This window comes from Sporosarcina sp. Y352 (assembly GCF_056786535.1).
In genome coordinates this window covers 1-57,671 of record NZ_JBXCJE010000003.1, presented here as the reverse complement: position 1 = coordinate 57,671, position 57,671 = coordinate 1, and the positions used below count along the sequence as shown (strand labels likewise).

The 57,671-nt window shown below is 38.4% G+C and carries 54 protein-coding genes, 1 rRNA gene, 1 pseudogene and 2 riboswitches; of the genes and pseudogenes, 44 read left to right on the top strand and 12 right to left on the bottom strand.

Going from position 1 to position 57,671, the window contains the following annotated elements; all coding sequences use genetic code 11:
- The first annotated feature begins 65 nt into the window (after window positions 1-65).
- The 17 genes from AC1TO6_RS05795 (at window position 66) to cyoE (ending at window position 17,446) form a co-directional block, all read left to right on the top strand.
- Window positions 66-722: an amino acid ABC transporter permease gene (locus AC1TO6_RS05795; RefSeq protein ID WP_482100669.1), complete on the top strand. Its 657-nt coding sequence runs from the start codon at window positions 66-68 to the stop codon at window positions 720-722.
- Window positions 723-760: 38 nt separating this feature from the next.
- A complete protein-coding gene (locus AC1TO6_RS05790) occupies window positions 761-1,510 on the top strand; it encodes an amino acid ABC transporter ATP-binding protein (RefSeq protein WP_482100668.1) in 750 nt (249 codons plus the stop codon).
- 450 nt (window positions 1,511-1,960) lie between these two features.
- Window positions 1,961-3,130, top strand: a complete 1,170-nt coding sequence (locus tag AC1TO6_RS05785) for a TraB/GumN family protein (RefSeq protein WP_482100667.1) — start codon at window positions 1,961-1,963, stop codon at window positions 3,128-3,130.
- 139 nt (window positions 3,131-3,269) lie between these two features.
- Window positions 3,270-3,370, top strand: a riboswitch (SAM riboswitch).
- Between the two features lie 180 nt (window positions 3,371-3,550).
- On the top strand, window positions 3,551-4,150 hold the full coding sequence (cysC, locus tag AC1TO6_RS05780) for an adenylyl-sulfate kinase (RefSeq protein ID WP_482100666.1): 600 nt from the start codon (window positions 3,551-3,553) through the stop codon (window positions 4,148-4,150).
- A 233-nt stretch (window positions 4,151-4,383) separates the two neighbouring features.
- On the top strand, window positions 4,384-5,115 hold the full coding sequence (locus tag AC1TO6_RS05775) for a phosphoadenylyl-sulfate reductase (protein WP_482100665.1): 732 nt from the start codon (window positions 4,384-4,386) through the stop codon (window positions 5,113-5,115).
- 1 nt (window position 5,116) lies between these two features.
- Window positions 5,117-6,265, top strand: a complete 1,149-nt coding sequence (gene sat / locus AC1TO6_RS05770) for a sulfate adenylyltransferase (RefSeq protein ID WP_482100664.1) — start codon at window positions 5,117-5,119, stop codon at window positions 6,263-6,265.
- A 44-nt stretch (window positions 6,266-6,309) separates the two neighbouring features.
- Complete coding sequence (gene cobA / locus AC1TO6_RS05765; RefSeq protein WP_482100663.1) at window positions 6,310-7,092, top strand: uroporphyrinogen-III C-methyltransferase; 783 nt, start codon at window positions 6,310-6,312, stop codon at window positions 7,090-7,092.
- A gap of 153 nt (window positions 7,093-7,245) precedes the next feature.
- Window positions 7,246-8,001 (top strand): sirohydrochlorin chelatase, encoded by a 756-nt coding sequence (locus tag AC1TO6_RS05760; RefSeq protein WP_482100662.1) that lies wholly within the window; start codon window positions 7,246-7,248, stop codon window positions 7,999-8,001.
- Between the two features lie 35 nt (window positions 8,002-8,036).
- Window positions 8,037-8,183: a YezD family protein gene (locus AC1TO6_RS05755; protein WP_482100661.1), complete on the top strand. Its 147-nt coding sequence runs from the start codon at window positions 8,037-8,039 to the stop codon at window positions 8,181-8,183.
- Between the two features lie 54 nt (window positions 8,184-8,237).
- Entirely contained in the window at window positions 8,238-10,064 is a 1,827-nt protein-coding gene (locus tag AC1TO6_RS05750) for an assimilatory sulfite reductase (NADPH) flavoprotein subunit (RefSeq protein WP_482100660.1), read from the top strand.
- 25 nt (window positions 10,065-10,089) lie between these two features.
- Window positions 10,090-11,814 carry an assimilatory sulfite reductase (NADPH) hemoprotein subunit gene (cysI, locus tag AC1TO6_RS05745; protein ID WP_482100659.1) on the top strand — a complete coding sequence of 575 codons (1,725 nt, stop codon included), beginning with the start codon at window positions 10,090-10,092 and terminating at the stop codon, window positions 11,812-11,814.
- Window positions 11,815-12,069: 255 nt separating this feature from the next.
- Window positions 12,070-12,693 carry an NAD(P)-binding protein gene (locus AC1TO6_RS05740; protein WP_482100658.1) on the top strand — a complete coding sequence of 208 codons (624 nt, stop codon included), beginning with the start codon at window positions 12,070-12,072 and terminating at the stop codon, window positions 12,691-12,693.
- Between the two features lie 22 nt (window positions 12,694-12,715).
- Window positions 12,716-13,648: a cysteine synthase A gene (gene cysK, locus AC1TO6_RS05735; RefSeq protein WP_482100657.1), complete on the top strand. Its 933-nt coding sequence runs from the start codon at window positions 12,716-12,718 to the stop codon at window positions 13,646-13,648.
- A gap of 64 nt (window positions 13,649-13,712) precedes the next feature.
- Complete coding sequence (locus tag AC1TO6_RS05730; RefSeq protein ID WP_482100656.1) at window positions 13,713-14,555, top strand: ABC transporter ATP-binding protein; 843 nt, start codon at window positions 13,713-13,715, stop codon at window positions 14,553-14,555.
- Complete coding sequence (locus AC1TO6_RS05725) at window positions 14,488-15,240, top strand: ABC transporter permease (RefSeq protein ID WP_482100655.1); 753 nt, start codon at window positions 14,488-14,490, stop codon at window positions 15,238-15,240. Before AC1TO6_RS05730 ends, AC1TO6_RS05725 begins: the two co-directional genes overlap by 68 nt.
- 36 nt (window positions 15,241-15,276) lie before the next feature.
- The gene (locus tag AC1TO6_RS05720; RefSeq protein WP_482100654.1) at window positions 15,277-16,281 is read left to right on the top strand and encodes an aliphatic sulfonate ABC transporter substrate-binding protein; all 1,005 of its coding nucleotides are present in this window, start codon (window positions 15,277-15,279) and stop codon (window positions 16,279-16,281) included.
- Window positions 16,282-16,516: 235 nt separating this feature from the next.
- The gene (gene cyoE, locus AC1TO6_RS05715) at window positions 16,517-17,446 is read left to right on the top strand and encodes a heme o synthase (RefSeq protein ID WP_482101001.1); all 930 of its coding nucleotides are present in this window, start codon (window positions 16,517-16,519) and stop codon (window positions 17,444-17,446) included.
- Between the two features lie 63 nt (window positions 17,447-17,509).
- Here the strand turns inward: cyoE and AC1TO6_RS05710 are convergent, their stop codons facing one another.
- The gene (locus tag AC1TO6_RS05710; RefSeq protein ID WP_482100653.1) at window positions 17,510-18,532 is read right to left on the bottom strand and encodes a hypothetical protein; all 1,023 of its coding nucleotides are present in this window, start codon (window positions 18,530-18,532) and stop codon (window positions 17,510-17,512) included.
- A gap of 331 nt (window positions 18,533-18,863) precedes the next feature.
- Here AC1TO6_RS05710 and dacB point away from each other — a divergent pair, with 331 nt between their 5' ends.
- Window positions 18,864-20,351: a D-alanyl-D-alanine carboxypeptidase/D-alanyl-D-alanine endopeptidase gene (dacB, locus tag AC1TO6_RS05705; RefSeq protein ID WP_482100652.1), complete on the top strand. Its 1,488-nt coding sequence runs from the start codon at window positions 18,864-18,866 to the stop codon at window positions 20,349-20,351.
- 160 nt (window positions 20,352-20,511) lie between these two features.
- Window positions 20,512-21,360 carry a KPN_02809 family neutral zinc metallopeptidase gene (gene ypfJ, locus AC1TO6_RS05700; RefSeq protein WP_482100651.1) on the top strand — a complete coding sequence of 283 codons (849 nt, stop codon included), beginning with the start codon at window positions 20,512-20,514 and terminating at the stop codon, window positions 21,358-21,360.
- Window positions 21,361-21,436: 76 nt separating this feature from the next.
- Here ypfJ and ilvA read toward each other — a convergent pair whose 3' ends face one another.
- Window positions 21,437-22,705, bottom strand: a complete 1,269-nt coding sequence (ilvA, locus tag AC1TO6_RS05695) for a threonine ammonia-lyase IlvA (RefSeq protein WP_482100650.1) — start codon at window positions 22,703-22,705, stop codon at window positions 21,437-21,439.
- 290 nt (window positions 22,706-22,995) lie between these two features.
- Between ilvA and AC1TO6_RS05690 the strand changes: the two genes are divergently transcribed.
- From AC1TO6_RS05690 to AC1TO6_RS05665, 6 genes are all read left to right on the top strand, one after another.
- Window positions 22,996-23,733, top strand: a complete 738-nt coding sequence (locus AC1TO6_RS05690) for a DUF2161 domain-containing phosphodiesterase (RefSeq protein ID WP_482100649.1) — start codon at window positions 22,996-22,998, stop codon at window positions 23,731-23,733.
- Between the two features lie 160 nt (window positions 23,734-23,893).
- Window positions 23,894-24,718 (top strand): GNAT family N-acetyltransferase, encoded by an 825-nt coding sequence (locus tag AC1TO6_RS05685; RefSeq protein WP_482100648.1) that lies wholly within the window; start codon window positions 23,894-23,896, stop codon window positions 24,716-24,718.
- 251 nt (window positions 24,719-24,969) lie between these two features.
- Window positions 24,970-26,673, top strand: a complete 1,704-nt coding sequence (locus AC1TO6_RS05680; RefSeq protein WP_482100647.1) for a methyl-accepting chemotaxis protein — start codon at window positions 24,970-24,972, stop codon at window positions 26,671-26,673.
- Window positions 26,674-26,902: 229 nt separating this feature from the next.
- A complete protein-coding gene (locus AC1TO6_RS05675) occupies window positions 26,903-27,751 on the top strand; it encodes a transporter substrate-binding domain-containing protein (protein ID WP_482100646.1) in 849 nt (282 codons plus the stop codon).
- A 20-nt stretch (window positions 27,752-27,771) separates the two neighbouring features.
- A complete protein-coding gene (locus AC1TO6_RS05670; RefSeq protein ID WP_482100645.1) occupies window positions 27,772-28,446 on the top strand; it encodes an amino acid ABC transporter permease in 675 nt (224 codons plus the stop codon).
- 77 nt (window positions 28,447-28,523) lie between these two features.
- Window positions 28,524-29,492 (top strand): proline dehydrogenase family protein, encoded by a 969-nt coding sequence (locus AC1TO6_RS05665; RefSeq protein WP_482100644.1) that lies wholly within the window; start codon window positions 28,524-28,526, stop codon window positions 29,490-29,492.
- 55 nt (window positions 29,493-29,547) lie between these two features.
- Here the strand turns inward: AC1TO6_RS05665 and AC1TO6_RS05660 are convergent, their stop codons facing one another.
- Complete coding sequence (locus AC1TO6_RS05660) at window positions 29,548-30,564, bottom strand: DUF1646 family protein (RefSeq protein ID WP_482100643.1); 1,017 nt, start codon at window positions 30,562-30,564, stop codon at window positions 29,548-29,550.
- Between the two features lie 163 nt (window positions 30,565-30,727).
- The gene (locus tag AC1TO6_RS05655) at window positions 30,728-32,218 is read right to left on the bottom strand and encodes a peptide MFS transporter (RefSeq protein ID WP_482100642.1); all 1,491 of its coding nucleotides are present in this window, start codon (window positions 32,216-32,218) and stop codon (window positions 30,728-30,730) included.
- 572 nt (window positions 32,219-32,790) lie between these two features.
- On the opposite strand from AC1TO6_RS05655, the gene AC1TO6_RS05650 reads away from it, so the two are divergent.
- The 6 genes from AC1TO6_RS05650 (at window position 32,791) to AC1TO6_RS05625 (ending at window position 40,301) form a co-directional block, all read left to right on the top strand.
- Entirely contained in the window at window positions 32,791-33,027 is a 237-nt protein-coding gene (locus AC1TO6_RS05650) for a hypothetical protein (protein WP_482100641.1), read from the top strand.
- 266 nt (window positions 33,028-33,293) lie between these two features.
- Window positions 33,294-34,886, top strand: coding sequence for a long-chain-fatty-acid--CoA ligase (locus AC1TO6_RS05645; RefSeq protein WP_482100640.1), 1,593 nt, complete (start codon window positions 33,294-33,296; stop codon window positions 34,884-34,886).
- 413 nt (window positions 34,887-35,299) lie between these two features.
- Window positions 35,300-37,180 (top strand): ABC-F family ATP-binding cassette domain-containing protein, encoded by a 1,881-nt coding sequence (locus AC1TO6_RS05640; RefSeq protein WP_482100639.1) that lies wholly within the window; start codon window positions 35,300-35,302, stop codon window positions 37,178-37,180.
- An 18-nt stretch (window positions 37,181-37,198) separates the two neighbouring features.
- On the top strand, window positions 37,199-38,326 hold the full coding sequence (locus tag AC1TO6_RS05635; protein WP_482100638.1) for a virulence factor: 1,128 nt from the start codon (window positions 37,199-37,201) through the stop codon (window positions 38,324-38,326).
- A gap of 202 nt (window positions 38,327-38,528) precedes the next feature.
- The gene (locus tag AC1TO6_RS05630; RefSeq protein WP_482100637.1) at window positions 38,529-38,954 is read left to right on the top strand and encodes a hypothetical protein; all 426 of its coding nucleotides are present in this window, start codon (window positions 38,529-38,531) and stop codon (window positions 38,952-38,954) included.
- A gap of 156 nt (window positions 38,955-39,110) precedes the next feature.
- Complete coding sequence (locus AC1TO6_RS05625; protein ID WP_482100636.1) at window positions 39,111-40,301, top strand: Bcr/CflA family multidrug efflux MFS transporter; 1,191 nt, start codon at window positions 39,111-39,113, stop codon at window positions 40,299-40,301.
- Between the two features lie 201 nt (window positions 40,302-40,502).
- Here the strand turns inward: AC1TO6_RS05625 and AC1TO6_RS05620 are convergent, their stop codons facing one another.
- Entirely contained in the window at window positions 40,503-41,396 is an 894-nt protein-coding gene (locus tag AC1TO6_RS05620; protein WP_482100635.1) for a manganese catalase family protein, read from the bottom strand.
- Between the two features lie 34 nt (window positions 41,397-41,430).
- Window positions 41,431-41,652 (bottom strand): YuzF family protein, encoded by a 222-nt coding sequence (locus AC1TO6_RS05615; RefSeq protein ID WP_482100634.1) that lies wholly within the window; start codon window positions 41,650-41,652, stop codon window positions 41,431-41,433.
- 363 nt (window positions 41,653-42,015) lie between these two features.
- Here AC1TO6_RS05615 and AC1TO6_RS05610 point away from each other — a divergent pair, with 363 nt between their 5' ends.
- From AC1TO6_RS05610 to AC1TO6_RS05590, 5 genes are all read left to right on the top strand, one after another.
- Window positions 42,016-43,464: an RNA-guided endonuclease InsQ/TnpB family protein gene (locus AC1TO6_RS05610; RefSeq protein ID WP_482100633.1), complete on the top strand. Its 1,449-nt coding sequence runs from the start codon at window positions 42,016-42,018 to the stop codon at window positions 43,462-43,464.
- Window positions 43,465-43,649: 185 nt separating this feature from the next.
- Window positions 43,650-44,084 (top strand): BrxA/BrxB family bacilliredoxin, encoded by a 435-nt coding sequence (locus AC1TO6_RS05605; protein ID WP_482100632.1) that lies wholly within the window; start codon window positions 43,650-43,652, stop codon window positions 44,082-44,084.
- Window positions 44,084-44,863, top strand: a complete 780-nt coding sequence (locus tag AC1TO6_RS05600) for a class I SAM-dependent methyltransferase (RefSeq protein ID WP_482100631.1) — start codon at window positions 44,084-44,086, stop codon at window positions 44,861-44,863. The genes AC1TO6_RS05605 and AC1TO6_RS05600 overlap by 1 nt, the downstream gene beginning before the upstream one ends.
- A gap of 268 nt (window positions 44,864-45,131) precedes the next feature.
- Window positions 45,132-45,731 carry a YpjP family protein gene (locus tag AC1TO6_RS05595; protein WP_482100630.1) on the top strand — a complete coding sequence of 200 codons (600 nt, stop codon included), beginning with the start codon at window positions 45,132-45,134 and terminating at the stop codon, window positions 45,729-45,731.
- Between the two features lie 836 nt (window positions 45,732-46,567).
- Window positions 46,568-46,732 carry a hypothetical protein gene (locus tag AC1TO6_RS05590; RefSeq protein ID WP_482100629.1) on the top strand — a complete coding sequence of 55 codons (165 nt, stop codon included), beginning with the start codon at window positions 46,568-46,570 and terminating at the stop codon, window positions 46,730-46,732.
- 163 nt (window positions 46,733-46,895) lie between these two features.
- Here AC1TO6_RS05590 and AC1TO6_RS05585 read toward each other — a convergent pair whose 3' ends face one another.
- A complete protein-coding gene (locus AC1TO6_RS05585; RefSeq protein ID WP_482100628.1) occupies window positions 46,896-47,231 on the bottom strand; it encodes a L,D-transpeptidase in 336 nt (111 codons plus the stop codon).
- Between the two features lie 454 nt (window positions 47,232-47,685).
- Window positions 47,686-47,769: riboswitch (cyclic di-GMP riboswitch) on the top strand.
- Window positions 47,770-47,786: 17 nt separating this feature from the next.
- On the opposite strand from AC1TO6_RS05585, the gene AC1TO6_RS05580 reads away from it, so the two are divergent.
- The 3 genes and pseudogenes from AC1TO6_RS05580 to AC1TO6_RS05570 all read left to right on the top strand — a co-directional run.
- Window positions 47,787-48,632, top strand: a complete 846-nt coding sequence (locus AC1TO6_RS05580; RefSeq protein ID WP_482100627.1) for a GGDEF domain-containing protein — start codon at window positions 47,787-47,789, stop codon at window positions 48,630-48,632.
- A gap of 773 nt (window positions 48,633-49,405) precedes the next feature.
- Window positions 49,406-50,110, top strand: a complete 705-nt coding sequence (locus tag AC1TO6_RS05575; protein WP_482100626.1) for a hypothetical protein — start codon at window positions 49,406-49,408, stop codon at window positions 50,108-50,110.
- A gap of 156 nt (window positions 50,111-50,266) precedes the next feature.
- Window positions 50,267-50,587 (top strand): annotated as a pseudogene (locus tag AC1TO6_RS05570) (IS5/IS1182 family transposase); the annotation flags it as partial.
- 102 nt (window positions 50,588-50,689) lie between these two features.
- Here the strand turns inward: AC1TO6_RS05570 and AC1TO6_RS05565 are convergent.
- Together AC1TO6_RS05565 and AC1TO6_RS05560 are read right to left on the bottom strand one after the other, a co-directional pair.
- Window positions 50,690-51,778, bottom strand: a complete 1,089-nt coding sequence (locus AC1TO6_RS05565; RefSeq protein ID WP_482100625.1) for an extracellular catalytic domain type 1 short-chain-length polyhydroxyalkanoate depolymerase — start codon at window positions 51,776-51,778, stop codon at window positions 50,690-50,692.
- Between the two features lie 495 nt (window positions 51,779-52,273).
- The gene (locus AC1TO6_RS05560; RefSeq protein ID WP_482100624.1) at window positions 52,274-53,341 is read right to left on the bottom strand and encodes a sulfite oxidase; all 1,068 of its coding nucleotides are present in this window, start codon (window positions 53,339-53,341) and stop codon (window positions 52,274-52,276) included.
- A 369-nt stretch (window positions 53,342-53,710) separates the two neighbouring features.
- On the opposite strand from AC1TO6_RS05560, the gene AC1TO6_RS05555 reads away from it, so the two are divergent.
- Window positions 53,711-53,866: a hypothetical protein gene (locus AC1TO6_RS05555; RefSeq protein ID WP_482100623.1), complete on the top strand. Its 156-nt coding sequence runs from the start codon at window positions 53,711-53,713 to the stop codon at window positions 53,864-53,866.
- Between the two features lie 626 nt (window positions 53,867-54,492).
- Here AC1TO6_RS05555 and AC1TO6_RS05550 read toward each other — a convergent pair.
- Together AC1TO6_RS05550 and AC1TO6_RS05545 are read right to left on the bottom strand one after the other, a co-directional pair.
- Window positions 54,493-54,594 carry a YjcZ family sporulation protein gene (locus tag AC1TO6_RS05550; RefSeq protein WP_482101000.1) on the bottom strand — a complete coding sequence of 34 codons (102 nt, stop codon included), beginning with the start codon at window positions 54,592-54,594 and terminating at the stop codon, window positions 54,493-54,495.
- Between the two features lie 32 nt (window positions 54,595-54,626).
- On the bottom strand, window positions 54,627-55,430 hold the full coding sequence (locus tag AC1TO6_RS05545) for a LysM peptidoglycan-binding domain-containing protein (RefSeq protein ID WP_482100999.1): 804 nt from the start codon (window positions 55,428-55,430) through the stop codon (window positions 54,627-54,629).
- Between the two features lie 207 nt (window positions 55,431-55,637).
- On the opposite strand from AC1TO6_RS05545, the gene AC1TO6_RS05540 reads away from it, so the two are divergent.
- The gene (locus tag AC1TO6_RS05540) at window positions 55,638-55,781 is read left to right on the top strand and encodes a hypothetical protein (RefSeq protein ID WP_482100622.1); all 144 of its coding nucleotides are present in this window, start codon (window positions 55,638-55,640) and stop codon (window positions 55,779-55,781) included.
- Window positions 55,782-55,965: 184 nt separating this feature from the next.
- Complete coding sequence (locus AC1TO6_RS05535; RefSeq protein WP_482101018.1) at window positions 55,966-56,376, top strand: hypothetical protein; 411 nt, start codon at window positions 55,966-55,968, stop codon at window positions 56,374-56,376.
- On the opposite strand, the gene AC1TO6_RS05530 is transcribed toward AC1TO6_RS05535, so the two are convergent.
- The gene (locus tag AC1TO6_RS05530) at window positions 56,264-56,509 is read right to left on the bottom strand and encodes a helix-turn-helix domain-containing protein (RefSeq protein ID WP_482100621.1); all 246 of its coding nucleotides are present in this window, start codon (window positions 56,507-56,509) and stop codon (window positions 56,264-56,266) included. The two genes, AC1TO6_RS05535 and AC1TO6_RS05530, sit on opposite strands and share 113 nt — an antisense overlap.
- Window positions 56,510-56,690: 181 nt before the next feature.
- Between AC1TO6_RS05530 and AC1TO6_RS05525 the strand changes: the two genes are divergently transcribed.
- Both AC1TO6_RS05525 and AC1TO6_RS05520 read left to right on the top strand, forming a co-directional pair.
- The gene (locus AC1TO6_RS05525) at window positions 56,691-56,822 is read left to right on the top strand and encodes a hypothetical protein (RefSeq protein ID WP_482100620.1); all 132 of its coding nucleotides are present in this window, start codon (window positions 56,691-56,693) and stop codon (window positions 56,820-56,822) included.
- A 685-nt stretch (window positions 56,823-57,507) separates the two neighbouring features.
- Window positions 57,508-57,671, top strand: a 16S ribosomal RNA gene (locus AC1TO6_RS05520); the annotation flags it as partial.

The following is a 57,671-nucleotide window of genomic DNA, read 5'->3' as shown; positions in this document are numbered from 1 at the left end:
GGATTCTTTATTTCATTATATATATATTAACTTATCAGATTAATTGTCAGACAGGAGGGGGATTTATGGACGCCGCAATTATTATTGATTCTTTGCCATCTCTGCTAAAAGCGACATTAATGACTATTCTCTTGGCGGCAATATCAATTGTTATCGCACTCATTATTGGGTTTTTCACTGCAATCATACGAATCGTAAAAGTTAGGATTTTGAATGGAATAGCAAGCACATACATTTCCATCATAAGAGGAACACCGCTGTTGGTACAAATATTCGTTATTTACTATGGTTTGCCTCAAATAGGAATTACCCTAGACCCAATATCTTCCGGGATATTGGCTTTAAGTTTAAACGCTGGGGCTTACTTGTCTGAGTCTTTCCGGGCATCCATACTTGCCGTTGATAATGGGCAGATGGAGGCAGCTATGTCCATGGGAATGACTTATTCACAGGCATTAAAGAGAATAATATTACCACAGAGTATGCGTATAGCAATACCAACTTTGTCAAATACATTTATCGTGCTCATTAAGGATACATCACTGGTTTCAGTCATAACGGTAACAGAACTATTACAAATGTCGAGTTTAATAATAGCTAAAACGTTTGAGCCATTAACAATTTATTTAACCGCCGCAGCAATTTATTGGGTATTAATCACTTTCTTTACAACACTTTTAAATAGACTTGAAATTAAGACTTCTAAATACTTGGTTCGGTAAAAAATAGAATTAAAAAAATGAATGTGGGGTGCTAAACCATGAGTATTATTCAAATTACTAATTTGAAAAAGAGCTTTGGATTAAATGAAGTATTGCAAGGAATCGATTTGACAATTGAAAAGAGCGAAGTGGTCGTATTAATGGGTCCGAGCGGTTCTGGAAAATCAACTTTGCTACGGTGCCTCACCTTTTTAGAAGAACCTACAGCTGGTGTTATTCAAATTGGTGAATTTCAAGTGCTTGCAGGCGGGAAATTAGAACGTAAACGAAAAAAAAACATTCGAGAGTTAAGAAAAAAGACTGGATTTGTCTTCCAATCGTTTAATCTATTTCCCCATAAAACTGCAATTGAAAATGTCATGGAAGGGCCCATTGTCATTCATGGAACTAAACGAAATGAAGCAAGAAAGTTGGCTGAAGCACTTCTAATTAAAGTAGGACTGGGTGATCGTTGTAACCACTATCCAGCGCAACTTTCGGGCGGACAACAGCAAAGAGTAGCAATTGCTAGGTCGCTCGCTTTAAATCCGCTTGTCATGCTTTTTGATGAACCTACTTCCGCTCTTGACCCCGAACTTGTACGGGAGGTACTGCAAGTAATTAAAGAGCTGGCTTCTGAAGGAATGACAATGGTTATAGTGACACATGAAATGAATTTTGCCAAAGATGTAGCTGATAGGATTGTATTTATGGATGAAGGCTTAATTATTGAACAAGGAACATCGGCAGAAATATTTCAAATGACTAAAGAGGAAAGAACGAGAAAGTTCTTGTTGAATGTCGAATAACTATAAGGACATCTTTTATGACACTATGGTCGTAATAGGTGTTTTTTTGTCGTTTTAATTAATTTCCGTTGTGCCGTTCATACATTATCTTCGCAGAATATCTGAATGAAGAAGATCGTGATACAGTTGTGAATAATGGAATTACGCTCGGTGATTGTGGGCGTTTAGATGAAGATGGCGGGGTTATTCTTGATGAGGGAACACCCACAAGAAATCTTTGTATATCCTAAAGACGAAGGAACGCAAAATTTTTTAAAGCAAGTCTAGCCAAAGGATTTCACATATTCTATCTAACGATTTTTCCTTGGTGGAATGACTCATATTTAATTAATAATGAAATATAATTGAATTTTGTTTCAAACTGATTCATTATTAATATTAGACCGTCTTTTGGTGATCACTGGATTGAGGTTACTAATAAGAAATTAGTTCTACAAAGGATGTTTGTTCATGCAAGAAGAAAATATTACGAGAATAAATTTAGATGGAAAAGAATTAATTCTTATTGGAACAGCCCACGTTTCAAAGCAAAGTGCAGATCAGGTAAAAGAAGTAATCGACAGAGAGAGACCTGATTCGGTTTGTATTGAATTGGATGAACAACGTTATCAATCTATCATGGAAGGAAGCAAGTGGAAGGAGACAGATATTTTTAAGGTAATAAAAGAAAAGAAAGCATCTTTACTTTTAATGAATCTGGCAATTTCCTCCTTTCAAAACCGTTTAGCAAAACAATTTAATATAAAGCCTGGGCAGGAAATGATTCAGGGGATTGAATCGGCAAAAGAAGTTGGTGCAGAACTTGTGCTCGCCGATCGTAATATTCAAATAACGTTCTCCAGAATTTGGGGCAACATCGGTTTCATGGGGAAAAGCCAACTTCTCACGTCGGTCGTCTATAGTATATTCAGCAAAGAAAGCATTTCTGAAGAAGACCTAGAAAAAATGAAATCAAAAGACACTTTAAATGCTGTATTAAACGATTTCACAGAAACTTTTCCGAAACTAAAGGAGCCTTTAATTGATGAACGTGATCAGTATTTAGCACAGAAAATTAAAGATGCACCGGGGAAAAAAGTAGTGGCTGTTTTAGGAGCAGCACATATTCCAGGGATTACCAAGGAAATTCATAATGAGCATGATTTACAAGCATTATCGCAAACGCCCGTCAAATCAAAACTACCTAAAATTATTGGGTGGGCAATTCCAGTGCTCCTTCTTTCTATAATTGCATATACTTTTATTTCAAATCCTTCAGCGGGTTTTGACCAAGCGCTAAGTTGGATATTGTGGACGGGTAGTCTTTCGGCAATTGGTGCGGCTGCGGCACTGGGACATCCACTAGCCATTTTGGCTGCCTTTGTTTCGGCTCCTATAACAACCCTACATCCATTGATTGCAGCGGGGTGGGTATCCGGAATTGTTCAGGCATTTTTCCGTAGACCAAGCGTTGGCGATTTCGAAAGATTATCTGAAGATGTATTTTCGATTAAAGGTTTTTGGGCAAATAGGGTAACACGAGTCTTATTGGTTGTCGTCCTCACAAACCTAGGAGGTACATTAGGTACCTTTATAGGTGGAGCTGATGTCATACGTGTATTCTTTGAGAACTTTAAATGAAAAATAGATAGTTTTTTTGTTATCTACACAAGAAGGATATTTAAAACCAATTAAACCAATAGACTTTAATTTATTATCTGATAAGTCATTGACAATGTCTTTTTCATAATGTAATATTGGTCTCAACTTAATAGTTCATATCTTATCCAGAGAGGTTGAGGGACTGGCCCAATGAAACCTCGGCAACAGACTGTTTAGTACTGTGCCAATTCCATTAAACGAAAGTTTAGAAGATAAGAAGAGAATTTTTTGTTCGATTAATTAACCTCTTCTTGCACTATTAAGAAGTGGTTTTTTATTTTCCACACAATAGAATACATGCTAATTAGACAACTAAAGGCATCTTTTAATCGATTATTTGTATCGGCTTAAAAGTTGTCTTTTTTTGTAAATTAAATAGAGAAAATGGGGGAGAAAATAATGACAGAATCTACAAATATCGTTTGGCACGAATCAGAGGTAACAAAAGAGAATCGCCAAGAAGCTAAGGGGCATAAAAGTGCAATTCTATGGTTTACAGGACTTTCAGGGTCAGGAAAGTCGACGATTTCAGTAGCGTTAGAAACAGCGTTACATAAAAAAGGTATTCATACCTATCGGTTGGATGGGGATAATGTTCGGCATGGTTTAAATAAGAATTTAGGGTTTAGTCCAGATGACCGCACGGAAAATATTCGTAGAATCGGTGAAGTCTCAAAACTAATGATTGATGCAGGATTGTTCACGTTAACAGCGTTCATTTCTCCATACAAGGAAGATCGGGATACAGTGCGTGACCTCGTCGAACCAAATGAATTTATCGAAGTTTACGTGAAGGCTAGTTTAGAAACATGTGAAGAACGCGATACAAAAGGACTCTACAAGAAAGCCAGATTGGGAGAGTTGAAAAATTTCACAGGAATCGATGCTCCTTATGACGTACCTGTTGACCCAGAAATCACTATTGATACAAATAAGCTAAGCGTTGAAGAATCAGTTAAAGTCATCGTAAATTATTTAAACGAAAATAAATATATCTGAAAAAACCAATAGATATGTAACTTCTTGATATTGTAGGAATAGAATACCTTTAAACCGACTTGACAGATAGGATTAATAAAGATATTGTTAATTTCAATCATAAGTAGAGCGGGAATTCTAATTGGATGTAAAATTCCGAACATATGAACAATAGATGGCTTTAACCATTGAATGGTTAACTTCGTCTTAAAAAGAGAAGTTACATCATTAATTTTATGGGGGGAGAAGTTTCTATGGTGAAACTGACGTATGACACATGGTTTAAGCCTACTGAAACGTTTAACATTGACGACGAGTCAAAGGGTGCTTTAAATGTTTTGAGATGGGCTTATGACGAATATGATGCTGATCTTGTCTATGCATGTAGCTTTGGTGTAGAAGGAATTGTAATGCTTGATTTGATTTCGAAAACAAAACCAACTGCTAAAGTGGTGTTTTTGGATACAGGGCTTCATTTTCAAGAAACGTATACCCTCATCGATGACATCAAAACGCGTTATCCACAGCTCGATATAGAAATGAAAAAGCCAGCCTTAACGGTTGAAGAACAGGCTGATGCACATGGAGAAAAACTATGGGAAAGACAACCAGACCGTTGTTGCCATATGAGGAAAGTTGTTCCACTTCAAGAGGCACTAAGCAATGCGACTGCTTGGTTATCTGGGCTACGACGAGAACAATCACCGTCTAGAAGTTTAACCGAATTTGTGAATAAGGATGAAACGTTCCAATCAGTTAAAGTTTGCCCATTGATTCATTGGACGTGGACCGATATTTGGGATTATGTTGATAAATATAAATTGCCCTATAATCCCCTTCATGATCAAGGATTTCCTAGTATCGGTTGCGTACCCTGTACGTCGCCAAGTGATACAACGTCAGGCTCAAGATCTGGCCGGTGGGCAAATCAAATGAAAACAGAGTGTGGATTACACCAAAAAATCAACTTAAATGGAGGAAATTAATATGAGCTTGAGTCAACCGCACGGTGGTACATTAATTAATCGCTGGAATCCAGATTTTCAATTGGAAGGGTTAACTGCAACAGTTGAATTAGATGAGATTGCTAGCAGTGATCTAGACTTGATTGGTACTGGGGCGTATAGCCCTATAAGTGGATTCCTAACAGAAGCGGACTACAATTCCGTCGTCCATACGATGAGGTTAACAACGGGTGAGCCTTGGACCATTCCAATTACATTGCCCACAACAGAAAAGAATGCGGAAAAAATTACGATTGGCAACTTTGTGAAATTAGTGAGAGACGAAATCGTTTACGGTGTACTCGAAGTAACTGATATTTTCACGCCCGATAAGGAAGTAGAGGCTGAATTGGTCTATCAAACGACGGACCGCGAGCATCCAGGTGTGAAGAAGTTGTTTGAACGTCCGAATGTCTATCTTGGTGGAACGATAACGCTGATTCAACGGAGACCATTGAATGAGTTTTCGGAATATCTGTTTGACCCGATTGAAACAAGACAAAAGTTCCAAGAGCTTGGCTGGAAAACAGTCGTTGGTTTCCAAACAAGAAATCCGGTTCACAGAGCACATGAATATATTCAAAAGACAGCTTTGGAGATTGTTGATGGTTTATTTTTAAACCCGCTTGTTGGTGAAACGAAATCCGATGATATTCCGGCAGATGTACGCTTGGAAAGCTATGAAGTTTTACTAGAAAACTATTATGCGAAAGAGCATGTGTTTTTAGGTGTATTTACAGCGGCAATGCGTTATGCCGGACCAAGGGAAGCCGTTTTCCATGCGATGGTCCGCAAGAATTTCGGTTGTACACACTTCATAGTCGGTCGTGATCATGCGGGGGTTGGTAATTATTACGGTACGTATGATGCTCAGGAAATCTTTAGTAATTTTACGCTAGGGGAACTCGGGATTACGTTATTATTTTTTGAACATAGCTTTTATTGCAGTAAATGCGACAGTATGGCAACACCTAAAACATGTCCGCATGATGCCAGTCACCATGTAATCTTGTCTGGTACAAAAGTGAGAGAAATGCTTCGAAATGGAGAGAAGCTGCCAACGACATTTAGTAGACCCGAAGTGATTGATGTATTAATTGCAGGAATGCAAAAAGAAAAGATTCATTCATAACGTCAATTTTACTTTAGAACTAAGCGGTGAGAGGAGTGATAAGAATGGGAAAAGTATTTATAGTAGGAGCTGGACCTGGAGATGTTGATTTAATCACCGTTAAAGGGCTGAAATGTATTCAACAAGCTGATGTTATCTTGTACGATCGCTTAATAAATAAAGAGCTTCTTACTTATGCAAAACCGGGAGCGGACTTAATATATTGCGGGAAATTACCAAACTACCATGCAATGATCCAGGAAACGATTAATCACTTTTTAGTAAAATATGCGAAGCAAGGAAAAATCGTCACACGATTAAAGGGTGGAGATCCATTCGTGTTCGGGAGAGGTGCTGAAGAAGCAGAAGTTCTTGCGGACAATGGAATCCCATTTGAGGTGGTTCCAGGAATTACTGCAGGGATTGCAGCACCTGCTTATGCGGGTATCCCAGTGACACATCGCGAGTTAAGTTCGAGTTTTGCAATTGTAACAGGTCATATGCGTGCTGGAAAGAGCGACTCGATTCACTGGGAAAGTCTTGCGGTCGGAATTGATACCCTTGCGATTTATATGGGTGTCGGAAACTTGCCTTATATTTGTGAGCAACTGACAAAGTATGGTCGACCTGAAAGTACGCCTGTAGCTCTTGTTCATTGGGGAACAACGGAAGCGCAATATACGATTACGGGAACACTCTCTACTATCGTCGAGATTGCTAGGCAGTCCGAAATTGAAAATCCAAGCATGATTATTGTCGGCGAAGTAGTGAAGCTGCGTGAGAAGATTCAGTGGTTCGAACAAACCGGATTGAACCAAAAAATGATTAAAGAAGTTTCTGCATACTAACAATTTAACTTCATTCAGCAGGTGGGGAAACCCTTACCAAATGAAGTTAAGCCTGTGGCGATGTTACAAATTTTGATGGGAAATAATTGAGCAATCTAAAGTCGGAATTTGGAGGCAAATACACTGAGGCGTATTTGATAAGGGGGGATTAGCATGCAGGCAGTCTTATATGTTGCCCACGGTAGTCGGATTAAAGCAGGTGTCGAAGAAGCCATTCAGTTTATTCAGAGCAGTCAAGCAATGATTGATGTTCCGATTCAAGAAATTTGTTTTTTGGAGCTCGCGGTACCAAGCGTGGATGAAGGTATTACGAAGTGCGTGGAACGCGGAGCCACTAGAATCGCTGTTATTCCTATACTTTTATTAACCGCAGCGCATGCAAATGAAGATATTCCCTTTGAAATTGAAGTGGGGAAAATCATGTATCCCGATATCGAATTTACATACGGAAAAGCATTGGGCATTCATCCGAAAATTATTGACAGCTTATTTGATCGAGTTAAAGAACAAAATGTAGCGATTACTGAAGATGCACAGGTGCTGCTCGTAGGAAGAGGAAGCAGTGATCCGGCAGTTAAGCATGATTTAAATGAAATTGCACAGCTTCTTGCCGACAAGTATTCGTTTAACAAAGTAAATGTCTGTTTTCTTTACGGGGCGGAACCTCATTTCGATGAAGCATTACTGCAGCTACGGGAATCAGCGCAAAAGCAAGTTTTCATTATTCCTTACTTATTATTTACAGGTATTTTAATGAATGGCATTGAAAAAAAGATTTCGGAACAGGCTATTGCTGGTCAGCAGCTTATTCTATGTGAAAATCTAGGTTATCACAAATATGTCCAGGATGTACTTGTAGAACGGGTGTATGAGTTACTTCAAAAAGAACAAATCAGTCAGCCTATTTAATAAAGAATCTTTGTCTGAAAGGAAGAATAGGGACTATGGAGAAACGGGATAAAAACCTTGAGCTAACCATTGAAAACGTAAAACAGATGCTGAGCACGATGAATTATGGCTCTATCACATTGGTTATTCAAGACAATGTTGTAGTTCAAATAGAGAGAAACGAGAAGATTAGATTGAAATAATCGCCATTTCTTCTGTTAACTATATAAAATACAATTTTTGTGGGGTGGAAAATTTTGGCGCTTCAAGTGATAAATAGTCCTTTCAATCAGGAGCAGGTAGAACTCCTTAATCAACTTTTGCCAATACTAACGGATACACAACAAATCTGGTTGGGTGGATATCTGAGTGCAAATCAGTTAACTGCACAATCAGTCGCGTCAGGCAGCGTCGCAGTTCTGGAAGCTCCTGTAACGCAAATAGATGTTGTTTCAAAAGAAGTGACAATTCTTTACGGATCTCAGACTGGCAACGGGCAAGCTTTGGCTGAAAAACTGTCGAAGAATTTGAAAGCACAAGAGTACCAAATAACGCTTTCGGCTATGAACGAATTTAAGCCAAATGCGCTCAAGAAGATCGAAAATTTACTACTAATTGTGAGTACACATGGTGAAGGTGATCCACCAGATAATGCATTGCCGTTCCATGAATTTCTTCATAGTAAAAGAGCTCCGAAATTGGATAATCTACAATTTTCGGTTCTGTCTTTGGGAGACAGTTCTTATGAGTTTTTCTGCGAGACAGGTAAACAGTTTGAAAAACGATTACTAGAGTTAGGCGCAAAACAGCTTAGTCCGCGTGTCGATTGTGATTTAGATTATGATGAATCTGCTGAGGAATGGTTTTCGAGTGTTTTAGCTACATTAAATGAGCAACAAGGAACCAGCTCTATAACTGCACAACAACCTGTCGAACAGGGAGTTGCAGAACTGCAGGAGTACTCTCGAACGAATCCGTTTAAAGCTGAAATTCTAGAAAATTTGAATTTAAACGGTCGTGGGTCTAACAAGGAAACGCGTCACCTTGAGCTATCACTTGAAGGGTCGAACCTTGAGTTTGAACCGGGAGACAGCTTGGGCATTTACCCGGAAAATGATACTGAATTAGTAGATGCCTTAATTGCGGAGATGAGCTGGGATGCTAGCGAAACCGTTCAGGTCAATAAACAGGGTGAGCAAAGGCCGCTGCGTGATGCGCTGATTTCTAACTTCGAAATCACTGTATTGACGAAACCATTGCTACAAAAAGCTCACCTATTAACCGCTAATAATGAATTGAAGGAGCTCTTGGAACCTGAAAGAGAGCAAGAATGCAGAGAATATATCTATGGCCGTGATTTATTGGATTTTGTACGGGATTTTACCCCCTGGGATGTCTCTGTAAGTGATTTTGTCGCAATATTACGTAAAATACCGGCTCGACTCTATTCAATTGCCAGCAGTTCAAAAGCAAATCCAGATGAAGTACACCTCACGATTGGAACTGTGCGTTATGAGGCACACGGTCGAGACCGAGTAGGGGTCTGTTCTAATGAATGTGCTGTACGTGCACAACCAGGAGATCATTTACCTGTTTATGTTCAGCGTAACTCGAACTTTAAATTACCAGCAGATCCTAACACGCCATTGATAATGATTGGACCTGGTACTGGTATTGCTCCTTTTAGATCGTTCATGGAAGAACGCGAGGAGATTGGCGCTGAAGGAAAAACATGGTTGTTCTTTGGTGAACAACACTTCGTTACAGACTTCCTGTATCAGGTTGAATGGCAACAATGGCTCAAAGAAGGCGTATTGACACGAATGGATGTTGCATTTTCCCGCGATACGAAAGACAAAGTCTATGTCCAACACCGAATGATAGAGAATAGCCAGGCTATTTTTAAGTGGTTGGAAGAGGGTGCTGTACTCTACGTTTGTGGTGATGAAAAGAATATGGCAGCGGATGTCCATGCTACTTTGGAAAGAATCCTTGAAGAAGAAGGGTCCATGACTTCTAAGGAAGCATCTGACTATTTGGCTGATATGCAACAACAAAAACGATATCAACGAGATGTCTATTGAAACAAGTGAGAGAGGAGCTAGTTACATGACTAAAAAAATAATTCTACCGCCACAACCCGGTCCACCTAGTGATGTTGAGCGGATTAAGAGTGAGAGTAACTATTTACGAGGAACGCTTGTGGAGACGCTTGAATATCCAATCAGTTCGGGGATACCTGACGATGATAATCGATTGATGAAACACCATGGGAGTTATCTGCAAGATGATCGGGATTTACGCAATGAGCGACAACGTCAAAAATTAGAGCCTGCATACCAGTTCATGGTCCGAGTTCGTGCTGCGGGCGGCGTTGCAACCTCGGCGCAATGGTTAATAATGGACGGAGTTGCCAATAAATTTGGAAATGGAACATTGAAATTGACTACCCGCCAGGCATTTCAAATGCATGGGATTTTAAAGTGGAATATGAAGGAAAATATTCAGGAAATTAATGCGGCATTGATGGATACGCTAGCGGCTTGCGGAGATGTGAACCGTAATGTGATGTGTAATCCAAACCCTTATCAATCAGATATTCATGCCGAGGTTTATGGCTGGGCTCAGAAACTTAGTGATTACTTATCGCCACGGACCAATGCTTACCATGAAATCTGGCTTGATGGTGAAAAAGTAGTCGACAGTCAAGAAACAGAGGTAGAAATTGAACCAATGTATGGTGCACTTTATTTACCAAGGAAATTTAAAATTGGTGTAGCAGTTCCACCTAATAATGATGTTGATGTCTTTTCACAGGATCTTGGTCTAATTGCCGTTTTAGAAGAAGATAAATTAGTCGGATTCAATATCGCTGTCGGAGGCGGCATGGGGATGACGCATGGGGATACGAAAACTTATCCTCAGTTAGCTCGGGTGATTGGATTCTGTACACCGGATCAGATTATCGAAGTAGCCGAAAAAATCATTACGATTCAACGTGATTACGGGAATCGTTCTGTGCGAAAGTATGCACGTTTTAAATACACCATTGATGCTCGTGGACTTGATTGGATCGCAAAAGAACTCAATGAACGATTAGGTTGGGAGCTTGAAACTGCACGTGATTATCATTTTGAACATAATGGTGATCGTTACGGATGGGTGGAAGGAAGCGATGGGAATTGGCATTTCACGCTCTTTATCCAAAACGGTCGCGTCCAGGACTTGGATGATTATCCACTGATGACAGGGTTGCGAGAAATTGCCAAGATTCACACAGGGGATTTCCGACTTAGCCCAAATCAAAACCTGATTATCAGTAATGTTTCGAGTCAAAATAAGAAAAAGATTGTCGAACTGATTGAGCAATACGGATTGACGGATGGGCAGCAACATTCCGCATTGCGACGGAGTTCAATGGCTTGTGTTGCTTTTCCAACTTGTGGGTTAGCGATGGCTGAAGCCGAACGTTATCTGCCTTCACTACTAGATAAGATGGAACTGATCCTGGATGAAGCAGGATTGCGTGAAAAAGAGATTATTATTCGTATTTCGGGCTGTCCGAATGGTTGTTCTCGTCCATCTTTGGGGGAAATAGCCTTTATCGGTAAATCTCCTGGAAAATACAATATGTATCTAGGGGCTGGCTTCGTTGGAGATCGGCTGAATAAATTATACCGGGAAAATATCGGTGAAGAAGAAATTCTAGAACTGCTTAGACCATTATTTTTCCAATATGCAAAGGAAAGACATGAAGGCGAGCATTTTGGAGATTTTGTCATCCGTGCAGGGCATGTGAAAGCAGTTCAATCTGGATTGGACTTTCACGATTAATTAGAAATTCGCTGGAGTTTCGACACTAAGAAAAGCGCAAGCGCCTTGGTAGACCCGAAAAGCGCTGTATGACCTTAAGATAAAGGCGATTTTTGCCTTTAACTTAAGGGCTGAAGTGACTTGAGGGGCTAGGCGCTGGAGTCTAGACACTGCTCGAAGTGAAAAATATATGTTTTATTATTGTGAAAAACTAAGAAGGACCGCAAATTTTGCGGTTCTTTCCAGAATTACTAACAGCGGCAGGTGGTTGAAAAGATGGGGTCCTACCCAATTATGCTGAACATCAAAGATAAAGCTGTTGTAGTAGTTGGTGGAGGTCTGATTGCTTACCGTAAAATGGTTGGGTTGCTGCAAGCGGGTGCTTGTGTAACTGTGATTAGCCCGATGATTCATTCGGAAATAGAAAAACTCTATGCTCAGAATCGAGTTGCTTGGAAGAATAAATTGTTCGAACCGGACGATCTCGATTCTGCGTTGATAGTTATCGCAGCAACAAACAGTGAAACGGTGAATAAGTACGTTGCATCTTCTGCTGGCAAGTTTAAACTTGTCAATATCGTTGATAATCCGGAGTTAAGCACCTTTCATGTCCCTGCAAAACTTACAAGGGGGGACTTAACAATAAGTGTTGCAACGGGAGGGGCTAGTCCGACACTTTCCAAAAGCATTCGTGACGAAATTGCCGTAATTTACGATGAATCTTATGGGGATTATCTTGAATTTCTAACGCAGTCAAGGGAAAAAGTGAAACAATCTATGTTAGATCAAACAACAAAAACCAAATTACTTAAAGCGATCACAGATGAAACGTACAGGCAATCTAACAAAATGCGAAAAGCTTTTCTAGAAATAATAGATGGATACCAAGAGAAATCTTAAACGTAGTTGGAGGATGACAAACATGCGAGCCGTAAATAATATAGCTGAATTGATTGGGAACACTCCACTTGTAAGACTAAATAGACTTCCAGATTCACAAGGTGCTGCTGTATATGTGAAACTTGAATCATTTAATCCAAGCGGTAGTGTAAAAGACCGGGCCGCTTACAATATGATAGTTGAAGCGGAAAAAAGTGGAGAATTGGTAGTGGGAGCAACAATTATCGAACCAACTTCGGGGAATACAGGTATTGGTTTGGCTATGAATGCTGCCGCAAGAGGATATCGGGCAATATTCGTCATGCCAGATAATGCAACAACTGAACGCATTAACTTAATGAAAGCTTACGGTGCAGAGGTCGTTCTTACTCCTAGTGAAGAAAGAATGCCTGGTGCAATTGCCAAGGCAAATGAACTAGCAAAAAACATCAAAGACAGTTTTATTCCAATGCAGTTTGAAAATGCAGCAAATCCGGATATTCACAGAACAACTACTGCCGTTGAAATTATTGATGCGCTGAAGTCAATTGGAAGAACGCTTAGTGCTTTTGTTTGTACTTCTGGAACTGGTGGAACTGTAACTGGAACTGGAGAAGCCCTAAAAGAACATGATAATAAGATAACGGTTCACGTTGTGGAACCCGCTGGATCACCTGTTTTATCTGGCGGAGAACCCGGAAAGCATAAACTAGTCGGCACTAGCCCAGGTTTTATTCCTTCGGTATTGAATACCGGTGTGTATGATGAAATCTTTCAGATAAAAGATGAGGAAGCATACGACACTGTACATATTGCGGCAGCGAATGAAGGAATCCTTCTGGGCCCATCAGGAGGTGCGTCCATATATGCAGCGTTAGCCGTGGCGAGACGCTTGACTCCAGCAGATACCGTGGTCTGTATTGCCCCAGATTCGGGTGAACGTTATCTATCAGGTGACTTGTTCGAGTTTAATTAAACAGCGAGATGTAGAACTATTTTATAAACAGGTCTGATGGAAGTTTCCTGAAAGGGGTATTTATATGTATTTAACGATAAATGGGATTGAAAAAAGTTTTCCCAATAAAGAAAAAGGTCATGTGAAAGTATTAGACAATATTTCGTTAGACGTGGAAAAAGGACAATTCGTTTCCATTGTGGGCCCATCAGGTTGCGGTAAATCCACATTGCTCTATCTTATAGCAGGCCTTGATAAGGCTGACAAGGGTGAAATCCGCATAGCTGGAAAAGTAGTGACCAATCCAGGTCCCGATCGTGTCGTCGTCTTCCAAGAAGATGGATTATTTCCATGGCTTTCAGTCCTTGATAATGTTACATACGGTTTACTTTTGAAAGGTTTTTCGAAGAAAAAGGCAGAGGATAAAGCAAAAGAAATGTTGAAAATGGTTCATTTGACGAACTTTATTGATGCTTATCCACATCAGTTGTCCGGGGGAATGAAGCAACGGGTTGCAATTGCTCGTGCTCTTGTAATGGAACCAACCATATTACTAATGGATGAACCATTTGCTGCACTGGATGAGCAAACGAGAATGGTATTGCACAACGAACTGCTGGAAATATGGGAAAAAACAAAAGTGACTATATTCTTCGTGACTCACAATATTCGTGAAGCCGTACTTTTATCCGAAAAAATAGTAGTTTTTGAAACACGTCCGGGTAAAATTAAAGCCATCTTTAATTCGAAAACCATGAAGGATGGCATTATGCCCAATGACTTCACACATCAACTGGAAAAACAGATACTAGCATCACTGCAAGGTGAAATTGAGAAAGTGTTAAAGGAGGAAATGGGGGATGACTACATTTTTAAGACGAATCCTCTTCATAGGGATTCTAGCGGCGATATGGGAAGTCACATCTAGATTATCGAGTCTACCCGACTTTATGTTTCCTAGTCTAAGCCAAGTACTTCAAACACTTTATACGGGTATTGTAAATGGACAGATCACGAATGCAGTTTTTACAAGCATGATTCGGCTGCTAGTCGGTTTTTTATTTGCTACAGTTCTCGGTCTATTTTTAGGATATCTCATATGGCGTTCAAAGTTAGTTGAAGATACACTTGGATTTCTAATCACAGCTTTACAATCAATTCCAAGTATTGTATGGTTTCCACTTGCAATTATCTGGTTTGGTTTGAACGATTTTTCCATTCTTTTTATAGTTGCAATTGGAGCAACTTGGACAATGACAATTAATTCTGCGAGTGGATTTAAAAATGTCCCTAAGCTCTATCAACAAGTAGCTAAAACATTGGGGTCTGGCGGTTTTCACTTTTTACGAACAGTTATTATGCCGGCATCAGTACCTCAACTGATTACAGGTTTACGACTTGCCTGGGCATTCTCGTGGCGTGCACTAATGGCTGGTGAACTTCTCGGTGGAGGGGGAGGGCTTGGGCATCTCCTCGAAATGGGAAGGTCACTTGGACAAATGGATTTAGTCATATCAGTAATGATAATCATTGGAGTAATCGGTACAATCATGGATAATCTGGTCTTTTTACGATTGGAACGAAGTGTTCAAAAAAAATGGGGCATCAGTTAAGTAATAACAACTAATGGAAGATAAGGAGCGAATAGAATGAAACGTACTATATTATTAGGGCTTATTTCTTTAGTTGTATTGGTTTTCGGATCTGCTTGTGGAAAGACAGAAGGTAATGCACAAGACAGTAAAGAAGTGAATATCGGATATTTTCCAAATTTAACGCATATGTCCACAATTGTCGCGATGGAAAAAGGATACTTTAAAGAAGCCTTTGGAGAAGATACAAAAATCAACACAAAAATCGTCAGTAATGGCGGTTTGTTCATGGAAGCAATGGCAACTAAGTCAATTGATGTTGGGACAGTTGGACCTGGTCCAGTACTAAATTTTTACGTGAAAGATCCTAATTATCATATAATTTCAGGCGCAGTAAACGGTGGGGCAGTCCTTGTCGCTAGTGAACATAGTGATATAAAAGAACTTGCTGATTTGGATGGGAAAAAAGTAGCTATACCCGTAATTGGCAGTACGCAAGATGTCATGCTGCGTAAAGCGTTAAAAGATGTCGGTCTAACACCGAAGGCGAATGGTGGAACAGTAGAAATGTTTGCAGCAGCACCAGCTGATACACCGACGTTGTTTATCCAAAAGTCAATAGATGCCGCAGCAACGCAAGAACCTTGGGGCTATATTTTGGAAACACAGGCTAACGGGAAGTTGTTATTGGACTGGGAATCATTCGCATGGGGAAAAGAATCAACTAATACGGTTGTTGCAGCTAGCAAAAAGTTTACGGAAAACGAAGAACTTGTGAAAGCCTATTTAACAGCTCATGTAAAAGCGGTTGAGTTTATTGAACAAAATCCAGAAGAGAGCCAAGCGCTTGTAATCAAGCATCTAAAAGATATAACAGGGAAAGAAATTGATAAAGCTGAACTCGAAGTTGCATTCAAACATATGAAAGTAACAACTGCAGTAAATGAAAACGTTCTTCAAGAGATGGCTGACATTAGCAAAGAGGCTGGATATGTACCTAATAATAACATTGAAGGATTAATTCAGTTGGACCAATTGAATTCATTAATAGAAATCAAATAATAGTATAATTTTTTAAAAAAGCATTAAGAACTATTGGGATTTAAAACATCAAAAGGATGTTTTAAATCCCTTTTTATTACTTTTATAAAAATGTCACAAAGCTTTCCTTTGTTTTAGTTGGAGACTAAGAGTAAAATGGAGTTAAGTATGCCAGTCACCGAATGAATTTTTGTAATCCATCAAATCGGGAAAGTACCTGGCTTTTTTGAGGAGAGAAGACTAAATGTCAAAAGTTATGAATCCTTCATGGCAGAAGGTTGAGGAACCAACATTATCAACTAAACAGAATATGGCAATCCTTTTTGCTGATTTAAAATCCCTTTTTAAAGCTATTGTTCTTATTTCTAACGTACTTCCTGTGCTTACTGGATTCTGGTTAGCACTCTATTTTACGAATTCAACTTTATTAGGTAACTTGGGCGTCTTTTTATTGACGATTTCAGGAAGTACACTGGTAATGGCTGGAGCACTAATCCTAAATAATTGGTATGATGTTGACATTGATACATTAATGGAAAGGACTAAAAATCGACCTACGGTTACAGGGCATTTCTCCCTAAAGTTTGTCTTAACTCTGGGAATTGCATTATCAATAGTCGGTTTAGTACTTTTAGCCTTAACTACAATCGAAGCAGCTATTTACGCATTCATTGGTTGGTTTACATATGTTATCTTGTATACTATGTGGTCAAAACGTAGATATACATTAAACACAATTATTGGAAGTGTCTCGGGCGCAGTGACGCCACTAATTGGTTGGACGGCAATCGCACCCGGTTATCACATCGTACCGATTGTACTAGCGCTCATCCTATTCATATGGCAAATGCCGCATACATTTGCAATTGCCATTAAAAAGGTCGAAGAATATAGTCTAGCTAAAGTCGCTATGCTTCCAGTCATTCATGGATTTGATTTTACTAAACGTCAAATGGTTATCTATGTTGCCTGTTTATTACCTTTACCGTTCTTTTTGGATTCACTTGGAATTGTTTTCATAGTAATCGCTTCCCTATTGAACATTGGTTGGCTACTCGCGAGTATTAGCGGGTTTTTCACTAAAGATGATATGAAATGGGCTCATCTCATGTTTATGTGTTCCGTGAATTATATCGCTATCTTATTTACTCTGATGATTCTAGTTACATTACCCATTTTCAATTGACACAAAAATGAAATGCCAGCATATGAAACGACTTTACATCGTTTCGTATGCTGGCATTTTTTATTATTTAAAATAGGGAGAAACTTTTTTTGTCGTTTCTTCGGGAACTTTCATACAAAGCGGTTCGCCGTGTAAAAAGTTGAAAACATTCATGTCACTCGTTTGAAGTGCACCGATAGTCAGACGAGGAACAACTCTAACATGAACACGATCAAATGGATTCTTTGTTACAGGTATAAATAGGGCCAAGTTAAAGCTAGAGATTCCTATTTCTTCAAAATAAGGGAATAGATTAATCATACTCTCAGCGAGGTCTTTCCAATTATTTTCGTTCAATTCATTGAGTGAGGCGGCATCCATAATACCTATAAAATCAGCATGGCTTTTTGGTGCAAATGCATGTACCCAATTAATGGATCCTATCGTGCCTATAAAACGCTCATCAATCTCCCGTTCACGTTCAATTAACGCATCGTAAAAGCTACTTTGTGTCTCTTGGTAAAATTGTTCACTGCTTGCCGATGCTGTTAATTGATAATTTGTAGGAAGTTCAGAAGCCAATACATGAATATGTGGATGCAAAATACTTCCTCCAGATGGAGGTAAGTAGTTCCAGTTGATAGATGCATATGCGGTTTTTGGATCATGCACTATAACTTTTTTTAAATAATTATGTGCTGCAGAGAAAGAATTTGCAATCAAAGGCGCTGTAAATTCATCAAGTTTGACGTAATGCTGATCACACATTCGTACAACAGCATTATGCTTACTGTAAGGAAAAAGGTTTGGAAAAACGACAGCTTCACCTTGTATAAGTCTCCCACCATCTATTAAGTCAGTTGGGAATTTTGGAGTCAAGGTTTGGACATTTTCGGAACAGAATGGACATTTACTACCAGAAGTTGCTATCGCGAGTTCTGAATAATCGTTTGGAATGAAAGGAGCTCCTGGGTCAAAAATGATTCTGGAAGTTTCTCCTGTCAACGGATCAAGCCGGATTTCAGTTTTTCGGTCAACGAGTTTACCATCTTGCATTGGATCATGTAACGAAAACAGTTCTTGTTTTACGGTGAAAGTAATAGACATATAGTTTCCCCCTTTAATAGTGTTGATAGCTCTCTCTATTCTAACTTCAATTGTTGAATAAGTCAGTATAATCGAGTTTGAATTTTATACGTTTGAACAAGCAGGTGAGTTTTAAAGAAAACACGTCTGTTGATTAACCATTTTCGTGCAAATAATACTAGCGTGAAAAGTTTGGAACTGTCATTTTTACTGGATTAGCTTCGGATTGCTTTCGGCGAAATAGATACGATACTATTACAGATGGATAAATGCTTTCTAATTATGCTGATTCTTGTAGTCTATTATTGTGATAGAATAGTCATAGTTGAGTAAACTTTAGGGGGGTTAAGATTTGTTTAAGAAGAGGTTATTACTAATCGTAATGTCGGTGTTGTTGGTGATTGGAACGCTCTTTACTCCTGTTCTGGGGCAAGGTAATACGTATGCGAAATCGCCATATAATGATTTGGAAAATGCAATTAATACAATTATGTCAGACAGCAGAATGCAAAAGGCGGTCAGCAGTGTAACGGTACGTAAAGCCTCTGATGGAGAAATTATCTATCAAAGTCATGGAGACAAAGGAATTACTCCTGCATCCACTTTGAAAATACTAACTGCAGCTTCGGCTCTTGAGACACTGGGTGAAAATTTTCGTTTTTCGACAGATGTATTAACGAATGGGAAAGTGGAAGATGGAACATTGAACGGAAATCTATATTTGCGTGGGACAGGCGATCCTACGTTGTTAAAGAAGGATTTTGATAATTTCGCTACGAAATTGGCTAGCAGTGGAGTGAAAAGAGTTTCCGGAAATTTGGTAGGAGATGACACATGGTTTGATACAATTCGTCTATCACCAGGGATACATAAAAATGATGAATCCTATTATTATGCAGCTCAGGTTTCAGCATTAACAGTCGCTCCAAACACCGATTACGACGCCGGAACAGTTATAGTCGATGCAAGGCCAAGTGCTCGAGGAAAAGTAGCAAAAGTGACTCTAACACCCGAAACGAATATAGTCAAAGTGGTCAATAAATCTAAAACAGTGCCAAAAGGGAATAAAAATACGTTGCGTATTGTACGCCAATATGGAACAAATAACATAGTCATTACAGGGAATGCGCCCCTTGGATCGACAGGTAAAAAGGAATGGATAACTGTGTCCAACCCGACTGCCTATGCTCTTGATATCTTTAAAAAATCATTAACATCAAAAGGAATAAAGTTTGCGCCATCATCTAGAGTCGTACGTGGTAAAACTGCTGCGGGATCAAAGGTTCTCGTGTCCAAGAGTTCCATGCCTTTGAAGAGTTTGATGAAGCCGTTTTTAAAGTTAAGCAATAACTCACACGCAGAAGTATTAGCGAAGGCAATGGGTAAAGAAAAATACGGACAAGGTAGTTGGAAGGCTGGCCTCCAAGTCATGCGGAATTATGCCGAGTCAATTGGGTTAGATGGCAACAAGTGGTTATTTGAAGATGCTTCGGGCATGTCCCACGCGAATAAAGTGACATCCATCCAGTTAACTGAGTTATTATACAAGGTACGAACAGCGCCGTGGTATTCAACTTTTGCTCAAGGACTTCCGATTGCGGGGGCCCCAGAAAGGTTTATGGGTGGTACTCTAAGAAATCGTATGAAAACTGGTTCTGCTAAAGGCAATGTAGTTGCCAAAACCGGAAGTTTGACTAACGTTAGCGCTCTTGCAGGTTATGCAAAAACTAGAGACGGTGAAACATTAATATTTAGTGTCTTGACGCAGAATCATAAATCAAGTACTGTCCCTGTACTTGACCGGATTGCTACAACCATTTCAAATTCATCAGCTAAATAAACATGTAAAACAAGTAGCAGAATCATTTGCTACTTGTTTTTTTGATATGGATTATTTGAACTTTAAAAGAATTAGGATATGCGCTTTGGGGTATAGCAAGAGATAAGTAAAAGTATTTAGTTCAATCAACTATTCAAATTTAACAACAGGAGGAAATGGTATGGAGTATAAAGGAAGAAAAAGAAGCTCAAACGTAGAAGATCGCAGAGGCAAGGGTAAAGGTGGTATAGCATTAGCAGGAGGGGGAATTGGTGGTTTAATAATTATACTAATTATTACTTTTCTTGGAGGTAATCCGAGCGATATCTTAAATGGTACACAGAATTCCGATTCAGGGAGTTCGGTCCCTTACGAGGAAACTGCTGAAGAAAAAGAACTCGCTGAATTTGTATCTGTTGTTTTAGCTGATACAGAAGTAGTTTGGACCGAATTATTCCGTGAGCAAGGCCAAGTGTATGAGGAACCGGTGCTCGTTTTATACACAGACCAAGTCCAATCAGCTTGTGGTGTTGCAGGCTCTTCTGTAGGTCCGTTTTATTGTCCTGGTGACCATAAACTCTACATCGATTTGAGCTTCTATCAGGAACTTAAAGACGAATTCCAAGCACCAGGTGATTTTGCGATGGCCTATGTAATCGCCCATGAAGTTGGGCACCATGTGCAAAGTCTATTAGGTATCACTGAGCAAGTAAATGCACTTCGTTCGAAACTTAGCAAGGAAGAATTCAATAAATACTCAGTGAATATGGAGTTACAAGCTGATTATTACGCTGGTGTATGGGCTAAGCATCAGAATGACAATAATTTTCTTGAAGCAGGAGATATTGAAGAAGCAATTAACGCAGCAAGTGCTGTAGGGGATGATCGTATCCAGAAAAAAACACAAGGTTATGTTGTTCCTGATAGTTTTACACATGGAACCTCAGAGCAAAGGATGAACTGGTTTACAAAAGGTTTTGAAAATGGAACCATTGAAGGTGGGAATACATTTGAAGCAAGTGGGTTTTAATTAGGAAAAAATATTGTGAAGAAAAAGATCTTGCTTACAGCCATTTAGCTGTGAGCAAGATTTTTTCATTAGAAGATTAAATTAGTAAATCAAACAGTGTACTATCATTGTTAACTTCTTTAAACATGAAACCGCATTGATCCATCCGCTGAATAAGTCCAGCATAGTCTGACTTATTCTTCAGTTCAATCCCGACAAGCCCCGGACCGCTTTCCTTGTTATTTTTTTTCGTATATTCAAATGTTGTAATATCATCATCTGGCCCAAGTACTTCGTCCAAAAACTGACGTAATGCACCTGAACGCTGTGGGAAGTTGACAATGAAGTAATATAAAAGACCTTCATAAATCAAGGATTTCTCTTTAATTTCTTGCATCCGTCCGATATCGTTGTTCCCACCACTAATTACACAGATCACTGACTTGCCACTAATTTCTTCCTTATAAAAATCTAGGGCAGCGATTGGTAAAGCTCCAGCTGGTTCCACGATGATTGCATGTTCATTGTATAGATCCAATATAGACGTACAAACTTTACCTTCAGGAACAAGAACAATATCATCTAGATATTTGCGACAGATTTCAAAAGTAAATTGACCTGCACTTTTAACAGCGGCACCGTCGACGAATTTATCAATGAAATTTAAGGTTGTCACTTCATTATTTTTTAAAGCTGCTTTCATACTTGCTGCACCTTCTGGCTCTACACCAATCATCCTAGTATTCGGTGAAACATTTTTAATGTAAGTGCTCAAACCTGCCATTAGCCCGCCACCGCCAATACTAGCGAACACAAAATCAATTGGTTCTTCAATGTCATTCATCATTTCAACTGCAACAGTCCCTTGTCCAGCAATAATATCGTAATCATCAAAAGGATGGATGAATATTCGGTCCTCTGCATCAGCGCATTTGAAAGCTTCTTCAGAAGAATCATCAAATGTATCACCTACTAATATAATTTCAACAAAGCCTTTACCAAACATTTTAACTTGGTCAATTTTTTGTTTTGGGGTAGTTTGCGGCATAAAGATCTTTGCATCTATACCTAGATGTGCACATGCATAAGCGACCCCTTGGGCGTGGTTACCCGCACTGGCGCAGACCACTCCTTTTTCGAGCGCTGCTACTTCAATCGTTTTGATTTTATAGTAGGCACCTCTTAATTTAAAAGAACGGACATGTTGTAAATCTTCTCTCTTTACATAGACACGACAATTGTACTTTTCTGATAGTCGTTCATTTTTTTGGAGAGGGGTATGTGCGACTACATCTTTTAATAATTGATTGGCAATTAGTATGTCTTCCACTTGAATTCCAGTTTGTTCTGTCTTCATAATGTTCATTGTAATCTCAACACCCTTCAATATCGTTTTCCAATGATAACATGAAATCCTGCGTATGTGCATGAGAATCTTCTTAATTGTGCGTTATTTATTGTGGGTGCTATTTCCAATGGATTGTATAGTTTACATAAATGAATGCTTCTCCACCCCAGGGAAATGTAAAACATTAACGTGTGGAAATATTGACTTCCTGTTCCTACCTCGTGAAAAAAGCTTTATCCCATAAAAATATGTTTGAATAGCAGTTCCAATCTATTTTCTATACCATTAAGAAGAGGTGATGGTCAGCTATGTCAGATAAAACAAAGAAACGTTATGAAATTGATCTTTATCAACCGATTAAGGAATACTTTACACAGCAGGGTTACGATGTTTATGGTGAAGTGAACGAGTGTGATATAGCCGCGGTGAAAGAACAGGAACTAATACTCATAGAGATGAAGCTCACACTTAATATTGATTTACTGATGCAGGCAACAAAAAGACAGCGATTGACGAATCAGGTCTATGTTGCAATACCTAAACCCAAAATCAGTTTTCGCTCGAAAAAGTGGAAAGATACTTGCCATTTGGTGAGGAGGCTTGAGTTAGGTTTGATCACCGTATCATTTCAAGAAGAAGTTGCCGTAGCGGAAATTATATTTCATCCCACTTCTTTTGATCGAAAAAAAAGCATGCAGCGCAGCACGAAAAAACGGTCAGATATGTTAACAGAAATAGCAGGTAGACTCAGTGATTTTAACATTGGTGGAAGTAGCCAGACTAAAATTAATACAGCTTATAAAGAAAATTGTATTCATATTGCCTGCTGTTTTTTACATTATGGTCCCTTATCTCCAAAATCGTTGCGTGAGATGGGGACAGGAGAAAAGACATTTACAATTCTAAATAAAAACTATTATGGATGGTTTGATAGAGTCAGTAGGGGAATATATACAATTAATGATACTGGTAAAAATGAATTGGGTGCCATTCCCGAACTCTATAGTCATTATTGTGAAGTCGTAAAAAAACACAATGACCAATGAGCAGCCTTGCAAGAATTTGAAGAATGAACCTCCCACGACTGAAGTCACGGGTGTTCTTGGCTTAAACATAAATTTAAATAGAAGATATTGTTTTACGTGCTATTATTGATAGAGTCAATACATAAGAAGAACTATGTGTATTTAAATTGGGGGAAATTGTATGTTAAATGAGAGTCAATTAATTGCAATAAAGCAACTGCAAAACCAATGTGAGAAAGCAGACGGTTTTCAATTGAAATTCAACTGGGAAATGCTCCGTGAAAGAGATGGACGTCAAATGGATTTCTTCCATATAGAAAATGGGGAACTGATCGCTTTCCTAGCTTTATATAGTTTCGGATCTACAGTTGAGGTTTGTGGAATGGTGAAGCCTGAAGAAAGAAGGAAAGGCCATTTTACGAAACTATGGACTCAGGCATTAGTACTAATGGAACAATATAGCTTTGAAACGGTTTTATTGAACGCACCTTCATCATCAGACACAGCAAAGAGCTGGATATCTACCCAACCTTACACTTATGCATTTTCTGAATTTCAAATGGTCTGGAAGGAAAAAACAATTGAGCCGAGTGACGAAGTTCTTTTACGTTCCGCAAAACCGCGGGACGCTGATTTAGAAGTATTGCTTGATGTACTTGCTTTTGGCATGGATGAAGAAGATGCAAGGTCTCATCTGGAACGGATAAAAGAAAGAGCGGATGAGCAGTTTTTAATGATTGAAGCTGATAACAGGACAGTAGGAAAGGTTCGTATCAACCGAATGGACGGCGATGCTTGGATTTATGGATTCGCTGTCCTCCCAGAATTTCAGGGAAGAGGATACGGTAGAAAAGTTTTGCGAAACATTATTAAGCGTGAACATGATGCTGGTAATCGAATACGACTTGAAGTCGAAGCGAAAAATAATCGTGCGCTAACCTTGTATGAATCAGTTGGATTTGTAAAAGTGCAGGGGCAGGATTATTTTAGGAAGAACAAAGAATAAGTTAAACTTGAACAAGCTGAAGCTATTTCGCCATACCGGCGGAAAGGGCATCAGCTATTCTGAATTTATAGAATTTCGATACAAAAGAAGCATGCTAGATTGCTTAGGAGACCTAATAGCATTCCGTTAAACTTATACAAAGGGATGTTTCTATATCAGATCGAGTTTGTCGAATAATTGACCGTTTTTGACCTTTTCTCTTATTATAATGTAGGGTAAAATAGACTAGTAGAATGCTAGGGGGAAAAATAGTGAAAAATACATTAACGATACAGTTGGGAACAATAATCGTGGGCATCATGGTTGCGATGCTGGCGATTACTTCCGTTGCTACATATAAGACAGCTTACGCCAAATTATATGATGCAGCTGGTGTAGAGGCATACGGCTGCGCCAATATTACAACTGGTTTAATTCGCCCGGAAGATGTAGATAAAATGCTCGAAGGCGACGTTGGAGTCATGGACGAGGTTGGTAAACAACTAAACTGGACAATCAACCATAAACCCATTTTCGAAACGCAATACATTATTGATTTAGATGGAAAAATACTTGCTCTTGATGATAATTTGAAGAAATCAGGGTTTAAACCGGGAAAATCCGTTACGGTCGATGAGGAAGCAATTGCAATGCTTTTGGAAACTAAGCATTCAACTTATTCAGAGCTCTATGAATTCGCCGGTATGGAACGCTTGTCCGGTTATGCACCGATATTTAAAAATCACGATCCAACTGAAGAAATTATTGCAATAAGCGTTATAGACTTTGATGGTTCAATTGTAGCAGGCAGGACATGGGATGTCGTTCGTAATGGTATTCTCATAAGCTTGATACCAATGATTCTTGCTTCAATTGGGACAATCCTATTAATCCGACGTAAAACAAAATCGATTTCTGTATTAATTTCCCATGCAAAAGAAATTGCGAAAGGCAATCTTGCAATCGAAGATACAGTTGTAAAGGGCAATGATGAAGTAGGAGATCTCGGTCGTACATTGAATACAATGACAGCGAACTTGCGTAATATGATTGGTACTGTGAAAAGCACATCTGTCCAATTGACAAAAAACTCTCTTGATACGACGGCATCTTTGAATGAAATGCAGATGGCTATTCAGCAGGTTGCACACAACATGAACGAAACAGCTGCATCTATTTCAGATGGTACCATCAATGCAGAGAACGCATCGAAGATCTTGTCATCCTTAGCAAGCGATCTCCAAAATTCAAAAGAAATAGCAGATCTTAGTGTGAGTAATTCACAACAAACGATGCAAATTGCTAAAGAAGGACAACTTAGCGTGAATGAAATTAGCAGTGATATGGAAAAAATCAGGATTTCTTCAAATGAAGCTGGAGGTACAATTCAAAAACTGATTGAATCTACAACAAAAATCCAAAATATCACAAGTTCAATTGCAGGAATTGCCGCACAGACAAATCTACTTGCGTTAAACGCATCGATCGAAGCTGCAAGAGCCGGTGAACATGGTAAAGGGTTCGCAGTTGTAGCAGAAGAGGTACGAAAACTTGCGGAACAGTCCAATAGGGAAGTGTTGGAAGTGGAAAAATTGGTACGCGATATAACAGAAAGTATAGGGCAAGTTGTTAGTTCCACTTCAGATAGCAATAAGCTAATTGAATCGGGTACTGAAACCGTCCGTTTGACCGCAGTTTCATTAAGTAATATATCCAGTGCTGTTTCAGAAACTGTGAAAGAAATAAATTTGATTTCAGAATTAACGACAGCTGAAGCGGAGAACTCTGAACGGGTGGTAGGGCTAATTAGTCAACTGACACACTCAATCCATTTAATCGAAGATAAGACAAATAGTATTTCCGCGGCTACGGAACAGACTTCAGCTTCTATTGATGAAGTTGCCGCGCATTCAACTGAAATGAGTCAGATGGCACAGGATCTCGAGGAACTTGTAGGGCAATTCAAACTGAAATGATATAAAGACAAAACCCGTAAAAGCAATTACTTTTATGGGTTTTGTCATGAAAAGGAATTTTTAATTCGGTTGACAGGGAACATAAATTAGAATTCCTACTTACTTTGAAAGTTGATGTACCGTCTGTGATTTTATTTTTAGATCCGAAAACTTACAATTCATAGAGGAATACATTATAATTTTTTAGTGGACATGATATATAAAAAACTTGATAGAACGGAGAGATTTCATGACAAGAGAAAAACAACTACATAAGAGGATTCTGTCTTTTCTGCTGCTATTAACAATTACTGTTCTTGCAGCTTGTGGTTCCAGCGCTAAAGAAGATGAAAAAGTTTCTAGTTGGGAGAAAATAAAAGAAAAAGGTGAAATTGTAGTAGCGACATCTGGTACACTTTATCCGGTTTCTTTTCATGATAGCGAGAGTAAAGAACTGACAGGTTATGAAGTGGAAATAATGAAAGAGCTGGGTAAGCGCCTTGATTTGGATATTAATTTCGTTGAGATGGGGCTAGATGGAATGCTAACTTCCTTGAACAGTGGGCAGGTCGATCTCGCAGTAAACGATATTGAAATTACGCCCGAACGGGAAGAAAAATTTACTTTTTCAGAACCATATAAGTATTCGTTTGGTACAGCAATTGTACGTAAATCAGATCATTCAGGAATTGAATCACTTAAAGATTTAAAAGGTAAAAAAGCAGCAGGCGCAGCGACTTCGGTATACATGCAAGTCGGTCGAGAAAATGGCGCAGAAGAGGCTATTTATGACAATGTAACAAATGATGTTTACTTACGTGATGTTGAAATTGGCCGAACGGATGTCATTTTAAATGATTATTATTTACAAAAACTTGCTCTAAAAGCTTTTCCTGAATTTGAGATTATGATTCATCCAGACATAAAGTATCATCCCAATGTCCAGGCAATCATTATGAAAAAGGACAGTAAGGATTTACTAGAACAAGTAAATACTGTGCTAGTTGAAATGAAAGATGATGGTACGATTTCACAATTAGCTGAAAAGTTTTTTGACGGAGAAGACGTGTCCATTGAAAAAGATTATGATTTTGAATAATTGGAAAGGCGGGTTATAAAGTGAGTGGAATTGAATGGAACCACATTTTTGACTTGCCACTTGCTATCGAATCATTTCCGTATATTTTACAAGGCGTTGGTTTCACGATACTCATCTCTTTTGGAGGGATGGCATTCGGATTAGTTTTGGGTTTAATCCTGGCGCTTGGTAGGACGTCTAAACTGCTACTATTCAGGTGGCCTTCTCGAATCTATATTTCCTATATGCGGGGAACGCCCATGCTGGTATTTCTGTTTTTGTTATATTTCGGATTGCCGAATATAGGCATAGAGTTTACTGCCGTTACAGCTGCGTTAATAGGCTTTAGTCTTCATTCATCCGCCTATATGGCCGAAATAATTCGGTCATCGCTTAACTCAGTCGATAAAGGTCAATGGGAAGCTTCTACTGCCTTGGGTTTGTCATATATGCAATCAATGTATTCCGTTATCATACCTCAGGCGACTCGCATAGCCATTCCGCCATTGTCGAACGTTATGCTAGATTTAATCAAAGCATCATCGTTAGCGGCGATGATTACAGTACCTGATTTGTTTCAGCGTGCAAAAATCGTCGGGGGAAGAGAATTCGATTATATGACAGTTTATATTTTGGTTGGCCTTATCTATTGGGGTATTTGTTTGCTAGTCGAAATATGGCAAAGCCAACTTGAGAAACGTTCAAATTACGTTTAATATGTTTTAATCATCTGTCATTTCAGTAAGAGCGCATGATATAATGGAGTCAAAAACATAGTTGAGGAGCATGCGATATGTTGAAGGATTTCTTTATCGGGTTATCTCAAAATCAGTTATTGAATAGTGCTGCTAAAAAATACGGATTGAAACTTGGTGCGCAAAACGTAGTGGCAGGAACAAATGTAGAAGAAACAATCCAAAGCATTAAAGAGTTAAACTCTTATGGTATTTCTTGTACTGTAGATAATCTGGGTGAGTTTGTTTATGCAAAAGAAGAAGCATTAGCTGCAAAAAAACAAATACTTGAAGTAATTGAAGCAATCCATCAACATGGAGTCGATGCCCATATTTCATTGAAACCTTCGCAACTGGGTTTGGATATAGATCTTGATTTTTGTTTGGAAAATCTAAAAGAGATTGTTTCTAAGGCAAAGAACTACGATATCTTCATAAACTTCGATATGGAAGATCATGCTCGTTTGCAACCATCGTTTGATCTACTTGATGAATTATCGAGGACATATGATAATATAGGAACAGTCATTCAAGCTTACTTCTTCCGTGCAGTAGGAGATATTCAAAAGTATAAGAATTTCCGCTTGCGAATAGTAAAAGGTGCATACAAAGAGTCTGAACAATATGCTTATCAAATTAAAGATGAAATTGATGAAAACTATATTAAGTTAATTGAATGGCATTTGCTAAATGGTAAATTTACTTCGATTGCTACACACGATCACAACGTCATAAATCATGTAAAACAATTTGTTAAGGATAATAATATTCCGTATGATAAATTTGAATTCCAAATGTTATACGGCTTCAGAAAAGACATGCAATTTAAATTGGCCAGTGAAGGGTATAATTTCTGCACTTACGTACCCTTCGGAAATGATTGGTACGGCTATTTCATGCGTCGTCTTGCTGAAAGGCCGCAAAACATGAATCTTATTGTCAAACAAGTATTTAACAAAAAAACAAATACAGTGCTTGGTTTAGCAGTCGGAGCTTTTGCAATTGGAAGATTTACCAAGAAAAAATAACATTAAAATAAAAAGGTGTAAAATGAGATGCTTCTCATTTTACGCCTTTTTCAATTTAGCCTACTGTAATAATGACTACGAAGTATATGACCATCGAAATTAACCCGATTGGAACGCCAAAACGTGCCCATTCAATACTTTTAATATTCAACTTTCCCGCAGCGATAATATTTGGAATGTTTCCTGGTATTAACATTCCTCCGCTTATAAGCAGGCCTAGTAAAAGGGCCTTAATTGTCGAATCATTCATCTCAGGACTGATTTCTGCGGCTGCTAATGTGGCATTGTCGAGCACTGCAGAAATCATATTAATCCAATAAAGAATTAAAGGATTTATGTCGAGTAAATACTTTTCGATAAATGGTTCAAAGCCAGCTCCGAGCAATGTTAAAGCCATTACAAACAAATAGACTTTAAATCCCCGAATAATTATTTCGATGTATGATTCCGTAACAGGAATTGTTTTATATCTGTTTAACCTTTTTGAAGGGGTGATCATTACTGCAGCTAGTATGCCAAAAGCAATAACTCCAGGAATTATATCGGGTCCGATTAGGCGAAGCAAATAGAAAAAGTCCTCATCTAATTTACTAGTGGCAATGGTTGAAAGTGGTTCGCCAATAGGCGTCAAGACCGCACCGAGTCCGATTGAGTAACAAGCAATTATTACTAAACGTATTTCAGATTTCCTATCAAGTCGTAACACACCGACAATTGCAACCAATACAATTGCAGCAACAATTGCAGTAATTACACTTGATAGTATTCCTAGAACGATAACATTGAGTGCTATAAATAAGCGGAAAGGAATTGCTTTGCTCAAGATCTGTACTCCTTTGTGAAAAGGAGTTCGAAGCCACCGAAACAATAGCCCGGCGATTATAACCGCTAATGTAATATTTACCGGATCCTCCAACGCTTTTAATATGAGATAGGAGTCAAGTACCTGGCTAACCAGAACTGCGAAAATACCCATGATGAATAAAAAGAATTCTAAATTCCTTTCAACTATTTTCATTGTAAAGGGCAAAAATAAAACCAGTATTAAAATTATAGTCAAGCCAAGTAGCATGATATACCTCCATTATTCAATTTAATAAGAGTCCATTAATTATCTTATTATAAATAGTAAAGGAAAATACCTATGAATAAGCTTGAACCACAACTTGAAAATGAGTAAAAAAACAGGCAGCCCCTATTACTAGCGGAGCTACCTGTTTTAATGATATTTCTAATTAACGTACGCCTTTCATAAAACGTTGGATAACTGGAGAAACTGCGAAGAGTAGAATACTAAATAGTATTGCTGTCCCGCCGATGATTCCAAAATACATTAATTCTGTTTCAGGTTTGTATAATTTTACAAGTTGTGCGTTTAATGCTTGTGCAGCTGCGTTTGAAAGAAACCATAGACTCATTGTCTGCGCAGAGAACGCTGCAGGAGCCAGTTTTGTCGTTGCAGATAAACCTACGGGTGATAAACACAATTCTCCTAGGACAACGATGAAGATGCTTAAAATGAGCCACAGTGGACTTACAAGTGCATCTGTACCTCCCAAATAGCCAGGCACTAAAATAACGATGAAAGACAATCCGGCAAATAGTAGTCCAAGGGAGAACTTCTGCGGAATAGTAGGTTGCCGATCACCAAGTTTCATCCAAATCCATGCAAAGAATGGTGCCAGAGTGATTATGAATAACGGATTAAATGATTGGAAAAAGGCTGGTGAAATCTGATAGCCAAAGATATTAAGATTTGTCCGTGTATCCGCATATAATGCAAGTATTGTTGATCCTTGCTCAGCAATTGCCCAGAATATAACTGAAGCCACGAAGAGTGGAATAAACGCAATAATACGTGAGCGTTCATCATCATTCGTTTTCGAACTTCTATACATTACAACGAAATAGGCTGTAGGGATCAAGAAGCCGAGAATCCCGACAATTGCAATGAATGAGTCAAATGTAAGCCAGCCACGGGGAATGGCAATGGCGACGAGAATTGCAATCGCAATAGCGCTAATCGCAAAAATTGAGAATACTTTTTTCTTCTCGCTCGCTTCCAATGGATTTGCCACTTGCGTACCAGCAAGTCCAAGACTTTTCTTTTTCGTAAGTATAAATATCAACAGTCCAATAAACATCCCGACTGCCGCAACACCGAAACCAAGATGGAAACTTGTCTTCATTAATTCTCCGACAATCAGTGGAGAGATAAAGGCACCCATGTTTATACCCATATAGAAGATACTGAATCCCGCGTCTCGACGGTTATCATTTTCCGGGTAGATGTCCCCAACAACACTAGATACGTTAGGTTTTAATAGACCAGTACCAATTACAATGAGTACCATTGAAACGAAGAATAATGTAATGTTGCCAGGAATTGCAAGCGCGATATGGCCAAGCATGATGAAAATTCCACCATAAAAAATCGCTTTAGATGTACCGAAAATCCTGTCAGCTAACCAACCACCGATTATCCCTGACATGTACACAAGGGAACCGTAAATGGACATAATAGACAATGCAACTGTTTTGTCTAGTCCGAGGCCGCCACTTGATATTTCGTAATACATATAGAACACAAGGATTGCTCTCATGCCGTAATAAGAGAATCGTTCCCAAAACTCTGTGAAGAATAATGTGAACAAACCTTTTGGGTGCCCAAAGAAACCTTTTTGAGGGACACTTTCCACGATTTGTTTTTTTGATATCTGTGACATAATAATGCCTCCTTCATATTCTACTATAATACAATCAAACGTTTTCAATTGTCAAAAATAGTTGTTAGAAATACTATGTTTTTGAATAACGTTGTAATTACAACATTTCAATGTTGTTAGAATCTTTCTAATGGGTCAAATAGATAATTACAAAAAATATTTATAGTATATTAATATATTTAATTTATTTATAGTTCATGTTAACAAACTTTTGTTCATATAGTTAAAGGAATACAAAAACTGAACCAAACCAAACCATTGGGAAACTTGAAGCTATATGACTATCTACAACTCATTTTGTAGCGCTTGTGTCGGAACACTTCTCAGGAAAAGTGGAATGATGATGCTTCTCTTAGAAGTATTATATTAAAGTCGCTCTTTTACATTTTGAAACTCACAATTTCGCAATCTGATACTTCGATAGGGACGAATGTTTGTTCCGTACATAACGATAGTCACTCTACAGCCATTTCCGTTAAACTCCACTTAACTCCGCATTGAAATTTGTGTAGTCATTTACCTTTAAAAAGAAATTAATTGGTTATCGACTAACTAGTACAGGAGGAGAAACGTTGGAAATCTATGATGTCGTTTTAATTCCACTTATCATCGGAATAGTGGAGTTGTTGAAAATGTACGGTATGCCAAAAAAATTATTACCGGTAACAGCCATTCTCTTCGGAATTGTAGGTGGAGTTGTATATATATACCCTCATGATATCAAGGCAGCAATACTCATTGGGTTAATGATGGGGCTTTCTGCGAGTGGGCTGTACTCAGGTAGTAAAACTGTGGTTAAAAGACAATGAAAATAAAATATCTCTAAAGAATAAATTTACTCAAGGTATTTATGCTTACATCGGATAATTCTGGCGTGAAAAGTAGAAATATAAAACTTACCTGTGCATTCTGGCAAACAGGTAAGTTTTTTGTGTTTTATTAAACTAATAGTTTTGCATTGAAATTTCATTTCTGAATTTATTTAGACATAAACCGCTAAAGAAAATAAGAATATTTAGTGATGACGGAAAATTCTAAATGGTATATACTAAATAAAAATGATGGGGTGAAATGGATGAATGTACCACTACTATTACCGCAATTTCTTGACCGTGCAGTTTCTTTATATGGAGAAAAGGAAGCGGTATATTGCGAAGGACGTAAATATACTTATTATCAACTGAATGAGAGAGTCAATCAGCTTTCACATGGGCTACGTGAATTAGGGATATGTAAAGGTGATAAAGTTGCATATTTAGCGGGGAATTCACTTGAAATGCTAGAGGGATTTTATGGCGTGTTTCAACTTGGAGCAGTTATGGTTCCTTTGAATATTAGATTAAAACCGGAAGACTATGCCTTTATTCTGAACCATAGTGAATCAAAAGTGCTTTTTGTCGATCAAGACCTCTATGAATTAATTAGACCAGTAATAGACAAGTTTGAAACAATCAAGCATATTATTGTTCATTATAAGGATTCTGATACTAGTGAGACGAGCTATGATGAATGGTTAGCCTCTTTTTCAACCGAGCCATTTAACCGGACTGAACTTGATGAAAATGATGTCTGCAGTTTACTGTATACGAGCGGTACCACTGGAAATCCAAAAGGCGTCATGTTGACACATCGTAACAATTACCTACATGCACTTAGTACAATGCACCATTTAAGGGTTACTGACTCGGATGTTTACCTACATGTGCTCCCAATGTTTCATGTGAATGGCTGGGGATCACCATTTTATTACACTGCAAATGGAGCTACACATATTTGCTCAAGAAAATCCACTCCAGAGTCCATTTTTAATGCGCTTAAAGAACACAAAGTATCTATTTTACACATGGCTCCCACTGTATTGAACGCATTATTGCTATACCATGATCAGCATCATCCAGTAATCGAACAAGATATTCGTGTTGTCATTGCAGGATCTGCACCGCCTCCCGCTTTCATCAATCGTGTCGAGGAAGAGTTGGGTTGGGAATTCATCCAAGTATATGGCATGACAGAAACATCACCACTGAGCCTGATTTCAACAATTCGCTCGCATTTAACGGGACTATCAAGAGCACAACAAATTGAATTAAAAGCAAAAGCTGGTTATTCGATGATTGGAAGCGATGTAAAGATTCTAGATGAACAAGGGGACGAGGTTGCACATGACGGCAAACAAGTTGGGGAAGTGGCGGTGCGTAGCCATGGCGTCATGAAAGGTTATTGGAAAAATGATCAAGCTACGGAAGAGGTGCTACAAAACGGGCGGCTATTGACGGGCGACATGGGGACCGTTGACGAAAATGGATACATCAATATAGTGGACCGCAAAAAAGATGTTATTATCAGCGGTGGGGAGAATATATCTTCAATTGAAGTCGAAGGAGTCCTTTATGGACATCCGGCAATTCTCGAGGCTGCGGTCATAGCGGTACCGCATGAGAAGTGGGGGGAAACGCCACACGCCTTTATTGTACTACGTGAAAATATGACTTCGAACGAACAGGAGATTATCGCATTTTGCAAAGAAAGATTAGCTCATTTCAAAGCAGTAACTGGGATTACTTTTGTAGATGAACTTCCGAAAACAGCCTCCGGAAAAATACTGAAAGTTCAAATTCGTGATGCTTATTGGGAAGAAAAAGGAATAAAAGGTCGCCTTGTAAATTAAAATGATAAGTAGCTTGTAAGTACAATGAGTTATGTACTTACAAGCTTTTTCAATTTCCCTCCTCATAACGAGCAATGAGAATCCGAAGAACAGCAATGTAGTTCCGAGAACATAGAGAACGCTAAAAAATGATTTTTTTCACCGTTAATTTCATATAACATTCCCATATCGATTTGGAATGCTTGTTTGACTTCTGCAGGAGCATTTGAAAAAGCTTTTGAATGATTATCACATCCTTTCTCAAGAAACGTATTGATGGAATTGTACCGCTTCATGGAATTAGTGGAAATTAATCTCACGTAACATGCATTTTTCAGATGATAAGATGCATTTAATAGTACAATACACTTTTAAAAAGCTATGTTAATCGGCTATGATAGAATAAGGTAGTCATTAGAAATGGAAGTGTAATCATGAGCCAATTAATTATTGAAAACCTCACAAAGACAGTTGGGGAAAAAACTTTGTTTAAAAATATAGCCTTTACGGTTGCGAGTGGAGAAAAAGTGGGTTTGCTCGGCATCAATGGGACAGGTAAGTCAACCTTACTGTCAATCATTGCAGGAGTCGAAGAAGCCGATTCGATTTCGACCGATCATCCGAATAGATACCGAATTGTATATTTACCTCAAGAACCTGAAGTCGACCCAGAACTTACTGTGATGGAAACAGTGTTCAAGAGTGACGCACCGATTATCAAGGTTAACTTAGAGTATGAGCATGCACTTCAAGCACTTTCTGCAAATCCTGAATCTACACTGAATCAGGACCAATACTCGAAATTTCAAAATGAGATGGACGATTTATCCGGTTGGGATATAAATTCAAAAGCCCGTACAATTTTGTCGAAACTTGGCATTGAAACGTTCGATAAGAAGATGAGTGAACTTTCGGGTGGACAAATAAAGAGGGTAACGCTCGCAAAAGTTCTAATTGAGCCTGCAGATCTCTTACTTCTCGATGAACCGACAAACCATTTAGATGTAAACTCGATCATGTGGCTGTCAGATTACTTGAAAAATGAACAAGGCGCTGTTATCTTTGTTACCCATGACCGCTACTTCTTGGACGAGTTATCAACTGGCATCTATGAACTTGCCGATAAAACGTTATATTCTCATACAGGTAATTACGGAAATTATCTTGAGTCGAAAGCAATTCGTGCGGAGATGGCAGCATCGACAGATGATAAGCTTCGCAATCAGTACCGATCTGAATTGAAGTGGATTAGAAGAGGTGCGAAAGCAAGATCGACCAAGCAAAAAGCTCGGATTGGGCGCTTTGATGAACTAGCGGAAAAGGTAAAAAAAGAAGACACGAGCGGAGAAATGGACGTCGCGCTTAAGTCGACGCGACTAGGCAAGAAAGTGATTGAAGCGGTAGGCATCTCGAAGTCGTTCGGTGGAAGAAAAGTCATTGATGATTTCTCGTGCATTCTACAATCGGGTGACCGTATCGCGGTTGTCGGACCTAATGGTGCAGGAAAAACGACGTTATTGAATATGTTATCCGGTGAAAGTGAACCGGACAGCGGAATCATCGACAAAGGAACAACAGTAAAAATTGCTCATTTCCAACAACACACGCCAATAATGGATGAGAAAAAACGAATTATCGAATATATTCGTGATACGTCGAATGATATCGAAGATGCTGATGGTGTCCGCATTTCAGCTTCTCAAATGTTGGAGCGTTTTTTATTTCCTACACAAGCACACGGGACACCCATCGGTAAACTATCAGGTGGCGAGCGAAAAAGACTATATTTACTAAAACTACTTATGGAACAACCTAACGTCATGATTTTGGATGAACCGACAAACGACCTCGACCTTGAAACCCTTTCTGTATTGGAATCTTTCATCGATACATTCCCGGGTGTTGTTATCACTATCTCACATGACCGGTTCTTCTTAGATCGTACATCAAAAAAAATATGGGTAATGGATGGATCAGGGGATGTCGACACCTGGTTTGGTATTTATTCTGATTTCCTAGAAACGTATGTACCAAAAGAAGTAGTGGTACACGAACCAATCGTTAAAATAGAAGAGCCGATTCAACAGGAACTAAAAAGGAAGATATCGTACGCTGAAAAGAAAGAATATGAAACAATTGAGTCGGACATCGAGAAAGTTGAGAAATTAATCGAATCCACGGAAGCAGAAATGGCGTCCACTGGGTCTGATTACGATAAATTAAGAGATTTAACGTCATCACTTGAAGAATTGAACGGTAAATATGAAAGTCTTATTGAACGCTGGTCGTTCTTACAAGAATTGAATAAGTCCTAACGAAAGGGGCAAATGAACTTGAAAATAGTAACGATTGAACCGACACCAAGTCCGAACTCAATGAAAATCATTCTCGATACTGAGCTACCCAAGATGATAAGTCATAACTATAAAAAAGAGGATATGGGGTCCGCACCGCACCCGATTTCAGCTTTATTGAACATTCATGGCATAAAAGGAATTTACCATGTCATGAACTTTATGGCGATTGAACGCATAGGGAACGTTGCATGGGAAACGATACTTGCTAGTGTCCGAGCCGTTTTCAATGAAGAGCAGAGTGAAGAAACGGAAATTGAAGTGGAGATCGACGATAGTTTTGGCGAAGTATACGTACATGTTCAAACCTACAAAGATATTCCGCTACAAGTAAAAGTTTTTGATAGCGAATCAGAAGAGCGTTTCGGTCTAAGTGACCGTTTTGTACAAGCAATGGAGAAGGTTCATGGGCGTGAAGTGGAAAATTATATTTTATTGCGTAAATGGGCAGATTATGGAATTCGTTACGGAGAAAAGGCTGAAATCGGTGAAACAGTGATTCAGGAAATAGAGGCGGCTTATCCAGAAGAACGATTACTTGAGATTGTCCGTCAGGCGAATGAAGGACAAAGTGAAGGTGTCCAGCGCGGTAGAAAAATTTCACTGGAGGACTTCTCAGTTGACCAATGGGAGAATAGATTTCAACTACTTGATCAAATACCTGATCCAGACATGTCGGATGCAGCACTTCTGGAGCGGGCACTGGACGATGAAAAGATGTCAATTAGACGCCTCGCAACGGTTTACCTGGGTATGATTGAAGACGTCGCAGTTATTCCGTATATTGAAAAAGCACTTAAAGACAGAAGTTGGGCGGTGCGTAGGACGGCGGGAGACTGCATGAGTGACCTTGGTTTCGAGGGGTTCGAACAGGCGGCAATTGAAATATTGAATGATAAGAATAAACTAGTTCGCTGGCGTGCGGCTATGTTTTTATATGAAACAGGAACTGAAGCGGCGTTGCCTGCTTTGAAAAAGGCTGAAAACGATCCGGAGTTCGAAGTTAAGCTTCAAATTCGTATGGCAATTGCCCGAATTGCTGAAGGCGAAGATGCTAAGGGATCAGTTTGGAAACAAATGACAGAGGCGCGAACAGGCTCAAAATAGTAATATAACGAGTGCAATTATTTAGATGTTTAACGTTAGTGGATGTGAGAACTTACATTTCGCTAACGTTTTTTCTAAATAACAAAAACACAAGTGTCTGTTAAGAGATGCTAGAGCCTTTACGTGAAATCTCTATCTTGCGTCTTATCCACAGTACGTGGTTTTCTAGTTTCCTATGCTATGAAAAATGGGAGGAAGATGAATGAAACTGTTGAAAATCCTTATCCTCCTACTATTAATTATCGGCGGAGTAGGATATGGAATCTATCATTTTGGAACCAATATCGCATCGGACAAAATAATGAACGTTGTAACTACTGAATTAGAAAACAGTGGACAATTAAACGAAATCAAACAAATGGTGGCTGAGGACCCTGAATTAATGCGTATCATTGAAGAAGGTGCAAATGTTGATAATAATAATCTTCCTTTCACAACAAAAGAGCAAGCAACAAGAGTTTTAATCAAAAAAGTCGGATTCAGTGAACTCCAATCTATTCACTCTAAAGCTCAAAGTGGAATGTCGAACGAGGAAATACAGGAACTATTAGTGGATTTAGAAGGAAAGCTCACAGAGGAAGAAATTTTGGCATTAAAAGTTATCGCTTATAAAGAATTCTTAGAATAATGCTAATCTCAATCATAAAAGTAGGATGATTTGAAACAAAATCATCCTACTTTTATGTTTGGTGTTTTGGTGATATAGTAGAACACTTGTGATTCTTCCATAGGATATCATCACATACCTATGCAATTTTTTATCAGAGAAAGGTCGTTATTGAACGTGGGACCACTTAAAGGAAATAAACGAATACGATTTGCATTACTTCTGGGAACATTAGCAGCATTGGGACCGTTAACAATTGATATGTATCTACCTTCATTTCCGACAATTGTAAGTGCTTTTGGTACTACGGCTACCTATGTACAGGTGAGTTTAACTGCTTGCCTCCTAGGTATAGGGTTAGGTCAACTTATAATCGGCCCAATGAGTGATGTACATGGACGGAAAAAGCCGTTGCTGATGGCACTTATTGCTTATTTTGTCGCATCAATTTTATGTGTAATTTCTCCAAATATCGGCTTTTTCATTGCAGCGCGTTTCTTGCAGGGTTTTGCTGCCGCTGCGGGTATCGTTATCTCTAGGGCTGTCGTCCGAGATTTATACAGCGGACGGGAATTGACAAAGTTTTTTGCTTTGCTCATGCTTATTAATAACTTGGCACCAATCCTCGCACCTGTTCTTGGGGGAGGCATCCTAGCGTTTACTGAGTGGACTGGTATATTTGCAGTCTTGAGTGCAATCGGCTTTTTGTTGTTTGTCATTGTTTTATGGAGAATGGATGAAACTTTGCCTGAACAAATGCGCATGCCAAGTAATCTCTCTCATACGATAAAAAACTTTCTGTCACTGTTAAAAGATAGACAGTTTATGGGGTATGCACTTGCACAAGGTTTCATTATGGCTGGCATTTTTGCTTATGTCGCTGGGACACCGTTTGTTTATCAAAATATATACGGAGTTTCTCCGCAGACATTCAGCATATTATTCGGTATGAATGGATTTGGACTTATCATCGGCGCGCAGGTAGTAGGACGCTTAACGGGTGTTGTATCTGAAAAACGATTTTTAGAATCGGGTTTGTTCCTTTCTATTACTTCAGGCACATTGCTGCTGATTGCCGTGTTATTAAATGGACCACTTATTACAATCGTTATTCCTATCTTTTTTTTCGTCGCTTCGATTGGGATCATTTCGACATCATCCTTCTCACTCGCGATGGAAAAGCAAGGGCATATTGCAGGTAGTGCATCTGCTTTACTTGGATTACTACCATTCATTTTAGGTGCAATCACGGCGCCACTTGTTGGAATAGCAGGAGAAGAGACAGCAATTCCAATGGGAATCATTATCTTCGCATCAAGTTTAATTGCAGGCCTCGCGTATTTTAGACTCTCAAGAGTCAAAGTCTAACAAAACTAACAGAAAAACAGCCGCCCACTCAATTGAGAGTAGGTGGCTGTTTTTCAGAGATTGTAAACACAGTTTTATGGAAAGGGAGCAGCATTTAATGGTGGTGTTAGAATTAAGATGTATCTGGGCTAAGTGTTAAACGTCGATATTTTCGCGTTTATTTTGTGGGCAAGTTTCAATTTTGAAATGACCCATTCTTGACTACATACCCGACAACAACCGCCGAGCAATTTGCTCATACTCATCTCTGCCGATACCGGGTGCAAACTCTTCAGGGATACCCTCAAAATCAGGAATTTCATAGCCTTTTGGCATGCCTTCTTTTACAAATAGCTTTTCACCACTACTTGGATTGGTCCCTTTCCAAATCTGACGTATGTCCTTGTATTCTCCAGTATCATTCCAAGTAAATAATACATTACCGTATCCTAGATTTTCATATTTTCTTGCAGTATCAAAGACGCGATTATCTAAATTAGGTATTGGTAGCATCTTTGTCAAGTCAGTGCCAGTGGCCATTTCTAACGCTTTTGCATAGGCGAGTATATGTGTACCTCCTCGAACGAGCAAATAACCAATCATTTCTCTTGCTGTTGGATGGTCTGTCATTTCATATACACGCATTTTATGCGTTCTTGCCCCGCATTCAAGAAAGAAGTTATGCAATAGGTCAAGTACTAAATTCCCACTGGAAAACACATAATCTCCGCGCCATGGATTGCCCATTGAGTCTCCAGGCATTGAAGTTTGTGCATTTGCTATGAAGGCATACGTATTCCGCTTATCTTTAGCGTTTTGTAAAGGTGTTAAGTTTGGGTCTGCTGTAAATGATGTACCTTTGTTCACTATATTTATCGTGTTAGAAACGAGTTCAACATGACCGAATTCCTCTGCTGTAATACTCGCAACTAAATCATAGAAAGGCCTGAGCTTTCCTTTCTGCCTGAAATTAAATGATTGGTACATATAGTTATTAAGCGTTGACATTTCTCCAAACTTTCCGCCCAACAGTTCCTGAACCGCAGAAGCTGCGTTAGCATCCCCGTATTCTGGGATAGGTAGATCAATCGGTAATTGATTTACACGTTTGATCAATTGATTCACTCCCCTCATTATGAATCTTTGAAATTCATGTAAGTGTAACCCAGACAATTTCTTGCAGTCTAACGTAAAATGGCGTGTCGCTCACGTTAATTACAACATGATCAGGCATGACTGTTATTAATAAACCTTGTATCGGATTTTTCGTTGTTTGAATAACGATATTTTTTGACCTGAAATTTAGTAAGGATTGATAAAAGTAAGGGTCAAATACACTTACCATTTTAACTTCCGATTGTTGTCCATTCATACTTATCCCACCTCTCTTCAGATTCGACCTAGTATATGGGCGAAGGCGGAACTTTATGATTATGAGGTACTGCATGGATCCTGATTAGTATATTTAAAGTAGATAGTAGCAAAAAATACTTGGTGCAAAATTGTTAAAAGGCGACTGCTCTTTTCGAATGGATGTCAGTATGTATCGATGGCCAGGAAGGAAGTAACAGCACAAGCTCGATTGAGAAGGTGGCTATTTTATGATTAAGCCGAGAACACCCGTGACTTCAGTCGTGGGATGAATTGGCTTTCTTTTTTTCGTTATAAAGTGATATCACTTTACGAACTGACATTCTATTTGGTAGAATATTCTTACGAAGGGTGGTGAGAAAATATGGAACTGAAAAAAGATTACCGAACTTATCAAATCAACATTAAAAAAGGACATAGAATATATTCTTATTTCGATGAACTTTGTCTAAATAGTAATAACCTATATAACACGACAAATTTCTTTATCAGGCAGGTATACACTTCTTTAAACAATGAAGGTGTGTTACAACCTTTACAAATAGAAGTAATGAACACACTTCGTGACAATATTGATAAAATGAATGTCAATCAACAAAGAGCATATAGCAAAAAATTAGAAAAAGAACAAATGAAACCAAGAGACGAACAAAAAGAAATAAAGGAAATTCTATTTGAGTTACCTTCAAAAGAAAAGCCCTTCTTAGGTTACAATTTTCTTGATTGTCTTTTTAAAACAATTAAACAAAAAGACTATTATTCGTTGCCAGGTCAGATAAATCAACAAGTTCTTAGAAATGTCGTGCAAAATTGGACTAGTTTTTTCGCAAGTTTGAAAGACTTCAAAAAGAATCCAGGAAAATATACAGGAAGACCTTCTATTCCTGGTTACCTACCTAAAGGAGGCAGGAAAGAATCAACTCTTTCTAATCAAATTTGCAAAATTAAAGACGGTAAATTCCTGAGCTTTCCAAAAACCAAAAGAAAAATAAATATCGGTAAGTTAGCAAATTTCAATGGTAAGTTTCAACAAGTGAGAATCATACCCAGGCACAATTGTTTTACTGTTGAATTAGTCTTTTTAATCGAGACGAAAAAACAATTATCCGCCAAAATGGAACGATGCATGAGTATCGATTTAGGTCTTGATAACATTGCAGCGCTAGTTTTTAATACAGAGCACGTTCCAGTCCTTTTTAAAGGCGGTAAAGTTAAATCTATCAATCAATGGTACAACAAAATGCGCGCTTACTTCTACGCGGCTCTTCGTAACGGGAAAAAACCAAAAGAAGGAAACTTCCAGTCTAAAAAATTAGTGAAATTAGATTCCGTAAGACACAGACAAATCAAAGACTTTTTCCATAAAGTTAGTTTCAATATCGTGAAAATAGCCGTGGAAAGAAACATTGATGCAATTGTTATTGGCAAGAATGCGGGTTGGAAACAAAAAATAGAATTAGGGAAAAGAAACAATCAAAACTTTGTCCAAGTGCCACACTCATTGCTAATAGATTTAATCACTTACAAAGCGAATGCCGAGGGTATATCAGTAATTGTAACTGAAGAAAGCTACACATCTCAGGCAAGTTTTGTAGATGAAGACATTATTCCGACCTACAAATCGGGGAATAATACAAATCACATTTTCAGTGGAAAACGTATAAAACGCGGTATTTACCGTACAAAAAGTAAATCATTAATAAATGCAGATGTGAATGGTGCAGCAAACATCCTAAGAAAAGTAGTGCCGAAAGCATTCGCTAACGGTATAGCGGCTGTGTGTTCCCAGCCTCAATTGGTCAATGTGCGATAGCACTAACCCTGAAACCCGAGACTTCAGTCGTGGGAGGTTCATGCGTTCGTAATAACTAAAAGAAATCATAGAATCTAACATATAAAGTGAAGAACCGTGAAAAATTATGAAAGACAAGGTAGAATAGAACTCGTGGAACTTGATTTACAAAGCGATTTTGAACACATATGAAAAGGGGCGAAAACATGAATGCTTACGATGAGTACATGAAAGGTATCGTTAAACCGATGCGTGAAGAGCTTGTAGGGACTGGATTTACGGAATTAACGACGTCTGAGGATGTCGAAAGTACTATGAAAACACTTGAGGGGACTGCACTGGTAGTGATCAACTCGGTCTGTGGATGTGCCGCGGGTTTGGCACGCCCAGCTGTCAGAGAAGCGTTAAAAGGAGCCGAACATAAACCAGATCACTTGTTGACTGTATTTGCTGGACAGGATAAAGAGGCGACTGAAATGATGCGAGATTATTTCCCAGAAGTACCGCCGAGTTCACCTTCGATTGCCCTTTGGAAAGATGGAGCATTAGCTTATTTTATACCAAGAGAACAAATCGAAAATTTCGAAATGGAACAAATTAAAGACCATCTATCAGAAGTACTCGACCAAGTTTGTAAATAATGAGTACAGTCATTACGACTGCCGGCAGACCAAATGATAAATCGATACAACTTGCATTAGAAGCTTCTAGAGCTCTCGGTTATCCGATTGTCGAACGAAATAAACAGTCTATTCACGGGATGCAGAAAACTAGTGGCGCGGATGTGCTTGTAGCAGGCAAGAATCGCTATGAGTTATATCGGATTGGAATGGAGGACCCATTTTTCTTTCATCCCAATTCGGCCGCGTTCAGATTGAAACGGCTTGCGAACGGGGAAAAGGATCCATTAATTGAGACAGCTCAATTGCGCAAAGGAGATTCATTTCTTGATTGTACGCTTGGTCTTGGATCAGACAGCATTACCGCATCTTTCATAACGGGAGAAAACGGCAAAGTGTTAGGGATTGAAGCTGATCCTTCTATTGCGTTTATAACCGGCCGGGGACTTCGTTCATTTCCTTCCCATTCTGAACAACTTACTTTGGCCATGCTAAGAATAGAAGTTATTCAGTCGGAGGCGATTGATTATTTAAGCAAGCTATCCGATTCTTCCTGGGATATTGTCTATATAGATCCGATGTTTCATACACCTATTGTAGAATCATCCAATTTCACACCACTGCGTCAAGCTGGTGTACATAGATCGCTTACAGATGAATGGATAGAACAGGCACAACGTGTATGTAAACGGCGTGTTGTTGTAAAAGATCGTTTTGATTCACCCGTATTCGAAAGATTTCATATGGAACAAGTAGTAAGACCGAATACGAAATTCCATTTTGCTTTTCTCCAAAAGTGAAGAAATTAAAAACGCCGTCATCCAAAAGAAGCGGACGACGGCGTTTATAGCTATTAATGTGTGAAATTCAATGAGCTTAGGTATAGGATCAATGCGAGCATCCCTAGGCCGATAAACAATTGTACATCCATTAATGAGTACCTCCTTCAAGAAAACGAACATTTATCTACGTTATTATTGTACAATGAAAGTGAGAAAGAAGAAACCTTTTCAATAGCTTTTCGTCAAAATAGAATATTAAAATATACTAAATTGCGGGTGAGATACTATGAAAAAGTGGTTCCAGAAAACGCTCATTGTTGCCGTAGCACTTTTGACATTTGGTGCAATTCCACCAAATCATGAAATTTGGACTAACTTGCAAGACAAAGGTCTTTCAAAAATTTCGGATAGACCCTTACAGAGTACAGATTATTCGATTGGATTAGCCGATTCTTTAGATGAAGAAAATCTGATGGGGAGCTCCGATTCCTTAGAAGAACTATTTATCACTTCTGCAAAAAGATTATCCTATATGAAATTCGGTACAAAAGTTGGGCCAGTAATTGCCGATGATTTTGATAATATCATTTTCCCGAAAATTGAAGAAGCCATTCAGATGACACTTGAAAAATCCGATAATCTTCATAAACGGCGTTTAGCTATCAGTGAAAAGCCTGCCGGAGATTATTCGGAGAAAATATTTAATGTATATGATTTGGATGATAGGAAAGATCTTATTCGTTTTCATGTACGAACTGAGAAAAGGCCTCAAGACGGCTACTTCTATAACTTTCATTATCATATCGCCGAAGATGAATTTACAGCTCATTACTCAATTGGCGACATATATTGGGCAAAAGACACACCTCCAAAGTGGTTATCTTAAATAACCATGCTGGGGGTGTGTTTTTATTTAATTTTTGGATGCCTTACCTAAAGGGTTTATGAGCGGAAAAGTCATTAATTAGCGACTCTAAACACTCATAAATAACCATTAGTAAAATTTGATATGGACAATCTTCTCAGGTGTCTGATTACACTGGGGAGGTAGACCAATTACATGTAAATATCCGGCATCTTCCGTTCCTACTATCCAGTAACGATATTATGATTGATTTAGAAAAGTATCAATGGGTGATGAAAGACAGTCGTGAGGTAAAAGTAGAATATGAATTAAACCGCGGGGCCAATGTACAGGGGATGTTAACGAGTCCCTTAGGAGTAGGCTACTTATTTTACATGTTCATGCACGGTATCAGCAAAATGAATCTTTTTTCAGGAAGCTTTTTGATTACAAATAAATGCGTATTATGGTTGGTGATAACTGTTAATAGAGGTGAATGATTCATCTAAATTAATTTGGAGGTGAAATATTTATTAAAATTCTCTATCTTTTTTTACTTTTAGGAATTCTATCTGGAGCAGCTATTACTTATTTCTATGGTCACATACCTTTCTTGTTCTATCTAGTTATGCTTGTGATTTCAGTCATTATCGCAATAAAAGTTCGGAAATGAAAAGTGGCGTTATGTCAACCAGAGGTGTATTACATATACAAACCAGTTCAGTAACCGAATTCTTTGTTCAACTAATTGGCTTTCGATTACTCGAACAAGTAAGATTTTAAATAATCTATTTGACACAAAACACGTTCCATTCATTCTGCCAATGAATGGAACGTGTTATTTTTATTGTCTTTTTACGGAAGGGAGAAATCAAATCATGTTCTTCAAAGCTAAAATCTGTAGAAATAAGCTGTATATCTACCCTGAAGTCGAAGCCCTTGTAGCAAAACAAAGCCCAGCGGAATTAATCGAGCTGGGTTTTGTCGTGCTTGAAACATCTCTTCTATTGTTGAGGATGTCGAACGGGAGGTTGAGTATGTAATGAAGTTTTGTGAGCAATAAGACCGCTGATTGCAATTCCGCGGCCTTAGACACAGTCACCTTAATGGTGTAGCAGCAGTATTGTCGAACCTGGCGATTGATAAACGTGGGGGTATTTGGCAGTATACACAAACTATGCAGTAAAGGATACGAGGATAACAGAGTCATTTATGAATGACAACCCTTGTACCTATTGGAACTCTAGATGATAATTCTAGAACATCATTATTAAACATTCTAATACATCCACGTGAGACATTCTTACCGATTGAAGCTGGGCTACTTGTGCCGTGTATACCGTAATGAGGCTTTGATAATCCCATCCAAAGCACTCCAAATGGACCTCCGGGATTACGTTGTTTATTGATGATCGTGTATGTCCCAGAAGGTGTCGGTGACAATATTTTTCCAACTCCAATTGGGTAAGCTTTTATAAGCCTGTTTCTATCAAAAAGTTTTAATTGATGTTGTGAAGTAGACACGTCAATCCATATCACCATGAAAATCAACTCCGTTCTTTGACTAATGTATGAATTAGCCTAGGAATTTGTGAATTAACAGAAATTAATAGAACAGTTAATGAGGATAGAAAGCCAAAATGCTTAATGAACAGTTTAACTATTATACGCCGTGAAAGATAAATTTCTTACCCTATTGAGTGTAGTTGTATAAGGCTTCTTCAACTTTATTGCTTTAGAGACCAAATAAAGTTACTTTGTTGTTATCCATCAGAACACGTTTCATAACTGATGTCATAATTGAGTGAAGAATGAAATAACTATAAAGATGCTGGGTTACAAATATAGGAATTTAAATTACAATAAAGTAATAACAACATCTTCAGCTAACTAGCAGCTTTAGTTCATTAAGAGACACTGGACACAGATGAAAATCAGGTAATTTAGTTAACATTGGAAGTATCTAACTGTTGTATACTTATATACTTAGCAACTCTATTGAAAAAGGCAAAGTTATCGAAAGGTAATGACGCAAAACCACAGGTCTAAAGCATTAAGCTATGACGGCTGGGTTACCGAAAGGGGTAAGGAAGGTAATTGAAAGAAAAACGTTTTAAATACTCATTAATTATTATTTTTTTATTTACGGTTGCCCTAGTTCTTATTGATACGACTATAAGTGAGTATGCGAGAAGCCATTATCCATTTATATGGTCACTCTCTCTGATTCCGATTATTATGATTATGAATATGTATCCTAAATGGAAAGTAATTATAGGGTCCGGAGTCTTTTATAGCTTTTTGAAGTACATAACAGAGTTTGGTCAGAAAATTAACCCTGATAATAGCGAAATCAATGCACTTATTTTAGGTTCGCTCATTAATTGGTCTATTACTCTAGCTATTGGATACTTCGTAAACAAGTCTTATAAATTATTTCTAAAAGTAGAAGAGCTTACCATTACAGATTCATTAACTGGTATTTATAATCGAAGATATTTAGAGCTTTTTATGGAAAAATCTATTCCTATTTATAAAAGGACGAACAGTTCTTTAGTTTTTATGATGTTAGACATAGACCATTTCAAAGAAGTTAATGATAATTATGGTCATCAATGTGGGGATGAAGCTCTTAGGCATACTTCAAGTATTATTAGCAATAACGTAAGAAACTTTGATGTCTTCGTTCGTTTTGGCGGAGAAGAATTTGCAGTTATTCTACCAAACACCGAAGTTGCTGAAGGGCTAATAATATCAGAACGTATACGTGAGGCTGTTGAGAAATCAGAGTTCATTTATAAAAATGAACGTATTCATTTTACAATCAGCATTGGAGTATCTTTTTACAATGGGGATACCGCGGAGGAGTTTATTGAAAAGGCAGACAATGCTTTATATAAAGCAAAAGAAGGTGGTAGAAATCAGATAGCAATTATTAATTGATAGGACTTTTGCTACTAGTTATTTTATAGGAGCTTACTAATTTAAATGAATACTCTTTTTTTTCACTAACGAGTGTGAAACCTCTGTAATGGAGGTGGGTGAACAGCCCCAAGTCTAGCGATAGGTAATAATTATTTTTCAACTGTGCATTGCACTGATCGGGTAAGAACGTGGGAACATCACTTCATACAATGATGCCACAGTGCAAGCTCTTCGATTAAGAGTAACTTGAAACTTATAATTAAGAATATCATCGTTAGATGGTTTGATTGGAATTTAATATTTTGACCATCGATTAAATCAGTTTCAATTTCTCCGTGTGACCTAATGCAAAGCAGTTTATTACCAATAAATGAAACTTCTCATTAGTCTTGGACGTATCTTAATATAGGAGCTATATTTGATAAGTTGCTGGCTTCTTAAGTTACTGCTAGGGGGATTGATTTTATCTATTGGATTCTAGCTATATTCTATAGTGTCATTATTTTAACTATGTTATTTACAGGACTGCTTAGTAATTTATTGTTCTTCATTATCTCAGTAATAGCAGCACTAATTATTGTTTTTAAAGAAAGAAGTAACTTGAATGAAAATAGAAATAGGCAGATTATTGCACTTGGTTTTTTTACAGTCATATCTCTATGTACAATTGTTATTGTCTTTTTCAATAGAGAATTAATTGTGTAAAGGTGTTAAGGGAAGATAGAACTGCTATGTATGTTTTTTGCATACATAGCGGTTCTTTTTAATTTTTATCAGAGGAGGAAATAACAATGACACTTAGTCCGTATTCTTTATCACACGATTGGTCGCTACACTGGACACGTATCCCATCGAATATAAAGCGCTCAAACTATGTAAACGGAGAATCACCGAAAGAACGAAAAGCATTAGAGGCACTAGCGGCAGTGGGATTAATCGGGGGAACACAACTCTCCCGGTTATTTTCTTTGGATAAGAAACGATTAAAACGTATGGTTTCAGAGAAGAAAATCGTTCGTCATGAAATTCATCGAAACAAGCAGGTCATACCAATTTACACACTCGGAATAAGCGGGGCAGTCGTTGCTGGGTTGAATGACTGTTACGAAAGTAATTATTGGGTTGGATACAAAGCGGAGGATGTTTTAAAACGACTTCTGTTTTTTCAATTGTTTCAACATTTTCCGGAATCTAAAATTTTGCCAACACTAGAACCATTCAGTGGGGTGATCCAATTTCAAGGCTGGCCAATCTATGTATATGTATTGCGTGGAGATGTAAATGATTTGCTCATATATTTAAAGTGGAGCGGTAAACATTTCAATGAGCATCTAATCATTATTAAGGAATCAATTAGACATTTACAACCACTAAAGGTAACTGCCAAAACTCTCAAGGTTAGGGTGGCTGTAGATGTGGATTTACGGGATGATAATGAAGACCGTAAAAGCTGTTTTATTTATTGGATGAATCTGCTGAGTTTGTTAGCGAAGTAAAAGTATAGGAGGAATATAGAATTAGCTTGTGATTCGATACTCTGAATACCGGTGATAAGAAGGACGCCGAGTTAAAACAGAATTATTTTATCTATCCAAAGATTAGTCATTTAGGAAACACCCTTTACTTTGGATTGCGATATCGAATGAAGATGAAATGTTCACGACAGTCAGGTGTTTGAGCAGCTAGTCCAGAAAATCATCGACTAGGGTGGGACGTCCTGTAGTCGTTGCCACTGATGTGCAGCCTACAAGACATCAATCATTGCGAACTACCTTTTAGAGAATCAAGTTCTTCCAGCACTTCCATACAAACGACCAATGACAAAGGAGGGATTCTTCAGAAAATATGAGTATGTTTATGACGAGCATTTCGACTGCTATCTCTGTCTTGAAGGACAGGACCTAATGTATCGAACAATCACGAAGGAAGGATACCGCCAGTATGCTACAACTCCTTCTATTTGTGCCTCGTGCCGGGGAATAGAATATGACATTGAATAAAAAAGTTTGATCCAAATGAACTCCCATATGGCTCAAATAAAAAATTCGTCAACCTTGATTGATTGGTACGGTTCTTTAATTTTTTGTTTTATATTTTCTTTTTATAAGTTTTGAAAGTAGGATGCTAAAAAAGTTCTTCTTTGGTGATTCGTCCTGTGGATTGAATGGTAGCACAACTGGTGCCGAGATTGAATTTTTGGCCGAAGTCTCAATCAGTTTTTCATCCGGCTGTTGTTGATGATTACTGAAAAAACTCCATATAATTTCTGTTGCATTTGGACCCGAGGGATCGGTGTAAGAACCATTCGGGCTTCCACCAGACCAGGCATGCCCCATTTTATCAATCATCCAAAGTTCCGATAATGGCCCACCGTCCCCATCAATATATACATGCTTGGTATAGCTATATCCATTTATAATATCTGATTTGACCAGGGCAGGGGTAACATCAGCAAGGCCTATACCTTCTTCAACGAGAAAATTGGTTTGAGCCCATTGGGTGATAACCTGCTGGCCGTTAATGGGGTGGACCGTTGTATCACAGATTCCATGGAAAACAATCACCCCTATTTTTTTCTTATACTCTCCCATCTCTTGAAATGCACTGTTTCCGCATGCATATGGGTCAAACACGCCTTTCTCCATACTATTCTTAGCTTCCTTAGCCATCGGGTCGGTTAGAAAATATACATTGGCAGCATCATAGGCTAGTCCCGAACAAATTCCGATACCGTTAAAGACATCTGGATACGTAACACCAAGAATACAGGCTAGTGCCCCGCCTGCTGAGAAGCCCACAGCGTATACTTTATTTGAGTCAATCTTGTATTTACTTTTGACCTCATTTAAAATCTCGTAAATTAGCTTGGGATGTCCCTTACCGCGGTGTTGATTTTCATCTAAAAACCAGTTCCAGCAGCCAAAGGGGTTATACCCGGCCAGATCTGTAGGATTTAACAGATGGTTCATATCAGGATAGAGGACAAGGAATTTTTCCTTTTCAGCAAGTGTGTTCATGTTTGTGCCTGCAGCAAAATCATCCGGATTTTGTTCACATCCATGAAGCATCACCAACAACGGAGACTCTTTATCTGAATTATATTGACTGGGAACATATAGCTTGTATTTAAAATCGTAATATATAAAATTGAGAAATTCCCCCAAATCTCTTGACCTCCGTTTCTATACTCTATTTACTTATCTTACTCCAATAGTTGTCGCAATATTTTTACTTGTTTTACTACTTTAACAGAAAATAAGTGATTTAGAGAGTAAAAGGTAGAGGGGAAAGTTTCAAGGAAATTGATGACACGACTGACAGGTAAGGCACACTGGTTGGAAAAAGGGACAAGAGTGGGATCAAGCATGAAATGGCATGGTCCGGGGTGTTAAGTAACTTAAAATCTGTATAAGGGATAATAAAGTTGTTTAAATCCTAATAATTTCATTTAAAACTTAAACGTCGATTATGCTATTCAACAATCGGACCATATTATTGAAGAAGAAAAAACTATATATAATAAATACTATTTTGCATAAAAAAGAACAACAATAAAATTATATGGAGGTTTAAGATATGGGTGTATTATCAGCATCGCCCACTAATGAACCAGACGTGTAAGCAAGAGTTCATTAACATTCAAATCTTTACTCAGTTTTCTATTCAACCTTAACAATAATTTTATCAATTGCATTATATCCGTAACCTTTTCTGTTCCAGAAAGGGAGGGATGGTTGAGTCCTATCATAAGAATCTGTCGCTTTTGTCATAATCTTATATTCACCTTTCTCCAATACAGTCCACCCATATGACCAAGTAGTCCAATCATACCCAATATTATTTTGGTTTTCTATTAGTGCACTTGACCATGATTTTCCGTTATCAGTGCTAACTTCCACATTTTTTATATAGCCTTTTCCTGTCCGCGCAATGCCTTTGATTAAATGTTTACCCGTATGAACAACATCCATATCTAACGGCTTCTGTATGGTGGAATTAACGTTCATTGTTGTTACAGGAAAAGAATGATAGTTATCGTCCTTGTTTGGATAATAGACGTAATCAATAGATTGAAAGGGGCCTTCAAAATTATTATCAATTACCTTAATTTGTTTAATCCATTTTACAGAAGCCATGGCATACCACTGAGGAACAATTAACCTTAAGGGGAAACCATGCTTAAAAGAGATAGGCATATTATTATATGTGTAAGCAATGATAGTGTCGGGATGTAAAGCTATTTCTATTGGTAAACTCCTGACATATGTATAAACATTATTTAAGTCAGTTCTTTTTCCATAATCATATCCTTCCACTATCACTTCTTTTGCCCCTTCTATAATTCCAGATAGTTCAAGGAGGAGTCTTAACGGAACTCCTTTCCAATAACCTTGGCTAATTGCCCCTTTTCCCCATTGCTCACCGAATACTTTAGGTTCAAATAAACTACGTTTATTACCTGCACATTCAAGGACTGCTTTAACAGTTTTCGATGGTAATCGAAGGATATCTTGCATGGAAAGTATTTTTTGGGTTGTAACAGAACCGTTTATTGGAATCCAATAGCTAGAATAAGAAAGCGTTGGATAAGAAAAGTGGTTTCGTCTATAAAATAAATGATTATTTAGTACATCAGTCTCAACAAACTTAACAGGTGTTTCCTGATTTTCAGGTTGTAAACTATGTGTAGTTAAAAATGGCTTTAAGAAAGGATATTGAGAATTCAATATAAATTCCTCCTGAAAAAATGATAATTATAGTTATGTTGTAAAAGAAATAGCTATTCATTTTTTAAGATTAATTTTAATTACATATTTAAAAAGATCTTCAGCAATCGGGTGCGATTGGTGGACAACCCGACAATTTAACGACATTACTTTTGCATCACCCACAATCATATGGGATATTTACGCTAAATTGTGTGAGATATATTAAAAGTCGATTCAATCCTCTGGGATACAGTCGGCTTTTTTTATGACTTCTGCCTTTGCAGGTACCATTTAATGATCAATGGGAAAAAATAACTTGACTATTTCAAATAGTAATACACAAGCTATAAATGATCAAAAAACAGTCAACAGAAAGGTGGGGTCAAAATGAAGAATAACATTCAGGTATTACCAATTGTAGCGGCCATTGGAATTGGAGCTGCTGCCTATAGCCTGATGACCGGTCGCGGCGGACAATTACAAAATATAATTCCTCAGTTATCTAACATGAGCAATCAAGGCACAGCAAACCAGCAACAGTAATCTACAACTGGAACAAGCCAATAATTTAGCGGCGAAAGCATATGAAATCAATTCTAAAAGATTTTAGAGCCAGAAGAAGCGGAGAGTTTATGCCTTTCAACGCCTTCTAGTCATTGTAGGCATTGTCCGTTTGCTATTGAATGTTATCGAAAGTTCAGTAGCTATTAAAATGTAGAAACAACATGCACCGACGGGAATAGCTGTCGGTGTTTTTATATTCAAGTAAATAGAGGAGGAGAGATGTATATGACAACGATTGCCATATTTGAAGCTATTGCATTTATGTTTGTCACAGGAACTATAACAGCGGCTTCGTTTCTGATTGGGTTTAATCAAGGGAAACAGCAGTTACTGAAATACTAAATAAGTTAAGTCGGAGAAATTTCGCATTCTAAGCGGCCAAGGTTATTCATGTTATTTCATAGGAAAGTAAAAATGAGCTGGGAGATGTATTCCCAAGCTCATGTATTTTACTGTTCATTTATTACTAATGCGTTAGTTGAAGAAGCAATCAATATAGTTTTATTGTACATATTTACAAATCTTTCTTTATCAATAACATAATGCACAGTGTTTATATACAAAGGAGAGAAGCTGAATTACAATCCAGCTTCTTTCCTTTTATTTTAGTTTAACAATGCAGCACCAATGATGATCAAAAGGATAAACAATACAACAATCAATGCGAATCCCTTTCGCCCATTAGAATGAGTCAACCTATCGCCCATCACAATTATGCATAAATACAAGGTAAACTTTCTTAAAAATAGACTTTTGTCTTTACTAAGTCTTGGATACTACCATCTTTAGCGCTTCTTGTGTAAACCCAAAGTTCACCAGTATTTGATGTAGGGGTTCTGTTGAATGGTAAAGTGCTTGTAAAATTTCCGTACTCAGGAGCTCCTTTATTAGCCATTGTAGAACGTTCGTTAGAAACAATAGTTCCGTTAGCGTCTCTTAATTGATATAAAACATTTGCTTCAAACGCTCTTGCCTGACCCTCTATTCTTTGTCCATTAACTACTATTGTTCCCGGAAGTGGAGTCCATACGACAATGTTTTGAGAGGTTGGTAAAGGGAGAATTAGCTCATATTCTGGCCAAATCAGATCACCTTGGTAACCTGGTCGGTTTTGGTTAGCCATTGTTATGCTTGAAAGGGAAATTCCAAATCTATTCGAAATCGATGAAAGTGTATCACCTGATTGTATTTCGTATATAAATACAGGTACTGTCAATGGTTGATTAGGGAAAATAATGTTGGGGTTTACTAAATCATTAATACCAGAAACTAAATCACTAAATGCATCAAACCTAGAAGCAATCTTATTAACTGTATCTCCGGATTTAACAATATAAGTTACTTTTCCGGTTTTAGAAAGGACTGGGACGACAAGTACATCTCCAGGATAAATAAGACCAGGATCAGTTACCGGCTGAAATAAATGATTCGCTCGTCCTATTGCTTCAACAGAACTTCCAAATCTCCGAGCTATTGAAAATAATGTATCGCCCTTACTCACTGTGTAAATATAAGTTTTATTAAAAACTATTGACAATATCATCACCTCCATTTTAATTTTTAAAAGAGTCTTACTCAAAGAAGAATCTATCTAATAAGATATTCTTGTAAAACAAAAAGGACAGGGACGATCATCTTGAGTCATTCATGGAATTATCAAAAGAATTATAAACGGGAAGTGTCAACGGTACATGTCTGACCGGTTGAGGTTCAAAAAACACAACACCATATTGAAGGTGAAAAGTTTACGATGCAGACCCGCACAGAAAATGGATTTACATTCTTTGTGAAGTTGGGGGAAACAAAAGGGGGGAGCTTAGGCGCAGGCGAAGACGGTCGAGAAGCCGAAGGAAGCCGCGAAGTCGGAGAAGAAAGCGTCCGTAGTAGCGGTTAAGTCGGTTGAAGAAATCGCGGCAGACTCAAAGGCGAAAGTAGCTGCGGATGCTAAGAAAGCTGACGAAGCAAAGGCGGCTGAAACCGTTCTCGTAAATTTGAAGGCACTCGTAGCGTTGTCATATAGCGTTATATCCGATGTCAAGCCGAGTCCGCTCGGCAAAGGAGATTGGGGAACGAAGTAGGTGATCGTATCTGATGCGTGGTACGTTTCGGCTGAACACGAAAAGGAACGTTTTGCTGAATCGATTTGCGGCGCAGTTAAGCTTACGACAAACGGCGAGGCGGCGCTCGTACATTTCTACGACGCGTATTATAAAGTGCCAGCGAAGGAAAAGGTATTCGGAGGTTACGATATTAAACGGATATATATAGAAGGAATCGGAAGGTCTTGCGCAAATTGGCGTTGGTTTTTTTCCTTTAGCCATGCGGATATCGCACAACATAAAAAGAGCCGCGCACTCAAGCGCCAGCCCTTTTCGGTTATTCTCCGTATTCAATTATCATTACGTCGTGTATTCCGTACGGCTTACCGTTGTCGTCCTTATCGAGCGTATTCAAGGCGTTTACAATCTGTTCTAGTGTGTCGAAGCTAATCGACTTGCTACCACCGTTGCAGAGCTCGTTTAGCGTTGCCGGGCGAATCTTGCGCTCGACAGCTACGGCGTTGCGCGTTATGCCCACATCTTCGAGCTTTTGTCCGAGTGTTATTTTTACGTTTGCTTGCATCGTTTCACTCCGTTCTACATATTATGTATGACGTTAAGAGTAAGACTTATTATATAATAAACTATACTGAATGGAGCGGGTATATTATGACAATCACAGTAGAAATCAGCGCAATTGAACGACTAAAAGCAGCAGGCACTAGCGTAATTCACAATTTCGACGAACTCGGGAGGGGGCGCTTATGATGGCCTTGCGTCGCTACTTCATGGCCGACGATGACGAAGCGGTAAGCCCGTCGGATTATGTATGGATGACAGTAGGCTACGGCGTCCCTATCATAATTACGCTATTTACGGTACTATCAGTTTATTAATCGGGATGGGGGCGATTATATAAAGCAGTGGACTCCGATTCGATTGAAGTATGCTCGATAAGATTTTGTTGTATGTCGAAAACAATGAGACGATAATATAAATTGGGTTGATAGCGAAGCTTACGCTCGATGAAGATTACGTCCAATGGTAAAGAAGAGTGTAGATGGATCATTGGATTTGACTAGGAATCGTCAACTTGCTATTGGAAGGTATTGGAATAGGAAGATGTTTAATTTCTAATGATAAAAAGGGATTGAGATAGTGCACACCGGCGCCGTTGAAATAGAAATGAAAACTATTTTAAATGAGACTTGTATTTCATGAGATGGAATGGTATATTTACTAAGTTGCTTTTGCGACATAATGAAAACAACGAAAAAAGAAAGTGAAATTAGTTGTTGACATGAATTTGAAAAAATGTTATGATATAAAGGTTGTCGCGAAAAACGATAACCACTAAAGATGAAGGATGCAAGTTGATTCTTCTGACATGAACCTTGAAAACTGAACAGCAAAACATCAATGAGATATCGCGAGAGTGTGAACGCACTTGAGCAAATGTTTCGAAGTAAGTTGATTTCGGTCGACCTAAAAGGGACACACACAAGAATCTTCGGATTCGAGTCAGCAAGAAATGAGCTATTCGATTTCTTTATGGAAAACTATTTCTTTTAAGAAATAGTTCTTATGGAGAGTTTGATCCTGGCTCAGGACGAACGCTGGCGGCATGCCTAATACATGCAAGTCGAGCGGAAGTTAGAGAGCTTGCTCTCTAACTTTAGCGGCGGACGGGTGAGTAACACGTGGGCAACCTGCCCTACAGATGGGGATAACTCCGGGAAACCGGG

Bases quoted from the DNA above. Each gene is read 5' to 3' on its own strand.
- AC1TO6_RS05665 (WP_482100644.1), top strand. From the start codon at position 28,524: ATGTTGAAGGATTTCTTTATCGGGTTATCTCAAAATCAGTTATTGAAT.
- AC1TO6_RS05545 (WP_482100999.1), bottom strand. From the start codon at position 55,430: ATGATATTGTCAATAGTTTTTAATAAAACTTATATTTACACAGTGAGT.
- AC1TO6_RS05590 (WP_482100629.1), top strand. From the start codon at position 46,568: ATGTTCTTCAAAGCTAAAATCTGTAGAAATAAGCTGTATATCTACCCT.
- AC1TO6_RS05655 (WP_482100642.1), bottom strand. From the start codon at position 32,218: ATGTCACAGATATCAAAAAAACAAATCGTGGAAAGTGTCCCTCAAAAA.
- AC1TO6_RS05685 (WP_482100648.1), top strand. From the start codon at position 23,894: ATGTTAAATGAGAGTCAATTAATTGCAATAAAGCAACTGCAAAACCAA.
- AC1TO6_RS05720 (WP_482100654.1), top strand. From the start codon at position 15,277: ATGAAACGTACTATATTATTAGGGCTTATTTCTTTAGTTGTATTGGTT.
- AC1TO6_RS05730 (WP_482100656.1), top strand. From the start codon at position 13,713: ATGTATTTAACGATAAATGGGATTGAAAAAAGTTTTCCCAATAAAGAA.
- AC1TO6_RS05790 (WP_482100668.1), top strand. From the start codon at position 761: ATGAGTATTATTCAAATTACTAATTTGAAAAAGAGCTTTGGATTAAAT.
- AC1TO6_RS05630 (WP_482100637.1), top strand. From the start codon at position 38,529: ATGAAACTGTTGAAAATCCTTATCCTCCTACTATTAATTATCGGCGGA.
- AC1TO6_RS05660 (WP_482100643.1), bottom strand. From the start codon at position 30,564: ATGCTACTTGGCTTGACTATAATTTTAATACTGGTTTTATTTTTGCCC.
- cysC (WP_482100666.1), top strand. From the start codon at position 3,551: ATGACAGAATCTACAAATATCGTTTGGCACGAATCAGAGGTAACAAAA.
- AC1TO6_RS05600 (WP_482100631.1), top strand. From the start codon at position 44,084: ATGAGTACAGTCATTACGACTGCCGGCAGACCAAATGATAAATCGATA.
- cysI (WP_482100659.1), top strand. From the start codon at position 10,090: ATGACTAAAAAAATAATTCTACCGCCACAACCCGGTCCACCTAGTGAT.
- AC1TO6_RS05605 (WP_482100632.1), top strand. From the start codon at position 43,650: ATGAATGCTTACGATGAGTACATGAAAGGTATCGTTAAACCGATGCGT.
- AC1TO6_RS05585 (WP_482100628.1), bottom strand. From the start codon at position 47,231: ATGGTGATATGGATTGACGTGTCTACTTCACAACATCAATTAAAACTT.
- AC1TO6_RS05710 (WP_482100653.1), bottom strand. From the start codon at position 18,532: ATGTCTATTACTTTCACCGTAAAACAAGAACTGTTTTCGTTACATGAT.
- sat (WP_482100664.1), top strand. From the start codon at position 5,117: ATGAGCTTGAGTCAACCGCACGGTGGTACATTAATTAATCGCTGGAAT.
- AC1TO6_RS05740 (WP_482100658.1), top strand. From the start codon at position 12,070: ATGGGGTCCTACCCAATTATGCTGAACATCAAAGATAAAGCTGTTGTA.
- AC1TO6_RS05785 (WP_482100667.1), top strand. From the start codon at position 1,961: ATGCAAGAAGAAAATATTACGAGAATAAATTTAGATGGAAAAGAATTA.
- AC1TO6_RS05755 (WP_482100661.1), top strand. From the start codon at position 8,037: ATGGAGAAACGGGATAAAAACCTTGAGCTAACCATTGAAAACGTAAAA.
- AC1TO6_RS05595 (WP_482100630.1), top strand. From the start codon at position 45,132: ATGAAAAAGTGGTTCCAGAAAACGCTCATTGTTGCCGTAGCACTTTTG.
- AC1TO6_RS05675 (WP_482100646.1), top strand. From the start codon at position 26,903: ATGACAAGAGAAAAACAACTACATAAGAGGATTCTGTCTTTTCTGCTG.
- AC1TO6_RS05725 (WP_482100655.1), top strand. From the start codon at position 14,488: ATGACTACATTTTTAAGACGAATCCTCTTCATAGGGATTCTAGCGGCG.
- AC1TO6_RS05610 (WP_482100633.1), top strand. From the start codon at position 42,016: ATGGAACTGAAAAAAGATTACCGAACTTATCAAATCAACATTAAAAAA.
- cobA (WP_482100663.1), top strand. From the start codon at position 6,310: ATGGGAAAAGTATTTATAGTAGGAGCTGGACCTGGAGATGTTGATTTA.
- ypfJ (WP_482100651.1), top strand. From the start codon at position 20,512: ATGGAGTATAAAGGAAGAAAAAGAAGCTCAAACGTAGAAGATCGCAGA.
- AC1TO6_RS05555 (WP_482100623.1), top strand. From the start codon at position 53,711: ATGAAGAATAACATTCAGGTATTACCAATTGTAGCGGCCATTGGAATT.
- AC1TO6_RS05645 (WP_482100640.1), top strand. From the start codon at position 33,294: ATGAATGTACCACTACTATTACCGCAATTTCTTGACCGTGCAGTTTCT.
- AC1TO6_RS05530 (WP_482100621.1), bottom strand. From the start codon at position 56,509: ATGCAAGCAAACGTAAAAATAACACTCGGACAAAAGCTCGAAGATGTG.
- AC1TO6_RS05775 (WP_482100665.1), top strand. From the start codon at position 4,384: ATGGTGAAACTGACGTATGACACATGGTTTAAGCCTACTGAAACGTTT.
- ilvA (WP_482100650.1), bottom strand. From the start codon at position 22,705: ATGAACATTATGAAGACAGAACAAACTGGAATTCAAGTGGAAGACATA.
- AC1TO6_RS05640 (WP_482100639.1), top strand. From the start codon at position 35,300: ATGAGCCAATTAATTATTGAAAACCTCACAAAGACAGTTGGGGAAAAA.
- AC1TO6_RS05575 (WP_482100626.1), top strand. From the start codon at position 49,406: ATGACACTTAGTCCGTATTCTTTATCACACGATTGGTCGCTACACTGG.
- AC1TO6_RS05760 (WP_482100662.1), top strand. From the start codon at position 7,246: ATGCAGGCAGTCTTATATGTTGCCCACGGTAGTCGGATTAAAGCAGGT.
- AC1TO6_RS05540 (WP_482100622.1), top strand. From the start codon at position 55,638: ATGCAGACCCGCACAGAAAATGGATTTACATTCTTTGTGAAGTTGGGG.
- AC1TO6_RS05615 (WP_482100634.1), bottom strand. From the start codon at position 41,652: ATGAATGGACAACAATCGGAAGTTAAAATGGTAAGTGTATTTGACCCT.
- AC1TO6_RS05525 (WP_482100620.1), top strand. From the start codon at position 56,691: ATGATGGCCTTGCGTCGCTACTTCATGGCCGACGATGACGAAGCGGTA.
- AC1TO6_RS05550 (WP_482101000.1), bottom strand. From the start codon at position 54,594: ATGGGCGATAGGTTGACTCATTCTAATGGGCGAAAGGGATTCGCATTG.
- AC1TO6_RS05690 (WP_482100649.1), top strand. From the start codon at position 22,996: ATGTCAGATAAAACAAAGAAACGTTATGAAATTGATCTTTATCAACCG.
- AC1TO6_RS05795 (WP_482100669.1), top strand. From the start codon at position 66: ATGGACGCCGCAATTATTATTGATTCTTTGCCATCTCTGCTAAAAGCG.
- cysK (WP_482100657.1), top strand. From the start codon at position 12,716: ATGCGAGCCGTAAATAATATAGCTGAATTGATTGGGAACACTCCACTT.
- cyoE (WP_482101001.1), top strand. From the start codon at position 16,517: ATGAATCCTTCATGGCAGAAGGTTGAGGAACCAACATTATCAACTAAA.